Here is a 56,239-nt window from a genome sequence, read left to right as displayed (position 1 = left end):
AGTGGAGGAGAGGGGCGCTGATATTGTCTTGATTTGTCGGCAAATTGATATCCTTTGTCGAATCGTTGATATATTGCGGGTAATGATTGATATAATGAAAAAATCGTTGGTATATTTCGAGTAATGATCGATATATTTGAAAAATCGTTGATATAATTTCGTGTACCGTTAAGTGCAACCATTACAGAAAAAAGCGACTCTGAGCGAGCCGCTTCCGCTTTAATTTTATTATCTAGCTCCGGTAGCTAGAATGTTCGGTGGCTTCGCTTTTTCCTGCGAGGCAAAGAGCGCCTCTACGTCAAAAGCTCCATCCCCCTCACATTCTGAGCAAGCTACCTCCGCTTTTAGGTGATATCCAGCTCCAGCGGCTAGAACAGTCGGTTGTTTCACTCCTTCATTCGAGGCAAAAAGCGCCTCGTAATCAGGAGTTCCAACACCCTCCTGTTCTAAACGAGCCGCTTCCGCTTTTAAATCTATTATTGATTCAAGAACGCACGTAGCATCCAAGCGTGTTTTTCTAGTTCTGTGTAGATGCCTAGTAGTAGGTCAGATGTCATTTCGTCGTCAGAGTTTTGAGCAATTTCCATGCCTTTTTTCAGTTCGACTAGCATCATTTCGTAGTCTTTCATGATTGCTTCGACCATCCCTTCTGCAGTTTCTCCGTATGCTGCTTCTTGAATAGAAGATAGTTCTAAGTATTCTTTCATTGTTGCTACTGGTTTGCCTCCAATTGCTAAAATACGTTCTGCAATTTCGTCGATGTGAGTAGCTGATTCTGTGTAAAGTTCTTCGAATTTCTCATGTAATGTGAAGAATTGAGGTCCTTTTACGTACCAATGGAAGTTGTGTAGTTTTGTGAATAAAACGCTCCAGTCTGCTACTTGTTTGTTTAATACTTCGATTACTTGTTTGTTCATTATGATCAATCTCCTTTTGAGTTGTTATGTTATATCAATTACTAATTTATAATCATTATAATCTAGTAATTTCTATAAATCAACCCTTTTGCTGGAATTAATTTGAACAAATTATGAACTGTTGTAAATAAAAGGCCCTATTACGGTGAAGTAATAGGGCCTTTGTTTGTTAAACAGCCTTCTGTTTTTCTTCTACATCCTGTCCATCCCAGCACTCTGTATTCTGTAAACCAGGGATAGAGCTTGCAACGAAAACAGGATCTTTTCCTTGTTTCTTTTGCTTCAAATAGTCTACTAATGCAGCGTAAGCAAATTTGCTAAGGAATGAGATGGCAATTAAGTTTGTGAATACCATTAGTCCCATGAATAAATCAGCTAAACTCCAAACTGTTTTAAGAGCAGCGATTGATCCGAAGAATACCATTCCGACAACTGCAACACGATAAATCATTAACCATGTTTTGCTTTCTTTAATGAATGCAATATTTGTTTCACCATAATAGTAGTTTCCTAGTAGAGAACTGAAAGCGAATAGGAAAATAATAATCGCTAAGAAAGTGCTTGCCCACGGTCCGATTTGTGAACTTAAAGCGTTTTGTGTTAATTCGATACCTTCTAAATTTGATCCTTTGTAAAGTCCAGAACATAATACGATAAATGCTGTTGATGTACATACTAAGAATGTATCTACGAAAACACCTAATGCTTGAACAAGTCCTTGTTTTACAGGGTGAGATACATCTGATGTTGCTGCTGCGTTAGGAGAGCTACCCATACCTGCTTCTGTCGCGAATAAACCGCGCTGAATTCCGAACTTGATTGCTGCTCCAATACCACCAGCGATGGCTTGGTCTAAACCGAATGCACCGTTAAAGATTTCCATGAAAATGCTTGGTAACATATTGAAGTTGTTAATAACGACAAAAATTGCCACGCCGATATAAACGATTGCCATTGGCGGAACAATCATTTCTGTAATACGTGAAATGCTCTTAATACCACCAAAAATAATGACTGCAACTAATAAGGCTAATAGAGCTCCTACGATTGTTCGCTCTAGTCCAAAAGCATTTTCAAACGCTATTGTTACTGTATTCGCTTGTACTGAATTGAAAATTAATCCGTACGCAACTGTAATAAGAAGTGAGAACCAAATACCCATCCAGCGTTTGTTTAATCCTTTTTCCATGTAATATGCCGGCCCACCACGGAACCTGCTACCATCTTTTACTTTATAAATTTGAGCGAGCGTACATTCTACGAAACTAGTAGCTGCTCCGATAATTGCGATAAACCACATCCAAAATATTGCGCCAGGTCCACCCATTGAAATTGCTAGTGCTACACCGGCTAAGTTCCCGATACCGATACGTGCTGCTGCACTTAAGCAAAATGCTTGGAATGGGGAGATGCTATCTTTCTTTTTTTCTTTTCGATTAAACCCTTTACTAATTAAGCTGACCATCTCACTGAAATGAGTAATTTGGACAAATTTTAATTTAAAAGAGAAGTAAAGACCGAAGCCGATTAGCATTGCAATAAGAATATATGACCATAAAATATTATTCGTTACCTCAAGGAATCTGCTAAAGATATCAACCATATAATACACTTCCTTTTTTTCGTAATAAGAAAATTATATGCAAAAAATATACGAGAATCAATTTTTCTAAAAAATCATGTTACTTAAATCATTTTTGTGTTATGATTATGTTACATTGTAATATTTTTAGAATTATTTACATTTTAAAAAACTAAATTTAAAGCGAGAAAGTGGGGATAATTTGAAAGAAGATTCTTTATTGAAAGTAAGCCTTGAGAGTTTGAAAATGAGAAGTAATATGTTTTTTATCATTACATCTTTAAGTATCTTTTTAGGGGCAACTTATTATTACAATAAAAGATTTCCAAATCACAAATATCCTGAGTGGTTAGAATTTCTAAAGTTGATTGGATGAATAAAAGACAGAAAAACAGAAAATTAAAATAAATAAGTTATGGAGGAGCTAAAAATGAATATTAGAGAAAGTGAACTTCCGGGTATTGGTTATAAGTTTCAAATCGTTACGAAAGGTAACGAAAAGATGGTAATTGTCATTCATGATGATGGGCGTAGAGAAATGTATCATTTTGATTCAGACCATGAAGAAAGCATCTCAAGTATTTCACTACGTGACTCAGAGGCAAGGCAAATCGCAGCAATATTAGGTGGAATGGTATATAAGCCTAGGGCGTTAGAAAATGTTGAGATGGTTTTTGAAGGTTTAGCGATTGAGTGGTTCAAAGTGGAGAATACAGCTCCAGCAATCGGAAAAACAATTGGCGATCTTGAAATAAGAAAAACATATAGCGTAACGATAATCGCGGTTATGAAGAAGAACATGAAGAAGCTATTTAATCCAGGACCAGAAACAGTAATTGAAGAAGGAGATATGCTTGTAGTTTCAGGTGAGAGAGAAGAAATTAAAAAAATCATTAATGAATTACTTTCAAATAGGGGGGACTGACTAGATGGATACGTTAATTTTTGAAGTTGGTACAGCTTTAGTTTTAGTGGCAATTGCAGCGGTAATTGCTGGAAAATTTAAATTCTCAGTAATTCCTTTTCTAATTGTTCTTGGAATGTTAGTAGGACCGCATGCACCGACAATAGGTGTTATCGATCTCAAATTTATTGAAAGTGCAAGTGTAATTTCCTTCCTTGGACGGATTGGGGTTCTATTCCTTCTATTCTATCTAGGATTAGAATTTTCAATGAAAAAACTAATTAAATCTGGACGCTCTATTGCGATTGGCGGAACGATTTATATTTTAATTAACTTTTCACTTGGTTTGTTATACGGATTTATAATGGGATTCCCATTACTAGAAATCTTAATTATTGCGGGTATTATTACGATTTCTTCTAGCGCTATCGTTGCTAAAGTGTTAGTGGACTTAAGAAGAACTGGTAATAATGAAACCGAATTAATTTTAGGAATTATTATGTTTGAAGATATATTCCTTGCTGTATATTTATCAGTTGTTTCTGGTTTAGTACTAGGGGATCACGCTTCCTTCTTAGGCGCCCTTACTTCAATTGGAATTGCTTTAGGATATATGCTTCTATTCTTTATAGTAGCTAGAAAGGCTACGCCGTTATTAAATAAATTGCTCAATATTAGCTCAGATGAAATCTTTATTATTGTAGTATTTGCTTCGTTATTCTTCATTGCTGGTTTTTCAGAAACAATTCACGTTGCAGAAGCGATTGGGGCACTTCTTCTAGGATTAGTTTTCTCTGAGACAGAGCATAGTGATCGAATTGAACATCTTGTTGTTCCATTCAGAGATTTTTTCGGAGCTATTTTCTTCTTCAGCTTCGGGTTAAGTATTGATCCGTTCTCATTAGGCGGAGCGATATGGTTAACGTTAGGTGCTGTCCTTCTTACAATAATCGGCAACTTTGTAGCAGGAATGATTGCAGGAAGACAAGCAGGGTTATCTCATAAAGCATCAACAAATATCGGATTAACAATCGTTTCACGAGGAGAGTTCTCCATCATTATGGCTAATATCGGTATCGCCGGTGGTTTAATGTCAGTACTGAAACCCTTCTCAGCACTATACGTGCTTATACTATCCATTTTAGGCCCACTTCTGACAAAAGAGTCGAAGAATGTATATAAATTCTTAAATAAAATCTTTAAGTGGGATACGAAGACTAACTAAATTTAAAAAAATAAAGTACAAGATATTTCCTGCTTGTACTTTTATTTTTGCAATGAAAACAGTAAAGAGAGGTAAATGATGTTAGGAGAGTTGATTCATTCGGTTTTAGTTTTTTTAGAAGGACTTGGTTATTGGGGAATTATGCTTGGATTAATGCTAGAGGTTATTCCAAGTGAAATCGTATTGTCTTATGCAGGTTATTTAGTATCAACAGGAAGCATTACATTTTGGGGCGCTGTCGCGTTTGGTACAATTGGTGGTGTAATTGCACAACTATTCATTTATTGGATCGGTCGATACGGAGGAAGACCTGTTCTTGAGCGATATGGAAAATATATTTTAATTCAGAAGAAACATATTGATTATGCTGAAGATTGGTTTAATCGTTACGGAACTGGCGTTATCTTTACCGCACGTTTTATTCCGGTTGTGCGTCATGCTATTTCGATACCAGCGGGTATTGCGAAAATGTCACATGCTAAGTTTATTACGCTAACTACATTAGCTGTTATTCCGTGGTCAATTGTGTTTGTATATTTAGGTTTTAAATTAGGCACAGAGTGGGAAAGTATTAATAAAGTAGCTGGGCCATATGTGAAATACTTTGCACTTGCTGCTATTGTTTGTGCAATTGGTTACTTTGTATTAAAAAAAATGATGAGAAAAAAATGATTACGGAAAAGGAATCTATGTCGACATAGATTCCTTTTTTATCACGCTATTTGCCGGGCAGTAAGATCCCCCACCTCAAAATTCAGAAGTTAGGTGGGGGTCGGGCCGCCCGTAAAAGCCCGATTGGTGAGGGCTGATAATCAGTGGGGATGAACAAAATTCCCACTGATTAAAGTTTCACTTTATTGGCATTTTTTCAAGGATGAAAGAATACGTTTAATATTTACCATATTGTGGCATACATATAGAAAAAGGTTGCTTGGAAAGGGGAATAAAGAGAAATGGAACTCCAGTTTCAAAATGTATATCAACAGGTAGAGAATTGGTATGTGTTGGATTCGGAGCTTCATTGGGATGTCAAAAAGCTGAGAGAAGATTTGTTTTCTCTTATTGAAGCATGTAAAACACCCGTTATTTTTTGTGATACGTGTGATGCAAACGATGTGCTTCTATCATTAGGGGAAGAGGAAGAAGAATTTCTATTCCCAGTAGGTGGTTTTTATCATAAAGAAAAACAATTAATCTTCGTTTGTATGTGGGAAGAGTATGAGCAAGTTCTCAAAACGCTACTGCATGAATTTCGCCATGCGATGCAGCATAAGAGAGACATATTGTATGTGGGAAGTGAACGGTACGAAGAGCGGTGGATTGAAAAAGATGCGAGGAAGTTCGCGGAGAGGAAATTGGATGAATATAAGAGTAGAAAGTTAATGTAAAGCATAGTGGAGAAATAGCGCTGTGCTTTCTTTGTGCTTATTAAAAATAAGTATTTGACTTTTATAAAGTTTAGTTCTAAACTAATGGTATAAAACGAGCGAGGTGATGAAATGAAAACAGAAGATAGACTAGGGCTACTATTATGGTTTCGTTTATCACGTTTTTATAATAAGAGTATTCGTGAGACGAATCAGCATTTGAAAAACTGGAATGTATCTGCCGCCCAGTTTGATGTGTTAGCTCAAGTTGGAGGACATGATCGTTTAACGCAGCAAGAACTTGGAAATAAGCTATTTGTTACGAAAGGGAATGTAACGCAGCTTTTAAATAAAATGGAGCAGCTTGAGTGGATTTCGCGTGAACAAGAGGGTACTACGAAATATATTTCTTTAACAGAAAAGGGAAGAGCTTTATATGAGGAAATCGTCCCACCTCAAGAAACGTTCCAAGCGGAGAAGTTTCATAATTTAAATATAGAGGAACAAAAGCAATTATTAACACTACTAAAAAAGTTACAGTAAGAAAAAATTTTAAAATAAATCTCGAATTCGAGATAGTATGAGGTGAAGGATATGTTTAGAAAAGTTGATCATAAAAATATGGGCAGAGCAAATCATGGTTGGTTAAATACACATTTTCATTTTTCTTTTGCCAATTACTATAATCCAAATAACATGAACTTCGGAGCGTTACGTGTTATTAATGATGATCTAGTAGCGGCACAAACTGGTTTTGATATGCATCCGCATCGCGATATGGAAATCATTTCGTACGTTGTAGATGGTGCTTTAACACATGAAGATAGCATGGGGAACCGCGGAACAATTGAGCGAGGACATGTTCAATATATGAGTGCTGGCACAGGTGTATTTCATAGCGAGCATAATTTAGGAAATGAAACACTACGTTTATTACAAATTTGGATTTTACCAGATCGTGCGGATCATAAACCAAACTATGGTGAGTTTAAATTTGATTGGAGCGAGCGTGAAAACGAATGGTTCCATATGGTATCTCCAGTAGAAGGGGAGGCACCAATTCAAATTCACCAAGATGCAAATTTATATTCTTTATCGTTAGATGCCGGAAAAGAAATTCATTTTCCTGTGCGAGAAGGCCGTCAATTGTATCTTGTTCAAATTGAAGGAAGCAGTGTAATAAATGGTGAAACGTTTGTTATGCGTGATGCAGCAGAATCTGTAGAAGAAGATATTCACATTCAAGCGAAAGGGCAATCACACTATTTAGCAATTGAATTGAAAAAACAATAAAAGGTTTATAGAAAAGAGGACATCTGATAGGATGTCCTCTTTTTTGATTGGAATTATCTGAAAAATGTTTCTCAAATTTTCGGTAGAGGTATCGGCTACAAAAATCAGAATTTTATAAAAGTGTCAAAAATCTTTATGGGAATGGGGAATGTTATAGTGAAAAAGCAAGTCATTTCATCAGCATTAGCGTTAACTGTTATCGCCGGGGGATTTGGAGCGTTTGGGGCAACGACAACGAAAGCGGAAGAACAAAAAATCCAATATCATCAAGAATTTAAAACACCTGCATACATAGGTGAAGAATGGAAAGCACCGGAAGGACTAGATAAAAAAGAGACGGTCTTTCAATACTTAGAGAGTAAGAAAGATATGTTTAAATTAGCAGGAAATATTGAAAAGCATTTTAATATCGTTGGAGAAGAAAAAGACGCTGAATCTGACACGACACATGTGAAGCTAGTTGAGAAACATAATAACATTCCTGTGTACGGTTCTGATCAAACTGTTACACTTGATAAAGAGAATAATGTAAAAGCATTCTTCGGACAAGTTATTCCGAATTTAGATGATAAAAATATCCCTGCATCTGCAAGCATTAGTGCGGAACAAGCAGAAACAATTGCAAAGGCAGATATTGAGAAAGAAATTGGTAAAGTAAAGAATTATGACGGTGTTAAAAAAGATTTATTTGTATATGAAAAGGACGGTAATTACTACCTTGCATATTTAGTTAAGGCATCGATTTCAAAACCAGCTCCAGGGTATTGGCATTATTTTGTTGATGCAACAAATGGAAATGTTATTGAGAAATATAATGCTGTAGATCACGTTACAGGGTTTGGCTACGGAGTATTAGGTGCTAGACAATCATTTGAAATTGCCCAAGATGAAAAAACGGGAGTATTCAACTTATTTGACGGTAAACGAGGACAAGGTATTCACACATTTGATGCAGAAAATATGGATGAAAACTTGTTTAATTTATTCTCACAATGGCTTGGATATACAGGCGAAGAAGTTGAAAGTAAATCTAAGTTCTTCGAAGATAAAGCTGCAGTTGATGCGCATGTAAATGCAGGAAAAGTATATGATTACTACAAAAAAACATTTAATCGTAACTCTTTCGATGATAAAGGTGCGAAGCTTATTTCAACTGTGCACGTAGGGGAGAGCTGGAATAACGCAGCTTGGAACGGTGTGCAAATGATGTATGGTGATGGCGATGGAAAAACATTCATTCCATTATCTGCTGGACTTGATGTTATCGGTCACGAATTAACGCATGCTGTAACTGAACATACAGCAAACCTTGTTTATAAAAATGAGTCAGGGGCGTTAAATGAATCGTTATCTGATATTATGGGTGTTATGGTTGAGAAGAAGAGCTGGGATTTAGGTGCTGACATTTATACACCTGGTAAACCAGGCGATGCACTGCGTTCACTAAAAGATCCAGCGTCTATTCCAAACCCATTAAAACCAGGTGAAGGTTACCCAGATCATTATAGTAAACGTTATACTGGAACAGCTGATAATGGCGGTGTTCATATTAACAGTAGTATTAATAATAAAGCTGCTTATTTAGTATCTGAAGGCGGAGATCATTACGGCGTGAAAGTAACTGGAGTGGGCCGTGAAGCGACAGAAAAAATTTACTACCGCGCTCTTACGAAATATTTAACTGCAAATTCTGACTTTAAAATGATGCGTCAAGCTGCTCTTCAGTCAGCTGAGGACTTATATGGTCAAAACTCTAAAGCTGTACAAGCTGTAACGAAAGCTTATGATGCAGTAGGCGTAAAATAATAGGTGAAAAAAACCTGACTAGAATGTCAGGTTTTTTTCTTTATCCCGCTATTTGCCGGGCGGTAAGAACCCCACCTCAAAATTCAGCGGAAGCAAAGAAGTTAGGTGGGGGCCTGCTGCCCGTAAAAGCCTGATTGGTGAGGGCTGATAATCAGTGGGGAATGAACAAAACCCCCAATGATTAAAGTTTCACTTTATTCCGCTAGTCGCGAATACCTAATGCGATTTTCGCCATACGTGACATACGTTCTTTCGACCACGGTGGATTCCAAACGACATTTACTTCTATTTCATTAACTTCAGGTACGTTTGTTGATAATACTTTTTTAACGTCTGATACGATTTGCCCAGCCATTGGACAACCGATAGAAGTCATAGTCATCGTAATGACAGCATTATTATTTTCATCTGCTGTAACATCATACACTAATCCAAGATTAACGATATCAACACCTAGTTCAGGGTCAATAACAGCTTCTAAATTAGCCAATAATTTATTTTCAAATGCTTCTTGTGACATAAGCAGCCCCTCCTACATTTTAATGATATCGATTCTCATTATAACGGAAATGAGCATAATGTGCAGGAAATGAGCTCAAAAAAAATATCCCTCTTTCAAACAGGGATATTTTTTGAAAATCTATTCTGTTTTAAAATGAGATACGAGTTGATCTAACTCTTCAACTGTTTGTTTCATTTTTCCAGCAGTTACTGTCATTTCATTCATAACGATAACTTTCTGTTCAGCAGATTGTGCCGTTGCGGCGGTTTCGCTGGATACTTCAGTCGAGATAGAAGCGATGTTATTAAGTGAAGCATTCATTTCTTCAGCACTTGCAGCCATCTCTTCAGCGGTTGCTGATATGTCTTGCATTTGAGTAGATACTTTATTTACTTGTTCTACAATTGTTGTGAAAGAAGTACCAGCTTCACGAATAACATTAATGCCTTCAAATGCTTCAGAACGGCCTTGAGACATCATAGAGCTAGCAGTTTCTGTATCATTTTGAATTTGATGTAGTAATTGATTAATGTCTGTTGCAGCTGTTTTAGATTGTTCAGCAAGTTTTCGAACTTCGTCAGCTACGACAGCAAATCCTTTTCCTTGCTCGCCAGCACGAGCAGCCTCAATAGAAGCATTTAAAGCAAGTAAGTTTGTTTGCTCAGCGATATTAGAAATAGATTGTACAGCGGTATCGATATATTTCGTATGAGTGATTAGACGTTCAACCACTTCTGACGTAGCATTTACAGCTTCGTGTATCGTTGTCATTTGTGAAACGGATTTTTGGATAACGGTACTTCCATCGCTAGCATGTTCAGATGTGGCAACAGCAAGTTCCGCTACAGATGAAGCAGATTCAGCAATACGTTGAACACTTACTGCCATATCGTCCATTGCAGTTGAACTTTCTTCCATACTAGAAGTTTGTGATTGAATACTTGCGTTTAAGTTAGACATTGAGCTTTGGACTCTTACTGTCGCCTCACGTGATGTATTCGTTTTTTCTAGCATGTTTTCAGAAGCGGTTTGTACTTCCACTGATGTTTTTTGAACACGATTAATGATATGTTGTAGGTTTTCTAACATTTTATTAAATGATGCTGCGATAGCACCGATTTCATCGTTGCTATTTACTTGTAGACGTGCCGTTAAGTCACCTTCTTGAGAAGCTAACTCTTTTAGTTTTGTATCGATTTGTTGAATTGGTTTCACAAGTTTACCAGAGAACCACCATGCAAGAATAATTGCAACGACAATACAAATAACAAGTGATAGAAAGACTGCATATTCAATTCCTACTGAAGATTGATCAATTTTTTCAATAGATTGTTCACGTAATTTAGCTTGCTCATTACTGTAATTTGTGAAATCACCAATTACTTTATAGACAGTGCCATTTTCTGTAGAAGCTACTTGTAAAGCTTCTTCCCATTTTTGTTCTTTTGCAAGAGTGAATACTTTTCCTTCAACGAACTTTCTCCAAGTGGACCCCAATTCCATTGTGCTTTTCACGGACGAAGAAACATTTGGATTAGAAAGAAGTTTATCTTTTGAATCCTCCAGACGTTTACTCATCTCATTAAACTTGTCTAATTCGACTTGATCGTGTTGTAGTAAATAACCTCTTAAAGCAGAGAGTTGTACTTGATAAGCATCTCCACGTTCTTTCAATTCTGTTGCCAGTGGAGAAATTTCTTTTTGTAATGTTTCAGCTTTACGAGATTGGTCAATAGCAAAAAATAAAATAAATGCTAAGGCGATACCAAATAAAGCGCAAATCGTTCCCATCATGAACATAAGTTTTTTTCTGATACTTACAAAATTCATATGATAAAAAGCCTCCTTTGTGAAATCTTAGTATTAGAATTAATTAATTTAAAAAAATGAAAGAAAGCTTTACTCCAGTTGGAATAAAGCTTTCTTATTTCCTTTAGGAATTATAGCAGACGGAATGAGAGATAGAAAGATATATTTTAAAGTGAAAAAAGAGAGACTGTAAAACTTTCTTTCCTATACCTTTGAGCTTGTGTCATTTTCACTTTAAGCGTTTGTTTTGAAATGAGAAACGAGAATTTCAAGTTCTTGTACGATTGTTTTCATTTCAGATGATTTGTTAGCCACGATACTCATTTTGTTTACTTGATCACCAGCTGAATGTGCTGTTTGTGATGTTTCTGCAGCAACTTCGTTTGAAATAGAAGCGATATTATTTAAAGCTGCGTTCATTTCTTCAGAGCTTGCAGCCATCTCTTCAGCAGTTGCAGACATTTCTTGCATTTGCGTAGAGACTTTGTTAATGTGGTTAACAATTTCTGAGAATGAAGATCCGGCGGTACGAATAACCGTAATTCCTTCAGAAGCTTCTGCTTGACCTTGTGTCATCATGTCATTTGCTATTTTTGTATCGGCTTGAATTTGATGCAGTAAATGGTTAATGTCGGTTGCGGCTAGTTGAGATTGTTCAGCAAGTTTTCGAACTTCATCGGCAACAACAGCGAATCCTTTGCCATGTTCACCAGCACGCGCTGCTTCAATAGAAGCATTTAAAGCGAGTAAATTTGTTTGCTCGGCGATATTCGAAATAGATTGAAGTGCAGTATCGATATGATTTGTATGTGTAATGAGTCGCTCAACTACTTGTGATGTAGCGTTAACAGCTTCGTTAATTGTATGCATTTGTGTAATAGATTTCTCAATGACTTTATTCCCATCATCTGCTTTTTCTGAGGTTGTGACAGCTAAACTAGTAACAGAAGAGGCGGCCTCAGCGATACGCTGAACACTCGTTGCCATGTCATCCATTGAGGTTGAACTTTCTTCAATGCTAGAAACTTGTGAACGAATATTGTGTTCAAGAGCATTCATAGTTTCTTGTGTCCTTGCGGTATTTTCCATAGAAGCGGTTGTTTCGATAAATACATTTTCGGAAGCTTCTTTTACACTTGTTGATGTTTGTTGAACTTGTTTTATTATATGCTGTAAGTTAGTGAGCATTTGATTAAAGGAATTTGCAATGTCACCAATTTCATCTTTACTCGTTACGTGTAATCTAGCCGTTAAATCTCCATCTTGAGAAGCTAATTCTTTCAACTTCTCATCAATTTGTCGAATTGGCTTAACGAGTTTACCAGAGAACCACCATGCTAATAAAATAGACGTTAATGTACATGTAATGAGTGAGAAGAAAATAATATATTGAATAAGTGATGAAGAAGACTCAACGTCAGCAATTAATGCGTCACGTTTCTCATTCTCTTCATTTGTATATTTATTAAAACGACCTAAAAGATCATTTACATAATCTGTTTGTGCTAAAGCAATTTTAGATGCTTCGTCCCATTTTCCTTCATGCGCAAGAGGTAGTACCTCATTATCTATGACGCTACGCCATTTTCCCCCCATTAAAATGGCTTCTTTCATTCCTTCTGGGAGCTTTTTGTCACTTGTTACTTTCTCTCTAGTATCAGCTAATTTTTTCCCTTCTCGGTTGAACTTATCTAATCCTTTTTGATCATGTGATAGCAAATATTCTTGTAAACCAGCAACTTGTGCCTGGAACCAATCGCCACGTTCTTTTAAAATCGTCGCTCTTTTCGATACATCATTTTTTAACGTTTCGATTTCACTTGCTTGATTCATGGCGAATGAAAGAATAACAATAAGAGCAATGCTAAATAAAGAAGAAATGCTTAAGAGTGTGAACAGTAGTTTTTTTCGAATACTAACATATTTCATCGTTACCCCTACCCTCATTTAAACTGTTTATTATGATTTATAGATATTTGGAGCGAAATTAATAAAAACATTATTATGAAGTTATTAATCTGTTCAATGAAAATTATAGCAGATAATGGAAGGAGTCAGATTGGTATTAGAAAAAGTTCTTAAAATGTATACATTTGCATATCATAAAATCCATAAATAAATATTAGAAATGCTATTGAAATTTGAAATAACATCATGTATACTTCTAATTAGTTGATAACGATTATCAGTATCAACTAAAACATTACTCTTCGTTATGTTGGTCATACCCCTTTTTGACGACGTAAGTCAGAGACGAAATGTTGAAATATCTTGTGTCCTATTCTACAGAATTATGGTAATCTCCAACCTCAACTTATATGCGCGAGCATGCAAAAAGGATCCTATCCGTGAAGGGATCCTTTTTTGCATGCTCGCGCAATTATTGTATATAGACCAGGGATACGTCCTTCGATTCCTTCTGGTGCAGTAGAAGGAAAGACCCATCTTTGATGAGATCCATGTTCTTCAACTAGTTTTTCAATTTTAAAATGTTCTTCCGCGAGCGTTGTAATAATTTCTCCTAACGTCCAGCGACGGATGGTTGTTTTAGGTAGCGATTCTTTCTGTGCTTCTGTAAGAAGGATGCTATAAGCAACATCATCTTCAATTAATTCTTCATCAAAATAATTTCCATTGGCCTGAAATGATGGGTGGTCGACTCCTAATAATTTCGTGTAAACAGGATGATAGTCACGAAGGATAAGCATTCCATCTCCTTTAAGCATGGTAGCAATTTTTTGAAAGAGCGGTTTTAAATCTAGAAAGTAATGGAGTACACCAAGTTCCAGCAATACGATATCAAATGATTCGGAGAGCTGCACATTTAATACATCAGAAACGACATACTGGATAGAGACACCTGCTGCGTCCGCAAGTTCATTTGCATATTTTGCATTACTTGCTGAAATATCAACAACTGTTACGTTAGAGCCTAAAAGGGCGAGTGCGACAGCCTTATTCCCTTTTGACCCGAGTAAATTAATAATACGTTTTCCTTTCGGAGATTGTATGTAAGGTAAATAGTGATCTACTTCGCGCGCGGGGTCTTTCATGAGCTTTTTTGCATAATCAGCTGGCGCTCCATGGCGATTCGTCCAAGCTTCATAAGCAGCTGCATTCCAGCTTTTTTCATTACGTGTGCTTAATTGTTTTTGATTCAATCATATCACTCCTTTTGTGAACGTATAGTTATTCGGCAGGGGGATGGGATTTCCTTTTCTTTCTGGATAAAAGTTTGATTTTTCTGTGATTAAGTCGTACAATACTTGTTATACGTAAAAGCGTTGAAAAGGAAAAGTAGGATGAACACATTCTTTCCAGAGAGCTTCGGTAGCTGAGAAGAAGCAAGAATATTCATTTGAACAATGGCCTTTGAGCTTCGTCCTGAACTTATCAAATGATAATAGTAGGCGGCGACGAGAGTTGGTACTCGTTATCAAAACCACAGTATAAGAGCATATAGCTCCGTACTTGTTAAGGCTAATTATGTGAGTAATTAGCGAAATAAGGTGGTACCGCGACTGTTTATACAGCCCCGCCCTTATCTTTTTTTAGATAAGGGCGGGGCTTTTTTATATTTAAAAGGAGGAATGTAAGATGAGTATTTTTATTGGAGGCGCTTGGCCGTATGCAAATGGTTCGTTACACCTTGGACATATTGCAAGTTTATTACCAGGAGATATTTTAGCACGTTATTACCGGGCAAAAGGTGAGGATGTGCTGTATGTTTCAGGGAGTGATTGTAATGGAACACCGATTACAATTAGAGCAAAACAAGAAGGTGTGACAGCAAAAGAAATTGCTAATAAGTACCATGAAGAATTCCAGCGATGTTTTCGTGATCTCGGTTTTACGTATGATTGCTATACACGTACAGATAGCGAGCATCATCATGAAACGGTTCAAAATGTTTTTTTACGTTTATTAGAAGAAGGACATATTTATAAAAAAACAGTGGAACAAGCGTACTGTAAAACGTGTACGCAGTTTTTACCGGATCGTTATGTAGAAGGAATATGTCCACATTGCCATGAAGCAGCAAGAGGCGATCAATGCGATGCGTGTTCAGCTATTTTAGATCCACTCGATTTGTTAGAAAAGAAATGTAAGTTATGTGGTAGTACACCATCCGTACAGGAAACAGAGCATTTCTATTTCGCATTGCATACATTTCAGGAGCAAATTAAAAGGGATGTAGAAATTGCCAAACAAACAGGGACATGGCGCGACAATGCGATTCAACTAACAGAGAGATATGTAAAGGAAGGATTACTAGATAGGGCCGTATCACGTGATTTACCAATTGGGGTACCAATTCCAGTAGAAGGGTATGAAGATAAGAAAATTTACGTATGGATTGAAGCAGTGACAGGATATTATTCAGCGAGTAAACATTGGGCTGAAGAAACAGGAAAAGATGATCATGAGTTTTGGAATAGCGATGCGCAAACATATTATGTACACGGCAAGGATAATATTCCATTTCACTCCATCATTTGGCCAGCGGTATTACTTGGAATAGGGGAGGAAGCAATCCCGCGTCATATCGTTTCGAATGAGTATTTAACAGTAGAGAAAAGAAAGTTATCGACAAGTAAAAACTGGGCAGTATGGGTACCAGACATATTGGAACGCTATGATCCAGATTCTATTCGTTATTTTTTAACGATAAATGCACCAGAAAATCGTGATACTGATTTTTCGTGGCGTGAATTCATTTACAGTCATAATAGTGAATTGTTAGGCGCATATGGAAACTTCGTGAACCGGACATTAAAGTTTATTGAAAAGTATTATGATGGCATTGTACCGAAGGGAACTATCAATGTAGAGCTGAAAGATAAAGTAGAAGGACTATATAAAAATGTAGGAGAGGCGATTGAGCAAACTAAATTTAAAGTGGCGTTAGAGACAATATTTGATGCAGTACGTTTTGCAAATAAATATTTTGATGAGAGGCAGCCTTGGAAAGAAAGAGAAGATGATTCAGTTTCATGTGAAGAAACGATTTATAATTGTATTTATCTTATTGCTAATTTTGCAAATCTCCTTGAACCATTTTTACCATTTTCAAGTGAAAGAGTTCGAAACACATTGTCGATTGTTAAGCGAAATTGGGAACCGCAAAATACGTTGCCGAATAGAATTGATAGCGTACAGCCATTATTTGAGCGAATCGATGTAAAACAAATTGAGCATGAGATAGAGAAGCTGTATGGAGCGGTAAAATGAGATAGAGAAAAAGACCTTTCAAGTAAATGAAAGGTCTTTTGTTATGTAGTATGATTCTCTTTCTTATCTTTCAAAAAGAAAAGTACAGCAAGGATTACAAGAATAATAGCTGCAATATCATACGTTATTTTAAATGTAGTATTAAAGTTTAAGTACTCTACGAAAGGAGTTTTCACTGCTCCTGCATATATACAAACTGGAATGAGAAGTAAATCGTAAAATTTCTTTTCTTTCATATATCTTATTAGGAAGAAGATACACATAATAGCAAAAAATACGATGCTTAAAATAGTCATTTATACCTCCCGATAAATTTACTTATTTTAATTGCAGATATATTTTTATCCCGCATTAACGGGCAGTAAGACTCCACCTCAAAATTCAGCGAAAGCGAAGAAGTTAGGTGGGATCAACTGCCCGTAAAAGCCCGATTGGTGAGGGCTGATAATCAGTGGGGGATGAACAAAACCCCCACTGATTAAAGTTTCACTTTATATAAATTCTGTATTTTTTTTCAAGCGCTATGCACGCGATTATGTTTCCTTTCTTTCCTAGCCGTAAGCAGCTGGGGAGTGAAAATTCCAAGCAATATAAAAATAATTCCAATCCACTGCATGAAGGTTACGACTTCATGTACAAGTGTAATAGAAGCGATAATAGCAGTTGGTAATTCAGCTGCACCTAATATCGTGCTAAGTCCTGTTCCAACTTTTGGTACACCTATTGAAAAACAAATGACAGGTACAACAACGCCGAATAATCCGAGGAAGAAAGCATATTTCCATAGACCAGCTTGCAGGGCACCATCTGTTAAAAAGGTCGGCGGGAAGAATAGGCATACGATAAGAGTCGCACTTGTTGTCATAAGAAAGCTTTTCGTATAAGGGGGAACATCTGTAGCAACGCGTCCACTTGCAAAAACATAGAATGAAAAAGAGACAGCAGCTAATAGTCCAAAGATAATCCCTTTCGTAGAAAAACTTTGTCCGAGGCCTTCAAATATACCACCTGCAAACAATGTACCAGCAAATAAAATAAGGATAGATATGATCTTATCGCGGCTTGGAAATGTTCGATTTGCAATTGCTTCGATAATGACACCAATCCAAGTGAACTGAAAGAGTAGGACGACAGCGATAGATGCGGGTAGCTCTTCTACAGAAATAGCGTAGAAAATTCCAGTCATACTCATTGTTGTTCCGACGGTTAGTAATGAAAAGAATTGTTTTTTTGTTACTTTATGACGTGAAAAGAAAAGAACGAGTAGAAATAGTCCAATCCATCCGAAGACATATTGTCCCCCTAATAGTTGATGTGCTGAAAATCCACTTAGGAATCCGAGTTTGAAAATAGTTGAGAGTATGCCGTAGCTGCAAGCACCGAATAAAACGAGCAATGAATATTTAAACTTATCCATAAAAAATCCTCCTTTTAAGTAATAAAAAACGCCCGCTATCCAAATAAGGATAACGGGCGAACGAAACAGAGTAAGACACTCTACAAAATTCCGCCACTCACACATGAAGTATGAGTTTGGGGTATGTAATTATAGTGAATGCTACATTGCTTTTGGGAATACAATGGAGCATTTTACACCTTGAGCTGTGTTTTGTATTCCGTAAGGAAATTGATGTTTATCTAATATTTGTTTCACGATATATAATCCAAGACCGCTACCTTGTACTAAACCGTGTTTATCAGGGTTTGCACGATAGAAAGGCTCAAATAAATGAGCAAGTTTATCTTCATCAATTTGTGAACCTGTATTTAATACTTCTAATGCGTAACCGTTTGGTTTTTCATAAAGCTTTATATATACGTGCTGATGGTCAATTGTATAATGAATTGCATTTGAAATAATGTTAAAAATAGCAGTTTGAATAAATTTAGGATCAGCTAAAATTTGTACGTCGTGTTTAATATTAGATTGTACATTTAATTGTTTTACAGATACAAAGTAATCTACTTTCTTCATAACATCCTCAATAATATTAGATAAAGAAATGACTTCTAAATTCGGTTTAAATTGAGGGTTTTGTATTTTGGATAATTCCGACATTTTTTCCGTTAATATGTTAATGTCTTGCATCATTTCATAGGAACGTTTTAAATATTTATCTCTATCTTTATAAGCTCCAATTCCGTGAATCATGCCATCTAGTTGTCCCATAACCGCTGCGATTGGTGTTTTTAATTCATGGGATACCATAGACATAAATTCTTTACGAGATTGCTCTAATTGTTGTTCCTTTTTGAGCTCATTTCTTAAATCTTGATTGCTTGCATGTAAATTCTTCACAATATTTGGTACTTGTGAAGCGGCTACTTGCAAATTAAAATCTGTTTGATCTGTATTTTTGTTAAGTAGCTTTTTATCTGAGAAATCAAGATTCATAATATCTTTTAAAGCATCGCTCATATATTGAAAAGGTTTGGCAATTAGTTTTGTATAAATTAAAGATCCGAGTAGTGATAATGCAAGCATTGTCGCGCCAATATGTGGAGCTAATTGCTGCAACGCATCTGCTAACTTTGGATTATCATTTGTATCATTTGTTTTACTTGCTGCATTTTGTGTATGTAAGGCATCATTATTAGCGGCTTTCTTTTCTGCTTCTGTAAGCGGATTAGAAGTGCTATTTTTCCCCGAAAGGTTTTGTGTATGTTCTTTTGCTTTTGCAGTTTGGCTAGGCTGCAAAAGGTGATTGATAGCTGTAGAAAGAGATTTATAATCTATAATAGAAGATTGGAAATTGGAAATGCTTCCCTCTGACACAGCTTTATTTTGATTCGTTTTACTTTGATTGTTTTGCTTATCTAAATCCGCCTGTTCTGTAGTCGGCGTTCCATTTTCTTTCGCAAAACGTTCTTTATCGTAGTTTGAAGCTAGAAAGTAAATAATTTGATAAAGACAAAGTGATAAAAGAATACAAAATAATAAGGTTTTGATGAAAATATTTTTGGTGATGTTGTCTTTGCTACGATTCGATTTTGTAGCCAATGCCTTTCACCGTTTTAATATAAGTAATTCCTAATTTTTTTCTTAAGTTTTTAATATGTGTATCTATAACTCTTACATCACCATAATGTTCATAGCCCCATACCTTATTCAACAAATCACTTCTTGATAATACTTTTCCTCGATTTTGCAGTAAAGTATAAATAATTTCAAATTCTTTTGTTGTCAATTCAATTTGATTACCATGAACATAAGCTGCATATGCTGTAGAGTTTAACATCAATTCATGGAATTGTAGTATAGTTGCAGCTTCTGCTTCCTTCGTTGCTGCCCTTCTTAATACAGCCTCTACACGCTTAATAAATACAGTGTAATGGAACGGTTTCGTAATATAGTCATCAATACCTAACTCAAATCCTTTAATTTCACTTTCTTCATTATGTAAGCCTGTTAACATAATGATTGGTACATCAGATTGTCCTCGCATAATTTTACAAATACTATAGCCATCTATATCTGGTAACATTACATCGAGGAGGACAAGATCGTATGAATTTTTTTGGAAAAGAAGAATACCTTCTGTTCCAGCACCAACTACATCAACAGTAAAGTTTTGTGCCATTAGAAATTCACGAATTAGTTCTTGTATATCTGGGTTGTCTTCAATCACCAGTATATGCGTCATAGTAACACCTCCTAAATAACGCTTTTTACTGCAATATTCGAATTCATCATTTTTCGAGTGACTCAGATTGTTTATACATATAATAAGCCCCCGCTATAAAATAATCATGAAGGTAGCAAGGGGAATAGTTTAGTGTTACTGAATAGTTCAGAATTACAGTAGTTCTATTATAGTATGTATTATAAAATTTATAAAACATTATAACTGTATAATTTTAATATCTACGTTTATCAATGTTTAGATATCAGCTAATCAAATCTATTCCTATTATATATGTAAATACAGTTGTTTTGCTACTGTAAATGAATAAATAAAATAAGCCAAGACATAAAATTCTTGGCTACACATAAATCTTGTTTTTGGGCTATTTTACAGTGACAGTAGCTTGCTGCTGAACGCGCTCAAATAACCAGTGTATATCATTGTTATACATACGAATACAACCAAGTGTTGTTGCTTTGCCGATTGCTTGATTATTGTTAGTTCCGTGAATCGCATAAGTTGTTCCGTAAGTTCCTGCCATATTTAATCCGAGCCAACGGTCACCAAGTGGATTACGTGGATCGCCGCCTTTAATTTTGCCTGTATAATAAGGACGGTTTTTAATTTTATTTACGATTTGAAAAGTGCCTTTAGGTGTAGGTGTTGCAGCTTTTCCAGTAGCGACAGTAAAACTTTTTATAAATTTTCCATCCTGATAATAATCCATTTTATTTAACTGAGTGTCTACGATTAATTGATCTTTCGTTGTAGCTGCCTCTGCACTAGCGAATGGAAGAGTTAAAAATCCTAATGATAAAAGTGCGCTTAATAATAATTTTTTCATTGTTATTCTCCTTTTACTATCGTAAGAGTCTTACATACAATGAAGTTGTAATCCTCGTAATGCTTTATTTACATTTTCATCTAATGTTTCAAAGAATGTAGTGATTTTGCTGTTGTGTTTGTTGTTATCAATAAGTAATCTTTCATTTAATAAAAGCTCACCACGTAGTCCAAAACTTTGAACTTGAATATTTAGCTCATCTTCATTTTCAGAGATGATTGGTAAGAAATAATGAAAAGCTTTTGTTGGAATGATGTAGCTTTTGCCAATCATGCTTTCTTGATTTGAATTAATCCATTTTTTCGTGACAATTTTAATATTCTTTTTTGAAACGATAAAAGATAGTGTTGTAGATTTTGTTAAACTTACGTCAAATTCACTTGTTTCACAGATTTGTAAATTAAAAACGGTTTCATTTTGATGAGATTCAACATTTGTATTAATAAAATCGTGCATTTTATATGCTTCCATTTCGTATTCACCCTTTTTTCAATTTCGAAAAACGACTTATATTTATTCAAATTAATGCTTAGTCATATATTGGTTAAATTTTTCAACAAATTCCGATATAATCTTACAATACGTATATGAAGCTAATATGAAGTTAGCATGAGTTTGTGATGGTTTTTTATTGAGAACAAAATAAGAGAGGTTTTTTAGTGCTAAAAAATGGATAAAATCTGCATGTTATTAATGCGCCTTTTCGCTATTTCGACTTGAAAAATGATTTTTACTAATTAATAAAGAACGGAAATCATTAGTGTGACCCTTACAAAAATGTAATAAAAATGTAAGCTATTGTGATAGTTATTTCGACAATTTTTTTATACAATAATAGTAAGAAGTTGTACGTGATTGAAAGGAGAGATGACATGGAATGGATTCATGAATTATTTCAGCAATACGGGTACTATGTTGTACTTGTTGGCTTGCTGTTAGAATATATTGCACTTCCGTTTCCGGGAGAGCCGACATTAGCATATGCGGGATTTTTAGCGCAGAAGGGTGATTTAAGTTTACCGATTTTAATCATTCTATCCTTTATTGGGACAAGTGTAGGAATGACGATTCAATACTTTTTAGGAAATAAATTAGGTATGCCTTTCATTCAAAAGTATGGAAAATACGTATTTTTAACACAAAGAAAAATTGATTTAACGAGAATGTGGTTTGATAAGTATGGGTACTTCCTGATTTTTATTGGTTTCTTTATTCCTGGTGTACGTCATTTCACAGGATACTTTGCAGGAATTATTAATTTACCATTCCGTCGTTTTGCCATTACAATTTATTCAGGCGCTCTATTTTGGGTATCATTCTTCTTAATCGGTGGTTACTGGTTAGGTGGAAACTTACATGATATCTTTGGAGTGTTAGAAGGTCATATCGGTAAAATCATTTTTGGAGTGATTGTGATTGTAGCGGTTACGTTAAGTATTCGTTTCCGTAAGCAGTTAAAACGAGTATTACTACAAAACGCAAGCTAATATGAAATCCATTCTATGTCAGAATTTAGGAAGGCAGTGCAAAAGCACTGCCTTTTTTATTTTATCCCGCTATTTGCCGGGCAGTAAGACCCCCGCCTCAAAATTCAGCGGAGGCAAAGAAGTTAGGTGGGGGCCCTGCTGCCCGTAAAAGCCCGATTGGTGAGGGCTGATTAAAGTTTTACTTTATATTCCAATCTATTTTTAACTTTCCTTTTAGCTGATTTCCGCTAACTATAATGTAATAAGTTCCTGTCTTAATTGCCGCGAAATGATATGTATTAGGGCCAGCTGGAGCTAAGTAATTTTCTTCCTCTTGAAATTCACTAGCCATTTTTACGTCTCCCATATAGCCATTCGAATTTTCAGCTCGTGATTCAATGGTAAATTCTAATATGTCACCTCGTTTTAGTTCAATTGGGACTTTATGTTCACCACTAAAATGTTGAAAAGATGCTTCGAAAGAGTTATCTGTTTTTGTTTCGACCCATTGTTCTTTTGATGTTCCAAACCTTTCTAAATCTATTAAGTTGATTGTGATAAATATAATAAACATAATGCTTGGTACGAAATATTGTACCCACTTAAATTTTGTTGCTATGACTGTACATAAAAAGAAAGAAAGAGAACATACTGCTCCAATTGATCCGAGTAACAAGAACTGTATTAGACTAGCTTCTTTAAACATTAGGAAGGGAAGAAAAAATAAATAGCCGCAAAAAATATAAAGTAATATTGTCTTCAGTCTTGTATGTGTTTTTAATTTCAATTTATCGATACAAATAGAACAAACAATTGCATATGCAGCAAGAATAGGAACGAAGGGAACAAATAGTAGTTCTCGTAATCCAGCTAAGAAACTATATAATGTTTGTTGACTAGTTGTTAAGAGAAGCGTGCTAATAAGTGATAATAACAAGAAAGTCGCTGTAAGCTTAGTAAGAATATAGGAAAAAGTAGATATTTTATTCATATGTCACTTCCTTTGTTTAATATTTCACATTCATTATATAGGTTATTTCCATCATAATACATCTTTATTTTTGTCAATTATTAACGTCAAAATGACAATTATAATTGACAAAAATAAGGATATTATTTACAATTTTAATTAAATAAATGAAAAAGAGGGAAGACATGAAGCTTCAAAATCGAGTGAGGGAATTGCGAGCAAAGCATCGTTTATCACAAGGGGATTTAGGGAAAGCGATTGGATCATCACGGCAAACGATTAGTTTAATTGAGCGTGGGGATTATGCACCATCTATTGTATTGTCGTTAAAAATCGCACAAATTTTCAATGTATCGGTGGAGGAAATATTCACGTTAGTGGAGGGGGAAGAGGATGATGAAGAGTAAACGAAAAAAACAATTTGATTCTGTGGGGAAAATAGCATTAAGTATGATGGGTGGCTTTTTAACGTCTTATATAGCTTTAAATTTACTCTCGGATGAACCGAGAAAATTATCATCCAATACATTTATAGGTATATGTACTATTTTTGGAATCTTAATGATGTACTACACTTGGAAGAATACGCGTATGTTAGCGGAGGCACGCGATGAAGAAGAGAGCGTACAAGGCAGAAAATTAGGCATTATAAGTATATATTTACGTGTAGGTGATATAGTGACGCAGGCATGGTTTGTATATGCAGTTATTACATGTAGACGTGCACTGTTGCAGGATACTAATGTTTCATTTGCGGTGTGGAATTTAGTAGCTTCTATTGTTTGTTTAACTACTGTAGTGATTATCGGGCTCATAACAAAAAATCGTTATAATAAGCTATATCCTGAACAAGGTGTAACGTATATGGAATCTATGAAAATGTGGACGAAAAACGCAGATGAAGGATTAAAGCACATTGTGCATGAGGCTGGATATAAAGCGTATGAATTTACGAATACAATATTGGCATATGTATGGTGGGCTGCCGTTATATATACAGCTGCTAGTGATATCGATTTTGTGTTAATTGGTTTAATCTCATTTATTTGGATATTGCATCTCGGGAAGTTCATGTACGAAATGCAGAGAAAAATGATTTATTAAGGGGAGAAAAAGGTGGATATTTTAAGAAGGCCAGCTGGCTCAATGACAGTGGCGCTAATTCTGTCCATTTTATACGGAGTAATCCGAACTGGGAAATTAGAAGTAATTTTGAATCTATGGGCAATAGTTGGAATTGCATTGTTAGTGTTAGCCATTCATGAGTTAGGACATGTAGTATTTGGTGTAATAGTTGGTTTGACATTTAAATTTATGACAGTAGGACCCATTACTATTCAAAAAGAAAAAGGAAAATTACGCATTCGAGAAAATAAATTATGGGCGTACTTTGGAGGCGTTGCAACACTAGTACCACCTTCTATAGAGACACCTAACCTTTCGAAAAAATGGGCTTGGCTCACTTTAGGTGGACCGATTACGAGTTTACTATTTGGTATTACTTCCGGTTACATATACATGGTAAGTTATTATCAATATCTTTTATATTTTTCCTTTTTCCATTTTGCAATCTTTGCAGTTACAATTGTGCCGATAAAAGGAACACTTATGAGTGATGGGATGCAATTTCTTATTTTAATTAAAGATGATGAAAGAGCTAGAAATCATTTATATGAGATTCAAATATCGAGTGAGTTATTTAGTTATAAAAGACCGAAAGATTGGGATGAAAGATTAGTAGAACTTAGTGAGGAAAAAATAAAAGAGAATAAAGGCATAAGAGAGATAATGAGTAGACTTATGCTCGTCTTTTTTGCTCGTGCGGATCAAGAGGGAATGGAAAGAGCGATACCGTATATAAAACAAATTGTTCAACTACCTGTAACGAAAGAAAATAAGTTTTTCGTTAGTAGTTTTCATAGTTGGTACCTTTTATATAAAGCCCTTTATCAGATGGACAGTCTTTCTTTGCAAGAAGCAAAGGAACATGCAAAGGCCATTACAAAAATGGACCTAAACGGATATTACCGTACACAAGGAATTATTAAATATTTAGAGGGCAATATGGAAGCGTCCCGTATTTATATGAAGAAAGCTGATAAAGAATTAAAGAGTGCCGAGAAGAGTGAGATGGGATATTTACAATTAGAAAGAGAATGGTTGGAGCAGCTGAAAGAGAGGGTATCTTACGATGGGTGAGGTATCCTCTTTTTTATATGTCATCTTATGCCGTTCCATAAACAGCCTAGGGCGAGTAAAATAAGATAAGAAGAGCACAGCTTGGAGGAAGTAAATATGGAAATTTTATCAATTATTTTGATAGTCTTGCTCATTTATGTTGTTTTTAAAGTGGCATATGTAGCATTAAAGATACTCGCGATCCTATTAATTATCTTTTTAATCGTAGAGTTCGGCAGTAAGTTGCTTGGGGGATAGGGTATGTTGTGCATTTTGGATGTCTAAGGTTGTCGTTAAATCGATATCTTGTGCCGAATCGTCGATATAATGAAAAAATCGTTGATATAAGTGGAGAAACGATCGATATATTTGAAAAATCGTTGATATATTTTAGTGAATACGAAGTGGGGTATGTGGAAAAGAAGTTGCCGTTGGGTAGCTTCTTTTTATTGTAGTGCCGGTGTATGCAAACCAACATAAAAAAGCTGGAAGAATTCCTTCCAGCTTAAGAGTTACTTTCAATTTGGCGACCGCTATCTTCTTCATTGTCTTGTAATAGGTTGAATACGTCTGCTAAGCAGAATGCAATGAACCAAGTCCATAGACCGTGGAAGAAAGCTGAGCTTAATTGAAGTGGTAATGTATAGTTTGTCATTGAGTAGGAAATACATCCACCAACGATTCCAATCATTGTTAATAACATTGTTTTCTGAGCATTTTCTTCTGGATTGAAGAGGAAGTAAATGTATCCGCCTAAAATTGAAGCGCTTACAAGTGTTTCGATTCCATTAAAAATGATATTCTCTCCAAGCTGTGTGTTTGTCCAGAAACAAATCGTACCGCCGATAATAGCAAACAGGACAGCTATTGTATATCGTATATATTGATTCATATTTTCATCTCCCTATGTAATAAGATGATTTGGAAGTCAAAAAGGTAGGTATAGTATATTGAAGTGAGTTTTAATTGTACGTATCTTTTTATAAAAAGATCATTGAAGAGTAACTAAGATGATCGGTTGTTTAAACCGTTACGTGTATGGTGTCTGAAATATACCCGACTGCTCGTTTCTTTTTGCTTGTAAAATAAGAGAAACTTCCAAGTCTATATACTCTTTTTTTGTGAGTCTGATTTCATTATAACACATTTAGGGACATAATAATAGAATTATCTGATTTTGTAATAAGTGTAAAAAATAAAAAGCGCAAGGAAATACCATTAACAATGCAGTTTAGTGGAAGAAGGATTTTAATTTATTATGATGAAATATGTAATCAAGGTGAGATCTAAGAAGGAGGCTTAAATACAATAAAAAATGTTTTGTAACATGAATGTAAGGGAGGGGAGCTAACTTGGAGATCACAACAGAAAGATTAATAATTAGACCTTTTAAGAGTACTGATTTACAGGATGTATTTGCTATTTATAATAATGATGATACATGTAAGTTCCTATTACATAATAAGTGGACTCATGAAGACATGCAGAAAAGATTTAATAAGAAGCTAGCAAACAATGTACTTACTGAAGAATCAATATTAAGTTTGGCAGTTATATACAAGACTAAAGTAGTTGGTGATTTATCCGTATGGTACACAAATATGAAGGACACTGTTGAGATTGGTTATAGTTTTTCAAATGAAGTAGCTGGAAGAGGTTTGGCAACAGAAGCAGTAAGTAGTTTGGTATTTAAATTATTTAATGAATGTAATGTACATCGTATACAAGCTAATCTTGATGCACGTAATACAGCTTCAAAAAAATTGTGTGAACGAATAGGCATGAGAAAGGAAGCCCATTTCATACAAGATTTTTGGAATAAAAATGAATGGACAGATAGTTTTGTATATGGAATGCTATCCTCCGATTTGTAGTAATAAACTTCGTGATTTTATTATGCTAAAGGGTGCGTTAGTTGAATAACAAAGGGCGTAACATAGTATATATGACTAATATGTTATGCCCTTTAATGTATTAACCTTTTTTATATACGTTTGAAACGGCCGACAATTTCAACTGTTTCAGTAATGTTCATAAATGCTTTGTTATCCACTTGACGGATAATACGTTTCATTTCGCCTAACTCATAGCGAGTCACGACAGTGTAAATCATTTTTTTCTTATGGTTTGTATAGCCGCCGACAGCGTCTACCATTGTCACCCCGCGTATGCCGTGATGTAGTAGTGCGCTTTTTATTTCCTCGCCTTTTTCTGTAATAGTCATTATCGTTAATTTAATATGTTTCGTATGCACAGCATCGATAACTTTGCTGACTACAAATCGACTAATTAACGTATAAAGTGTAATATCCCATCCGAAAATAAAACCTGCTGCGACAAGTAAGATTAAGTTGAATACAAATATGATTGCTCCAATTGAAACATCTCGATATTTCGCTACAATCAATCCAACAACATCAAAACCACCTGTTGAAGAAGCAAATCGGAATATAATTCCTGAAGCTGCTCCGCAGATAACACCACCGAATACAGAAGAAAGTAAAATATCGTCTGAAACTTGGTGTACCGGGATAATGTTCATCGCTAAAGATGACACAGCTACAAAGTACGCTGTTAAAAAGGTTGTCTTCTTGCCTAAGTAAAAGTGACTTAAAATAAGAAGAGGAATGTTTAGTAAAAAGATAAGTGCACCGATATTGTAGTGCATTAAATAACCGATAATCATCCCTACACCAGCGAATCCACCGCTAATCATATTATGCGGGATAAAAAACATATTCATAGAAATTGCATACAAAATAGAAGCTATAAAAATAACAACCAACTGAATCATAAATTCTAAATGAAATGTTTTAGCTGCTGGGAAGGATAAAAAGGCGGTGTCGGGAACGTAATCGGCGTCTCCTAGTTGACCCATAGTATGTTTCATCTCCATATTCATTTTTGATTACAAGAAGAGAATAAAGGTTTTTTCAAAAACTGGCAATAGTTTTATTATAATGCAAAAATTTTATAAATTTCTAATAAATCAAGCCTATTCATTGATGTGCGTGAATATACTAAAGAAAGCGAATACAACGTTTCTTAATTATTGTTTTCTTGAGAAAATATGCAAAATACTTTTTTTGAAAATAAAAGGAAATAGAGAATGTTTGCCTAATGTGCTAAAATGACCTTATTAAGGATGTGAAGCGATGGAATTTTTATTGCAGGATGCAATTTTATATATATCGTTTGTAACGACGGCACTTTGTTTATTAGAAGTTTTCTTCCTTGCTAATGTTTCTCGCTTTGTGCGTCAACAAGCATCAAGCGGTAGACAAAGAGCTTTTACGTTAGTTGATACATGTGAAGATAGTGCGGGAAATGTACCGCTATTTTCTATTTTTTATAAATATGGGATGATTCGTTCTGTACGCAGACAAGAATCAAGTGAAGAGAATGACGAGGTCGGTCCGTATACACCAATGTTTCGCTAAATAATTACGAAACATTGGAGGAATGAACATGTTAAAATCATACCGAGCTGTGCTCGTTAGTTTATCATTATTACTTGTTTTTGTTTTATCTGGTTGCAGTAATGCGGCCCCAATTGATGCACATAGTACTGGGATTTGGGATCATTATTTTGTATATCCAATCTCGTTTATGATTCAATTTGTCGCTCATCATATACCTGGAGCTAGCTTTGGGATTGCCATCATTATTATGACGCTCGTTATTCGTTCAGCAATGATTCCATTAGCTGTTTCGCAATATCGCAGCCAAGCGAAAATGAAGAAAATGCAACCTGAATTGCAGAAGTTAAAGAAAAAGTACGGTGATGTAGGCAAAGATCTTGAAAAACAAAAGCAGTATCAAAAAGAAATGTCAGAACTAATGAAATCAGGCGGTTGGAATCCACTTGCTGGTTGCTGGCCAATTTTTATACAAATGCCGATTTTCTCTGCTTTGTATTATGCGATTAGTAGAACGGAAGAGATTCGCACATCTTCGTTTTTATGGGTGAACTTAGGACATGCAGATCCATATCATATATTACCGATTATTGCAGCGTTAACGACATTTATTCAGATGAAAGTTTTCCAATCTAATATTACACCTGGAGAACAAGTACAGATGCTAAAGATGCAGCAAATTATGATGCCGGCAATGATTCTATTTATGGGGTTTGCGGCGCCATCAGGACTTGTATTGTACTGGATAACAGGTAACTTATTTACAATGACACAAACAATTGTATTAAGAAAAATAATGGAACGTGAAGAGTTACAATTACAAAAAGCATAGAGAAACACCGCTCATTACGAGCGGTGTTTTTTATTTGCATCGTTAAGGAAATTTTAAGAAACCAACATTACTATTGGCATTGTATACGAAAGTGTACATGCTTTAGAAATATGAAGGAGGAAATTTCCTATGAAGAAGAAAACAGTTGGGTATTTAGCGATTGCAGGTGCTTTATCATTCGGAATCATTGGAGGAGTCGGTATTCCGGCATTCGCGGCAACGAATACTCCAGCAGCTGAACAGTCTACAAAAACGGCGAAAAAGGATTTGGATGACGCTACAAAACAAAAAGTAAAAACAATTATGGACGATACAAAGAAACAGTTAGAGGAACTAGGTGTAAAGCTTCCGGAGAAAGAGAAGCGTAAAGACATGTTTGCAGGATTAGATGATCAGGCGAAAGCAAAAGCGAAGTCGATTTTAGAGCAAAAGAAGTTTGGAAAATTAACGCATGAGCAAGCAAAAGAGGAATTAACAAAGCTAGGCGTGAAAATGCCGGAGAAAGGTAAACATGGAGACATGTTTGCTAACTTAGATGAACAGGCGAAAGAGAAAGCGAAGTCGATTTTAGAGCAAGAAAAGTCCGGTAAATTAACACGTGAACAAGCACAAGAGGAATTAACAAAGTTAGGCGTGAAAATGCCAGAGAAGGGTAAGCATAAAGACATCCTTGCTGACTTAGATGAAGCAACGAAAGAAAAAGTGAAGTCAATTTTTGAACAAGAAAAGTCGGGGAAATTAACGCATGAACAAGCAAAAGAAGCATTAATAAAACTAGATGTAAAACTTCCAGAGAAAGAGAAGCATGAAGACATCTTTGCGGGATTAGATGAGGCAACGAAAGAAAAAGCGAAAGCGATTTTAGAGAATGAAAAGAAACAATTAGAGGCGTTGAATGTGAATCTTCCACATCACAAATTTTTTATGAAAAAAGATGAGAAATAATTGAGTGAAGTCGTATCTTTCGTGTGGGCAACCGGAAGGTACGTGCGAGGACCGATTTCTGTCAGCAGAAATCGGTCCCTTTTAATGATTCAATAAAATTTTTTTCATTGTTAGTATGTATCCAAAGACGCAGTAGAAGATTGCAAAACCGATAAACACTTCCGTATATTGATATTTACCCAATACGTAGAAGGAAAGAGTGGGTATAATAGCTACCGCTAAAACGCTATAACCAGGATACTTGTGCCGATGCATGATAGCGAATAGAACAGAAAGAAACGTAGCGATGATACAAAAGAAAGCAATCATTATTGGTACACCTCCTAAATGGATTGTACCATTTTTAGAGAAATAGAGAAGTTTTGTATCTTTTGTTATAATATAAGAAGAGAAATATTTCCTATGTTATATAAAAAAATATATTGATTTTTTCTAACAATTCAATATAATGAACAATAACTACAAAATTCGACATCAAGAAGTGATGATGAGGACACGATTAATTTTTTACGATTCCCAGAGAGGGAAGCCTTTGGCTGTGAGCTTCCTAATACGGAAAAATAGATTACCACCTCTGAACTGCAGCAGTGAACGAACATCTAGTAATTGCTTGCCGGCAAAAACCGTTATTTAGACTTGAGAAATTGGTGAAGTGTGTTACTTTACGAATTGAAACAAGGGTGGAACCACGAATACAACACTCGTCCCTTTTTAGGGAGGAGTGTTTTTTTATTTCATTTTTGCATCACACTAGGATTGGAAGGAGGATACGCAGCATGCATCATGATGAGAAGAACAAAATTGGTTTAACGGTAGCACTTTCTATCGTAGTAGGAACGATTATTGGATCTGGTGTGTTTATGAAACCAGGGAGCGTATTAGATTACTCGGGGAGTTCTAATATGGCCATTCTTGCTTGGGTAATTGGTGGTCTGTTGACGCTAGCAAGTGGTTTAACAGTAGCTGAAATTGGAGCGCAAATCCCGAAAAATGGTGGGTTGTATACGTATTTAGAGGAGATTTACGGAAGTTTTTGGGGATATTTATCAGGTTGGATGCAAACAATTGTTTATGGACCTGCTATTATCGGAACATTAGGTTTATACTTTAGTTCTTTAATGATTAATTTTTTCTATTTAGATAAAGTATGGAATTTACCAATCGCAATTGGAACGGTTGTTTTCCTTGGCGTTGTAAATAGTATGGGAACAAAATACGGAGGTATCGTTCAAACAATCACGACAATTGGGAAGATGATTCCGATTGTGTTAATTGTTGTGCTAGGTTTCTGGAAAGGGAATAGCGATATTTTTAACGTAGTTGTGCCAATATCGGAAAATCAAAGTATCGGTATGGCAATTTTAGCAACGTTATTTGCTTATGACGGTTGGATTTTACTTGCTTCGATTGGTGGAGAAATGAAGAATCCAACAAAGTTATTACCGAAAGCAATGACAGTGGGGATTTTAATCGTAACAGCTGCTTACGTATTGATTAACTTGGCGTTATTAAATGTATTACCAGCAGCGAAAATTGTAGACCTTGGAGAAAATGCAACAGCGACAGCTGCTGGTATGTTACTTGGAGAATATGGTGGGAAAATTATTAGTATCGGTATTATCGTTTCTATTTTCGGTTGTTTAAATGGAAAGATTTTAACGTTCCCACGTATTCCAATGTCTATGGCAGAACGTGGACAACTTCCATTTGCTAAATTTATTGCAAAGGAAAGTCCGAGATTTAAAACACCAGCAAATGCGATTACTGTTGAAATCATTTTAGGAATTATTTTAATGATTATTAGTGATCCAAATAAGCTATCTGAGATTTCCGTATTCATTATTTATATTTTCTATGTAATGACGTTTATTGGTGTCTTCATTTTAAGGAAACGTAATAAGAATAAAGAGCGTGCATATAGTGTACCGTTATTCCCAATCGTACCAATCGTTGCGATTTTAGGTTCGTTCTTTGTAATCGGTAGTGCGATTATTAACGATCCAGTAAGTTGTTTCTTATCAATTGGAATTGTCTTTACGGGACTTCCGGTGTATTGGTACTTGAATAAAAAGAAAGAAACAGAATGATGGAAGGGTAGGCGTATAATACGCCTACCTTTTTTACTGTAAAAAAATTGTACTTGCGTCCACTTTCTATTTTGGTTACTATAGTCGTAGTAACCAAAATAGAAAGCGTGGGGAAAGACTTGAATTTTCGTGTTTATATTTTAGCTATCGCGGCTTTCGTAGTCGGAACGGTTGAGCTAATTATAGGAGGAACGCTTGACTTAGTTGCCAACGACTTAGGAGTATCTATTAGCGCAGCTGGTCAGCTTATAACAATATTTTCAGTAGTATTTGCTTTGTCAGGTCCAGTTTTATTAGCTTTGACAGGGAAGTTTGAAAGAAAAAAATTGTATGTTGGAGCATTATCGATTTTCTTAATCGGAAATATTATTTCGGCATTTAGTGTGAATTACGGAATGCTAATGTTCTCAAGGGTTATTTGTGCGGCGAGTGGTTCATTAATTATTGCACTATCGGTAACACTTGCTTCTAGTGTAGTAGAACCGCATTTTCGTGCGCGTGCAATTGGAATCATTTTTATGGGAATTAGTGGATCACTTGTACTTGGAGTACCGCTTGGTCTTGTACTCGGAAATGCATACGGATGGCGTGCGCCATTTGTATTAATTTCGATATTAACAGTTATGGCAATTGCTTGTATTTCATTGTTCTTAACGAAAGTACCACCGACATCGGTATTATCAATAAAAGAACAACTTGCTACTTTAAAAGATAAAAAAATTGTAAGTGCACAGTTAACATCATTTTTGTTTTTAACGGGGCATTTAACATTGTATGCATATTTAACACCGTTTTTAAAAGATGTCATGCATGTTGAAGCAAATTGGATTAGTGTGTTTTACTTCATTTTCGGAATCGCAGCAGTAATTGGTGGCGGCTTTGGTGGCTGGCTTGCTGATAAATGGGGATCGAAGAAAAGTATTATCTCGATTATTATCGTATTTGCATGTGCAATCTTCATGTTGCCATTAATGACATTCTCATTCCCGCTCTTCATCATTATGATGGGACTTTGGAGTATGCTGAGCTGGGCGATTTCACCAGCACAGCAAAATTATTTAATTGAAATTGCACCGGAATCAGCTGGTATCCAGCAAGGTTTAAATAACTCTGCGCTTCATTTAGGAATTGCACTCGGTTCAACAGTAGGCGGAGTTGTTATTGAAAAATCATCTGTTATATATAACGCTTGGGTAGGCGGTGGCTTTATTATATTAGCACTGCTTTGCGCGATTTTCTCGATTACGAGAGGACGCTCTACTCAGCTTGCAAAAAAAGAATCTATCGTTTGATAGGTTCTTTTTTATTTGTAAAAAATTGCAGGTTTTAGTAGAGAGATGGAGAAAAGGGTGTATAGCGAGGTGAGGTATATGTATACGAATTTTTCAATTATTGGTCTTCTAATTTCAATGCTCCCTTTGTTTCTTATTATTCTTGCACTTAGATGGGTTCGTTTCATCTATAAAAATTCAGAGAAACAGGTAGAGCAAAATGAGAAAATTATTGAGCTGTTGATGGATATAAAGGAACAGAATAAAAAGGAGTCTAGTTGAAAAACTAGACTCCTTTTTATTATTTAATTAGTACCTCAACTTCATCAACAAACTCTTAATTTCCTCATCTTCCATAAAGAGATCGTGGTGTTTTTGAGTAATCTTTGCAAGTGCAACGTCGTGATAGAAAAATTCTGTAAAGAACTTTACGAAAGGTTGTGACATTGTTTTCATCGCTTGCCATGACTCTTGTTCTACGCCAGCAAATAAAATTTCACGATCGTCAACGATGAGTAGCAAGTAGCGCTCTAATGCATTAGGCTCTTCAGCTGGGATTAGAAAATGCATGTTTTCTAAGTCTGTTTCTACTTCTCCAACAATAAGGGATTCAATTTGAACACCTTGTTTTGCTTTTTGTTCTAGTAAAGGAAGATATTCTAAAAGAGTATCATTCCAAGCTGAAATACGGATTGATTCTTTTGCACTTTCAATGAGTTCTTTACTTTGAACTCGAATAGAAGATTGCATCTTTAAGCTCCAAACACGGTCATCTGTAAATGATTTTTTTGATATATTTGTTTCCAGTTCTTTAATATTTGATTGAAATTCTGTCGTTAATTTTTCAATTGCTAGCTTTAGTGGTAATGCTGTATACAATTTTTTCTTTTCTGAAACAGAATCCATTACCATTCCTTTATCGATTAGGCGTGCTAGTACTTCATATATTTTTGCTTTTGGAACACCTGAATGCTTCACAATTGTTGTAGCATCTAATGGTTCATTGCTTGATACGACAACTTCATAAGCTTGGCTTTCATATTGTGAGAAACCGAATTTTTGTAACATAGTTCCCTCCGAACGAATGAGATTATATTTTAAGGATAATGAACTATTTGTTTTTGCACAAGTGGTATTCCTTTTTCTAATTGTATTAAGGTGAGAATTAATTTCAATTTTTTAATTTTATCTATTATACTTAATATAATGATTAATAAGTTTTTAATTTAATGCGAAGGGGATGCTGGGGGGAAGATGTTAAGAAGTTTACGTTTAAAAATTGCGGTAGTGTTTTCAGTTCTTATTTCTATGATGTTCGTAATATTGGGTACAGCTGTGTATCAATTACAGAAAGAAAAGGAAGTGCGTTCCTTAGACGAGTATTCTCAAAATGCGATGGATCTTGTGACAGAGCAACTTACGACATTTGTTCAAAGAACGGATGAAGATATGGGGTATTACGCGAACAGTGAGATGATTCGTAATATACTTCAAGGTGGGGTTACTCCAGAAGAGGAAGCGTTTTTAACGAAAGAGTTTGCGGAGTATAAAAAGAATCATCCTGGTATTTTAGATTTATATATTGGTACGAAAGATAAAAAAACATTAAGTGCCAATCTTGCTGAAGGTGGGCAAGTGCCAGAAGGATATGATCCAACGACAAGACCATGGTATAAAGATTCAGAGGCTGATGTAAAAAAGGTCCATTGGGGACAACCTTCTTATGAAATTGCAACAGGAAAGTTAAGTGTAGGTGTTTCTAAAGCAATTACAGCTCAAGATGGGTCTGTATTAGGCGTTGTTGCGATGGATGTATCGCTTGGGACGATTCAGAAGTTGCTTCACAATATTCAATACAATAATGACGGAGAAATGTTTATTATAAATGATAAAAATATGGCTCTTGTTTATCCAGAAAAGATAGGGAAAGATGTTTCTAAAGAGCCACTTATAAAGAGCTTAAATAAAGAGGTAACAAAATATGCGGTCACTACAATAAAAGGTGAAGATGTAGTTGTTTATAGTCAATCATTTGATACGATGAAATGGACGATAGGAATCTTTTATCCGAAAGAAACGATCGATGGGCTATTAAATAGTACGAGAAATACAGTTATTATAATGGCATGTATTAGTTTATTAGTTGGAATCGTAGCTTCCTACTTGTTCTCAAGAAGATTAGCAAGACCACTGCAACTATTAAAGAATCACGTGCAAAAAGTAGCAGAAGGCGATTTAACGCTGCGAATGAAAGTGACAAGTAAAGATGAAGTTGGAGAGTTGACTAAGCACTTTAATGATATGGTTGAACAAATGAATGAAATGGTAAGTAAAATTAAAAACAGCGTATCAACGGTGCAACAATCAACGAATAGTTTACATTATTTAACGAACGAAACAGTAGCGGCTAGTAGAGAAGTTTCAGGAGCGATGGATGATGTGAGCGGAGGAGCTTCTACTCTTGCGAATAGTGTGGATGAAGTTTCAGCTCAGCTCGAGAATATGGCAGAGTCAGTGGAACAAATGAATAGCTCCGTTGGTGAAATAAAAGGAGTGGCTGGCAAAGCGGAAGAGGCATCTAAGCAAGGATTAAATACAATGAGGAATTTAATCCGTACGAGGGGACAATCATCTTCGATTGTTGTTCATACAGAAGAAGCATCGGATAAGTTAGAACAAAGAGTTGGATCGATTCAAAATGTTGTTGAGCTTATAAAAGGTATTTCGGATCAAACAAATTTACTTGCTTTAAATGCATCGATTGAAGCTGCCCGTGCAGGTGAGCAAGGTAAGGGATTTGCGGTTGTTGCTGAAGAGGTTCGGAAATTAGCGGAACAATCAAAAGAGGCAACCGGAGAAATCACAATGATGATTGGTGATGTACAATTAGAAGTAAAAAGGGTTGTAGAAGTTGTAAGTAAATTGAAAGACATTGCAGATGTGCAAAATAAAGTGACGACAGAGGCGGAAATGGAGTTCCGTACAATTATGTCAGTTGTAAATACGATTAGTACTTCAGTTGAAAAAATTGTAGAAGAGGTACATAACATAGGTTATGAGCAAGGGGAAATTACAGCGGTAATGCATACAATTGCTGGTACGAGTCAAGAAAGTGCAGCTGTTTCTGAAGAGGTACATGCTGCAACGGAATCACAGGTGAATCATTTAGAAAAGGTAGCTCACACGATGGAAAGTTTGACAGAACATATGAGAGATTTAGAAAGATTAGTCGAGCAGTTTAAAGTGGAAGAGTAACATATTAGTAAAATGATGAGGATTTCGGTAAAATAGACAATGGATATATAAGAAACGATTATAGGAGGAAGACTACTATGGCAATTGTTGATGTATCGATTATTCCAGTAGGAACAGGTAATCCAAGTGTTAGTGAATATGTAGCAGAAGTACAAAAGGTGCTAGAGAAAAATGCAGATCGCGTGAAGTATCAATTAACACCGATGAATACAATTATTGAAGGAGATCTTCCTGTCATTCTAGAAGTAATTCAACAAATGCATGAAGTTCCATATACGAAAGGTGCACAGCGTGTTGCAACAACGATTCGTATTGATGATCGTCGTGATAAAGTAAGCACAATGGAGAAAAAATTAAACTCTGTTCGATCAAAATTATAAGAAAAAGCAGCGATCTTCGCTGCTTTTTTCATATAGGAGGTAAATAAGATGAGTGAAAAGTTTAACGAGCAGTTTGACGGTTTACTAGAGAAATACACTGAGCTGTTACTTGGCGAGAGTAATGAAGAGCGAAAAGAACAGGTAAAGAAGTGGGCACTTTATTCTTACATAGCGAAGACGATGCCAGCTTTAGTGAAGCATTGGAATGAAACTTATCCAGATGCGAAAGAAGAGATGGTGCAGTTAATTACGGATATTAAAAGGCTGAATGAAGAGAAGCGAAATGAGAAGTAAATAAAGTGAAACTTTAATCAGTGGGGGTCTTACTGCCCGGCAAATAGCGGGATAAACTTAGGTGATGCTACTTTAAGTTTTTCTTATTAATATCCTTATATAATTTACATGGAATATTAAGGGGTTTTATAGGCCTGTCGAATATTTTCGGTATGCCTATTTTTGCCCTAGTAAACCCGTTTTTTCTAAATGTCGAAAAATATTCCCTTCATATTTACATGCGAGAATATAGGTTTTTAAATGTTTTTATAGTATTTTATAAATTATCTAAATAATTATTTGTATCCAATAATTTTAAACAATGATATAATTTTGAAGAGGGGTAAAAAACAGATAAATTACAGTCATAGGGGTGAATTACATGGAACAATTAATGCGAAATTCGTTTCTTTTCTTATCTAAAAATAAAGCGCTAACAAAACTGGCTAAAAAGTACGGTTTACGCTTTGGTGCAGGTCGCTTCGTCGCAGGGGAGACGATTGAATTAGCGACAGCTGCCATTCAGGCATTAAATAAGCAAGGTCTTTGTGTAACAATCGATTATTTAGGTGAATTCGTTGATAATGAAGCGGAAGCAAATGAAATGGCTAACCAATCGATTGAAGCGATCCGTGCAATTGGAAGAGAAGGTCTTGATTCGCAGCTTTCTTTAAAGATGACTTCTATGGGATTAGATATCTCTGATGAAATCGTAATGAACAATATGCGCCGTATTTTAGAAGCTGCAAAAGAAAATGGTGTGTTCGTTACAATTGATATGGAAGATTATACACGCTGCGGAAAGACAATTGATATCTTTAAACAGTTAAAATCTGAGTACGATAATATTGGTACTGTTATTCAAGCTTACCTATATCGTACAGAAAAAGATATTGAGGACTTAAATGCTTATAAACCTAATTTACGTCTTGTAAAAGGAGCTTATAAAGAACCTGAAGAAGTGGCGTTCCCGGACAAGAAAGATGTAGATGACAATTATAAAAAGATTATTAAAATGCACTTATTAAATGGAAATTATACTGCAATTGCTTCACATGACGAAGCGATTATTGAATATACAAAAAAACTTGCTGAAGAACATAATATTCCAAGGGATCAATTTGAATTCCAAATGTTATATGGTATTCGTAATGAGCGTCAACTTGAGCTAGTAAAAGAGGGTTACAAAATGCGTGTTTACGTACCTTATGGAAACGACTGGTATGGATATTTCATGCGCCGTCTAGCAGAGCGTCCAGCAAACGTTGCGTTCGTATTAAAAGGTATGGTTAAAAAATAACCAAGGAGAAAATACTCCTTGGTTATTTTAATTGCTGAAATGCATAATGTGCCATTTTCTTCGTATCAGGATATAGTTGCGCGCGAGTAGAAGATAATACGACGTTAATGACGCGTTTACCGTCTTTTTCATCCACTGTTACGACTGTATATTTGCCAAGTGCCGATAGACCGCTTTTACTTCCAATCGCATATGGATCGTTATATAGTTCTTCTCGTCCGTAGTTTGCGATGTTTGGAGAGCGTTCTGAAGTATGTAGAGTTGTACGTGTTGAATTCATATATTCTAAAACAACTGGATACTTTAATGCTTCTTTCGTAATAATAGCAATGTCATATGGCGATACTTTATTTCCAAGTGCATCAGCACCACTTGCGTTCTTGAAAGTCGCATGCTTTGTACCGAGTTCCTTCGCTCTAGCATTCATCATTTTCACAAATTCATTTTTTGATCCTGCGATATGTTCTGCAATTGATTCAGCTATTGGATCTGCACTAATGATAAGCATAAGTTTTAATGCCTCATCACGCTTTAATTTTTCTCCAGCACGAAGTTTAATTTTCTTGCTTTGACTTTCTGTTTTAATTGCGTTTTCTGTAACTGTAATTTCTTCATCTTCTTTTACATTCTCTAGTAAAAGAAGGGTTGTCATCATTTTGGCTATACTAGCCGGATAAGAGCGTTCGTCTTCACGTTTCCCATACAAAATTTCACCTGTGTCTGCATCGATTGTAACTCCGTATTGCCCAGTAATATTAGGTTGATCAGCTCTTACAGATTGTTGCCTTTGTGCATAAGAGAAGAAAATCATCCCTGTAAATAGTGTGGCAATCATTACAATCATAACTATTGTTCGTTTCATCATCGTTCCCTCTTTTGTTTTCCATATGTACAAATAAATTGGGCAGAAAAAGCAGCCATTAATCATTATGCCACGTTCTCTGCCCAAAAATATAGCGTTATTTTTCGCCCATATTATGCTTCTTATATTGTTGATTATTACTTTGGCGTCCTTTTTCAACACCGTGATTATGCGGACCTGCATTTCCAGTTACACTAGCTGCACTAATTCCAGCCTTTGAAGGGTTCTTCTTAAGTTTTGCCATATATATTCCTCCAGTTTCGTCAGATTATAAAAAGGAAAAGTGCATTTAAACAAAGAAAATACACATGTATAGCATAGCCAAATGAAAGAAAAATACTTATTTCAGAAAATTTTATCAATAAATATATTGCGAAAATTTAAACAGTATCATATATTTATTAGTAGAGGCTCACTCATTGATTGCGACTTATGTCGAAAAATTGAATGAGCATTCATTCAAGAATAGGGGGAGAATTGGATGTTCCAAATTAAAAAGGCTGCTGTTCTAGGTTCAGGCGTAATGGGTTCAGGGATTGCGGCACACTTAGCTAATATTGGTATTCCGACATTATTGCTTGATATTGTACCACCTGCGCTAACAAAAGAAGAGGAAGCGAAGGGACTTACATTAGAACATAAAAGTGTGAGAAATCGTTTTAGTAATACGGCTGTGCAAAAATTATTAAAGCAAAAACCAGCTCCTCTGACAGTGAAAGGAAATTTAGCACTGATTGAAGCAGGTAACTTAGAAGATGATCTTGAGCGTCTAGCTGATGTAGATTGGATTATTGAAGTAGTAGTTGAAAACTTAGATATTAAAAAGAAATTATTTGAAAAAGTAGACGCTGTTCGTAAACCGGGTTCTATTGTAAGCTCGAATACGTCAGGCATCTCAGTTGAAAAAATGGCAGAAGGTCGTTCAGACGACTTCCAGAAACACTTCTTAGGCACACACTTTTTTAACCCACCACGATATTTAAAACTTCTAGAGGTAATACCGACGAAAGAAACAGATCCACAAGTATTAAGCTTCATGAAACTATTTGGCGAAGACGTTCTTGGAAAAGGCGTTGTTATCGCAAAAGACACACCAAACTTTATTGGAAACCGCATCGGTACGTACGGTTTATTAGTAACTCTTCAAGAGATGATAAAACGCGGCTATAGCATTGGGGAAGTTGATTCTGTAACAGGCCCACTTATTGGTCGTCCGAAGAGCGCGACGTTCCGTACATTAGATGTTGTCGGTTTAGATACATTCGTACACGTTGCAAATAACGTATATGAAAACGTACAAGAAGAAGAGCGTGATGTATTTAAAGTACCAGCTTTCATGCATGACATGCTTGAGAAAAAATGGCTTGGAAGTAAAACGGGTCAAGGCTTCTTCTTAAAACAAGGAAAAGAAATTTTAGAATTAAATCCTGAAACGATGGAATACGAAGCGCGTAAAAAATTAAAAGCTGCATCCGTAGAGTTAAGTAAACAAGAAAAAGGATTAGCGAATAAATTGAAAGCGCTTGTATACGCGAAAGACCGTGCAGGAGAGTTGTTATGGAACATCATTACACCAACTCTTTTATACTCTGCAAAACTTCATAAAGAGATTGCTGACGATATCGTTGCAATTGACCAAGCGATGAAGTGGGGCTTCGGCTGGGAGCAAGGGCCATTTGAAGTGTGGGATGCAATCGGCGTTGAAAAGTCCGTTCAAAAGATGGAAGAAAACGGCGTAGTTGTTCCGACTTGGGTGAAAGAAATGGTAGAGAAAGGTTTCACTACTTTCTACAAACATGATAACGGAGATAGCTACTATTACGATAATGGCGAATATAAGCTAATCGAACGTAATAAAAAGGCAATTTCTCTTAAACAATTAAAAGCGAAAAATGGCGTATTAAAGAAAAATAGCGGAGCGAGCTTAATCGATTTAGGCGACGGCATCCTTTGCTTAGAATTCCATTCGAAGAGCAATGCAATCGGTATGGATATTACGCAAATGATTAACTACGCTGTTGATGAAGTAGAAAAGAATTATAAAGGTCTTGTTATCGGTAACCAATCGAAGAACTTCTGCGTTGGTGCGAACCTAGCAATGATCTTAATGGAAGCACAAGATGACAACTACTTTGAAATTGAGTTGGTTGTGAAAAACTTCCAAGATGCAATGACGAAAATTAAGTACTCTTCTAAGCCAGTTGTAGCAGCACCATATGGTATGACGCTTGGCGGAGGTACAGAAGTTTGTTTACCAGCAGCTAGCATTCAAGCTTCTAGCGAAACGTATATGGGCTTAGTAGAAGTTGGTGTTGGCTTAATCCCTGGCGGAGGCGGTAATAAAGAGCTATACATTAAACACTTAAATAAAATGCCAAACGGTGTAGAGTTTGACCTGCAAAAAGTTGCGAATAAAGTGTTCGAATCTGTAGCGATGGCGAAAGTTTCTACGTCAGCACAAGAAGCTGTATCGAACAACTTCTTAGGCGATAAAGACGGTATTAGTGTGAATGGTGATCACTTACTATATGATGCGAAACAGAAAGCACTTGCTTTATATGAAGCTGGCTATAAAGCACCAATCCGTAAAAAGATACCAGTTGTTGGTGAAACAGGATATGCAACTCTTGTACTTGGTGCAGAAGCAATGCATTTATCAGGTTACATTTCTGAACATGATCTTCACATTGCGAAGAAACTTGCATATGTCATTGCGGGCGGAAAAGTACCGTACGGAACAGAAGTTGATGAGCAATATTTATTAGATGTAGAACGTGAAGCATTTATTAGCTTAGTGAGTGAGATGAAATCACAAGCAAGAATGCAGCACATGCTTGTAAAAGGAAAGCCATTACGTAACTAATAACGAGGGGAGATATCGTTCATGAGAGAAGCTGTCATTGTTGCGGGAGCAAGAACACCAATTGGAAAAGCAAAGAGGGGTTCATTAAAAACAGTTCGTCCTGACGATCTAGGGGCATTAGTAGTAAAGGAAACGTTAAAGCGTGCGAATTATGAAGGACCAATCGATGATTTAATTTTCGGTTGTGCGATGCCAGAAGCAGAGCAAGGTTTAAATATGGCTCGTAATATCGGCGGATTAGCAGGACTTTCTTACGATGTTCCAGCTATTACGATTAACCGTTACTGTTCTTCAGGTTTACAAAGTATCGCTTACGGAGCAGAGCGTATTATGCTTGGTCACTCTGAAGCTGTATTATCAGGCGGGGCAGAATCAATGAGTTTAGTTCCAATGATGGGACACGTTGTTCGTCCGAATAGTCGCCTTGTAGAAGCAGCTCCAGAATATTATATGGGTATGGGACATACAGCAGAGCAAGTTGCTGTGAAATATGGAATTTCTCGTGAAGAGCAAGATGCATTTGCAGTAAGAAGTCATCAACGCGCTGCGAAAGCATTAGCGGCAGGTAACTTCGCTGATGAAACAGTATCTGTAGATGTAACGTTACGTACTGTTGGATCAAACAATAAACTGCAAGAAGAAACAATCATTTTCGCACAAGACGAAGGTGTAAGAGCAGAAACGTCGCTAGACATTTTAGGTAAATTACGTCCAGCATTTAACGTTCGCGGTTCTGTAACAGCTGGTAACTCTTCACAAATGAGTGACGGTGCAGCATCTGTACTATTAATGGATCGTGAAAAAGCAGTGAGCGATGGCATGAAGCCGCTTGCGAAATTCCGTTCATTTGCAGTAGCTGGCGTACCACCAGAAGTAATGGGAATCGGCCCAATCGCTGCAATTCCAAAAGCATTAAAACTAGCTGGCTTAGAGCTATCTGATATTGGCTTATTCGAACTAAATGAAGCATTCGCTTCTCAATCAATTCAAGTTATTCGTGAACTTGGTTTAGATGAAGAAAAAGTAAACGTAAACGGTGGTGCAATCGCACTTGGACATCCACTTGGTTGTACAGGAGCAAAACTAACACTATCTCTTATTCACGAAATGAAACGCCGCAACGAACAATTCGGTATCGTAACAATGTGTATCGGCGGCGGAATGGGAGCAGCGGGAGTATTTGAATTACTTTAAAAAGTGCAGGTGGTTCGTTTAGAACAGGAGGGCGTTGGAAGCCCTGACGAAGAGGCGTTTTTTGCCTCACAGGAAGGGGTGAAACGACCGACTGTTCTAGCCACTGGAACTGGATTATGAAAAAAAGTGTAAGCGGCTCCCTCAGAATGTGAGGGGGATGGAGCTTCAGACGTAGAGGCGCTCTTTGCCTTGCAGGAAGAAGCGAAGCCACCGAACATTCTAGCCGCTGGAACTAGATTATAAAAAGTGGAAGTGGTTCGCTCAGAACGAGACGACGCTAAAGCAAAGAATGGAAGCAACCAAGGTTTATAAAAAATAAAATTGAGAGCCAGCTTCTTTCAAAACGGAAGAAGCGGCTCATGAAAATATGAAGGAGGAAATTTTCATGGAAAAAACAGTAGGAAATGCGGTTAAAGGCGGTAGCTTTTTAGTAGATGAGATTACGATTGATCAAGTGTTTACGCCAGAAGATTTTTCATCTGAGCATAAAATGATTGCAAAAACGACAGAGGACTTTATCGTAAATGAAGTTCTTCCAGAGCTTGAATATTTAGAACAACATGAGTTTGATCGTTCTGTTCGTCTTTTAAAAGAAGCTGGGGAGCTTGGTTTATTAGGCGCTGACGTACCAGAAGAGTACGGCGGGATTGGTCTTGATAAAGTAAGCTCAGCGTTAATCGCAGAGAAATTCTCTCGCGCTGGCGGTTTTGCAATTACTCACGGTGCTCACGTAGGTATCGGATCGTTACCAATCGTATTATTCGGTAACGAAGAGCAAAAGAAAAAGTATTTACCATTACTTGCAACTGGTGAAAAATTAGCTGCATACGCATTAACAGAGCCAGGTTCAGGATCTGACGCATTAGGCGCAAAAACAACTGCACGTTTAAATGCAGAAGGTACACATTACGTATTAAACGGTGAAAAACAATGGATTACAAACTCTGCATTCGCTGACGTATTTATCGTGTATGCAAAAATTGATGGAGAGCACTTCTCAGCATTTATCGTAGAGAAAGAATATGCTGGCGTATCTACAAGCCCAGAAGAAAAGAAAATGGGTATTAAATGTTCTTCAACTCGTACGTTAATTTTAGAAGATGCATTAGTACCGAAAGAAAACTTACTTGGTGAAATCGGTAAAGGTCATATTATCGCTTTCAACATTTTAAATATCGGCCGTTATAAATTAGGTGTTGGTACAGTTGGATCTGCGAAACGTGCAGTAGAAATTTCAGCACAATATGCAAACCAACGTCAACAGTTCAAGCAACCAATCGCTCGCTTCCCATTAATTCAAGAGAAACTTGCGAATATGGCAGCAAAAACATATGCAGCTGAAAGCTCTGTATATCGTACAGTAGGTTTATTCGAAAGCCGCATGAGCACATTATCTGAAGAAGAAGTAAAAGACGGTAAAGCAGTAGCGGCTTCTATCGCTGAATATGCAATCGAGTGCTCTTTAAATAAAGTATTCGGTTCTGAAGTACTAGATTATACAGTAGATGAAGGTGTTCAAATTCACGGTGGTTACGGATTTATGGCAGAGTACGAGATTGAAAGAATGTACCGCGATTCTCGTATTAACCGTATTTTCGAAGGAACGAACGAAATTAACCGCCTAATCGTACCAGGTACGTTCTTACGTAAAGCGATGAAAGGTGAATTACCACTTCTTCAAAAAGCACAAAAATTACAAGAAGAGTTAATGATGATGATGCCAGAAGAAGTAGGCGATGAGCCATTAGCACTTCAAAAGTATTTAGTAACTAATGCGAAGAAAATTGGTTTAATGGTAGCTGGATTAGCGGCTCAAAAATACGGTAAAGCATTAGATAAAGAGCAAGAAATTCTTGTGAATATCGCTGACATCGTAAGTAACCTATACGCAATGGAATCAGCTGTTCTTCGTACAGAAAAAGCAATTAAAACAACTGGTCTTGAAAAGAATAAACAAAAAGTGTTATACACTGAAGTATTCTGCCAAGAAGCATTTAACGAAATCGAAGCAGATGCGAAAGAAACACTTATCGCAGTTGAAAACGGCGACATGCTGCGCATGATGTTATCATCATTACGTAAATTAACTCGCCACACACCACTTAACGTAATTCCAAAGAAACGTGAAATCGCTGCGAAAATTTTAGAAGATGAGCGTTATACAGTTTAATAGATGAAAGAGAACCAGTAGCCGATTGGCTACTGGTTTTTTATTGCTGAATTCTTGAATAAAGCTGTATTACATATGTATGTGTAAACAGCTCTTTTTATGGAGGTAAAGAAGATGAAGGTAATAAGCGTAGAAACAGTTCATCAAATCGCATTTTTACCGCGTCTATTTCCAATTAACTGTTACTTCGTTGAAGAAGAGACAGGATTAACTTTAATTGATGCGGCTTTACCGATTTGTGCAAAGAAGATTTTACAATCAGCTCGGAAAATAGGAAAACCGATTACGAATATCGTTATTACACATGCGCATGATGACCATGTAGGAGCACTTGATGCGATAAAGCAAGAGATGCCCGATGTTCCAGTCTATATTTCTAAGAGAGATGCAAGTTTACTTGAAGGAGATTTGTCATTGCAATTAGGAGAACCAGGCAAGCAGGTAAAAGTGGGTGTGTCAAAAAAGATAAAGACGATTCCAGATATTCTTCTTCAAGAGGGAGATAAAGTTGGTTCTCTTGTAGCGATTGGAGCTCCAGGTCATACACCGGGATCAATGGCGTTTTTAGACACAAGAAATGATGCACTCATTGTTGGAGATGCGTTTCAAACGAGAGGAGGATTAGCGGTAGCAGGACAGTTGAAGTGGCTTTTCCCGTTTCCTATGTTTGGTACGTGGGATGCAGAAGTTTCATTAGCAAGCGCGCAGAAATTGCTGGAGTATAAGCCGTCTTTATTGGCGACAGGACATGGGAAAATGATTGAAAATCCGTTAATACAAATGCAACGGGCGATTGAAGAAGCGGAAAGGAATTTAAGTAAAAAGAGCCTCTAATCGTTTAGAGGCTCTTTTTACTTAAATGATTATTTAGCAGGTTTTAGAAATGTATATATTGCTAATACGAAATTGAAAAACGTAAATACGAAAGGGTCTTGGCTTGGATCAGAATCATAAGTTTCTTGGCTTTTTGTAAGAAAGTCGTGGATTTTCATAATCATTGCTCCTTTGTGTTTAGTGTGTAAAGTTTATAAAAGGGTATTTTTAATTAAACTAATACTTACTAATAGAGTCGCACTAATAAATAGTAAGAAAAATGTAGTGTTACGATTTTTATAATCTTTAAGTGCGAAAAATAGAAAACAAATGAGAAATAACATATGTAAAGGTATAGAGGTGAATAGTGGTTTTAAAGTTAATACATCAATTAGTAATTTTATATATAGGATAGTGTAAATGATGAAAAAGATAACTTTAAATGTTCTTTGCATAGGCACCTCTTCTTAATATATTTGTAAATTATCAAGGTAACATAAGGGGGGGAATTGTATTTTTCTGTAATTATAACATTTATTTGTATTTATAAATAGATGTGATGGATTTGAAATGTAAGAAAGCTTTTTAATGAATACGATTTGAAAAAAACAGAATACTAAAGAAGAATGAAAGAAGAAAGGTAGGAGTATTCCATGCAAAATTTAACAGAGCTTGAAGTAGAAAATTTACGTCATTTGATCGGTGGACACGCAACAATTATTAACAAGTTGGAGCAGTATGCACAAACGTGTACAGATCCACAATTGAAACAAATGTTACAAAAGGATGCGCAAGATGCACGAAATACGAAACAGCAATTAATGACTTTCCTAGGATAGGAGGAAGCGGAACATGAATGAAAAAGATATGGTAAATGATTATTTAGCAGGATTAAATGCAAGTTTAACAAGCTATGCAAATTATATTGCTCAGTCTGATAATGAGCAGTTACATCAAACGTTAATTCAAATTCGTAATCAAGATGAGATGCGCCAACGTAATATGTATGAGTACGCAAAGCAAAAAAGTTATTACAAACCGGCAGCACCTGCGAATCCAATGATTGTGCAGCAATTAAAAAGTCAATTAAGTGCGGAATAACGGGATGACAAAAAACGGGCGAATGAAGTCGCTCGTTTTTTGTTTTGAGCATGTCAATAAATATAAAATAAATATTTTTCCAGTTGTAACAAATATGACGAAAATGGAATATGACAATTCACAAAAAGGACAAACACTTTGATCAATATTTCACAAAGTATCCATGGTTTCTATCGTGAGAACCTCTATAATTAGGAGTGTAAAGAGCAAAAGAAATAGATTATATGATCAATTAGGAGAGATTGCTATGAAAAGACATACAAGAAAAATTGCAATTATCGGTACTGGATTAGTTGGATCAAGTTGTGCGTATTCTATTGTGAATCAAGGTATTTGCGAAGAGCTATTATTAATTGATATAAATCATGAACGTGCAGTTGGGGAAGCAATGGATTTATCACATTGCATTAACTTTACAAATACAAGAACAAAAGTATATGCAGGAAGCTATGAAGACTGCAAAGATATGGACATTGTTATTATTACAGCAGGGCCAGCACCAAAACCTGGACAAAGTCGCTTAGATACTTTAGGAGCGAGTGCGAAGATTATGGAAAGTGTTGTTGGCGGCGTAATGGAAAGTGGATTTGATGGTATTTTCTTACTTGCATCGAACCCAGTTGATATTATTACATATGAAGTGTGGAAATTATCTGGATTACCTAGAAATCGCGTAATCGGTACTGGTACATCACTAGATTCTTCTCGCTTAAGAACAATTTTATCTGAAATGCTACATGTAGATCCTCGTAGTATTCATGGGTATTCATTAGGAGAACATGGTGATTCTCAAATGGTTGCTTGGTCTCATGTAACTGTTGGTGGAAAGCCAATTCTGCAAATTTTAGAAGAACAAAAAGAACGATTTGGTGAAATAGATTTAGATGAAATTGTTGAGAAGACTGCAAAAGCTGGCTGGGAAATTTATAAACGTAAAGGAACTACTTATTACGGGATTGGAAATTCTCTAGCATATATTGCGAGTTCAATCTTTAATGATGATCACCGTGTCATTGCTGTATCAGCCATTTTAGATGGTGAGTACGGTGAATATGATATTTGTACAGGAGTACCAGCTATTATTACTAGAGATGGTATAAGAGAAGTTGTAGAACTCAATTTAACAGAGGATGAAGAATCTCGATTCGCAAAATCAAACGATATTTTACGTGATTATATGAAAACAATTGGTTACTAACTTATAGAAGAAGGTGAAACAAATGAAGGAATATATAATGTCTCGTGTATTTAAAGCATCTGCTGGAATCGCACAAGGTATTTTCGTATCCCTCGGAATTGGTTTACTGATCGAAAATATAGGAAGAATTGTTGATATACCATTACTTATTACAATCGGAGTTGTTGCAAAATCACTAATGGCACCGGCAATTGGTGCCGGAATTGCTTTTATGCTCGGTGCAAACGGTCTTGTAATCTTCTCGGCGATGGTAGCCGGAGCGATTGGTGCCGGATCCATTTCAATTACTGAAGCTGGTCTAATTATTAAAACAGGTGAGCCAATCGGTGCATTATTAACAGCAACTTTAGCTGTATATATTGGTAAACGTTTAAGCGGAAAAACTGCGTTAGATATGATGCTCGTTCCATTTGCAGCAATATTAGGTTCTGGTTTAGTTGGTATTTGGTTATCTCATAATATTACTCCTGTTTTAAATGCAGTTGGAGCGTTTATTAAAGATAGCTCAGCTGGTAGTCCGTTTATTGCTTCTATCGTCATTGCAGTCGTTTGGGGGCTATTACTTATCTCTCCAGCTTCATCAGCTGCGTTAGCAATTGCACTTAGCTTAGACGGTGTTGCAGGTGGTGCTGCTCTTGCTGGATGCGTCGCTCAGTTTATCGGATTCTCTGTCATCTCAGCGAAAGAAAACAATTTAGGTGGCATATTAGCTCAAGCACTTTGTACTCCGAAAGTACAGTTGCCAAATATCACTAAAAACCCGATGATTCTCGTTCCAACTGTCGTCGCCAGTGCTATAGTCGGTCCAGTATCAGCATTAATTTTCCAACTGGAAGCAGGAAAGGAAATTGCAGGTCTTGGATTAAGTTCTCTTATCGCACCAATTAATTTAATTTCCAGCGAAGGATGGGAAGTTCTCCCGGCGATGGTAATTACTTATATCGTCATTCCAGTAGCTGTTTCTTATATACTTTACATTGCTCTTAAAAAAGCAGGTCGTATTCATTCTGGTGATATGACTGTACCGCAATCTTAAATTGAAAATCTCCTTAATAATAGATAAAAGCAGACTGAGAAGCCACAGTCTGCTTTTTTGTCATGTTACATTCTATGATTTTGTTTTACTGGAACTCTTATTGGTTCTTTGGCCAATAAGAGTTGAACGCCGAAGTAAAGTATGCTTGCAAGCGTCATTCCAGAAACGGCATCTACAAAGGCATGCTGCTTCGTAAATAACGTTGATAAAATAATAAGTGTACCGAAGAAAGTAAGGATGTAATATTCAAAAGCATGCTGTTCTCTACGCTTAAAGGCAGCTAACATAATTACAAATGTAGTAAGAACGTGAATGCTAGGGAAACAGTTTACCGGTTGATCGATACTATAAATATAGCGAACTAGTTCAGAAAATACATCTGTTCCAACGACAGTCGGACGCGGTACAGTTGTTTGCCAAAAATAATAAATAGAAAAACAAGCAAGCTTTCCAAAAATAACACTACTTAAAGTGACATAATATTGCTTTCGGTCAGCAAAGCAGTAATAAATAAGTGCGCCGTATAAGTATGGAAACCAAAGTAAATAAGGAATAATAAATGCTTTTACAAATGGAATCCAATCATCTACTACAGTTGTAACGTCTACTGCGTGAACAGTCGATTTATTTAATACGTCGTAAAGGGGACTTACGAGCACGAGTAGAAGTATATAACTTAACGGAAGAAAAGATGAAAGTTTAAATTTCTTCATGTTGATCTCCTATGTTTAGTAATGTAAGTAAATTCAATTGATTATAATATAGAAACGTGAATTGGGCTATCGATTTTACTTACACTTTCTTGAATTAACCTTACGTTTTTGTCACTTGACTAAAAAGAAGGAGAGGGTGCTAAATGAAGCGTTTATCGTATTTCTTATTTTTTATATTGATATGCCTAGTCGTTGCTGGGTGTGCAAAGGATAAAGAAGGAGAGAAATTAGAATATAACGGAAGAGCACTCGTAATTGGAGTTGTGGGAGAAAAACCGAAAGATACGTTTAGGAATATAAAGTTTGAGGAAATGAAGTTAGAGGAACTGGAACATAAATCAAAGGAAGTGGATGGTTTTCTAATAATGAAAGATCACTTTCAAGAAGCCTCAACAGAGCAGTATAAAAATGTATTTTCATCGCTAAAGAAACCAGTGTTTTTTATCGGTTTACAAGATAAATCATATTCAATTTTTATTACAAAAGGGGTAGAGTATAACAGTGCACGGAAAGATGTAAATGCTATGTATACGCAAGGGTTTGCGAATATCGGAAGTGGTGAAGGACAACAATGGGCAGTTGGTTTATCGAATGGTGGAAATACAGAAGAAAGTATTCATAATATGTATATCGTCGTATTTCAAACCATTGCAGATTATTTGAATAGATGATGAAGGAGCCTGTAAAAGAGGCTTCTTATTTTTTTAATCAAACGTTTGTTTAAGCTGTATGTTCGGTAGGAAGAAACCGATGTAACTCAATGGTTAACAAAGAGAAATGGAGAATTAATCAAACGTTTGTTTAAGCTGTATGTTCGGTAGGAAGAAACTCCTGTAGTTCAAAGGTTAAGAAAGAAAAATGGAGAATTAATCAAACGCTTGTTTAAGATATATGTTTGGTGCAGAATCTAAAAAATTTATATATTTATTTTTTTCTTAACAAATGGCGGAAAAATAAGAAAAATTCGCAGGATTATTAAAAATTATCACGAAATAAGTAAAAGTTTAGCGAATAATGGTTTGAAATAATAAAACGTTTTCTATATGATAAAGGTAAAGGTTAGTAAAAAAGTAGGTGAATTTATGACAGTAACATTTTATTCATATCCAAAGTGTGGCACATGTCAAAAGGCAAAGAAATGGTTTGAGGCAAACGATGTAGCATATGAGATGATTCATATTGTTGAAAATCCACCATCAAAAGAAGATTTACGTAATTTACATGAAAAAAGTGAATTACCATTAAAAAAATTCTTTAATACAAGTGGAATGCGTTACCGTGAACTTGGTCTAAAAGATAAGTTGAAAGATGCAAGCGAAGACGAAATGTATGAGCTTTTAGCATCTGATGGCATGTTGATTAAACGTCCAATTGTAACAGATGGAACGAATGTAACACTTGGTTTTAACGAAGAGCAGTTTGAAAGTGTGTGGAAAAAGTACCAATAAGGTATTTTTACATAATTAATACATTCACTGGAGGTACAGTCATGAGCATTCCAAATAATTTACGTTACTCTGAAGAACACGAATGGGTAAAAACTGAAGGTAATGAAGTTGTTATCGGTATCACTCACTTTGCACAAGGTGAGCTAGGCGATATCGTATTCGTTGAACTTCCTGAAGTAGGTGCAACAATCGAAGCTAACGAGCCATTCGGAAGCGTAGAATCTGTTAAAACAGTTTCTGAGTTATACGCACCTGTAAGCGGTAAAGTTGTAGCAGTAAACGAAGAATTAAGTGACCAACCAGAACTTGTTAACGAATCTCCATACGAGGGTGCATGGATGGTTAAAGTTGAACTTTCTGATGCAAGCCAAGTTGAGAAGTTATTAACTGCAGAAAAATATGCAGAAATGACAAACCAAGACTAATTATAGTCGACTAAAGGACAGCCTTTGTGCTGTCCTTTTTTATTTTGTGTAAAATAATGAATGTAGAATCATATACTAATTATCGTGTAGGAGAACGTTTTTTGAAAAAACTTTTTCGCTTAATCTTTATGCAGGTGTAGGCGTTTTTGCTTTTCATGTCTAAGAACCTTCCGCACGAGAAGACAAAAAAGCGTTTTCTGTGCGAAAGAACTTTAGTCAACAGGACTAAACAGTCGGTTCCGCTTTTCTTTATGATCCAGCTCCAGCGGCTAGATTGTTCGGTGGCTTCGCTTCTTCCTACAAGGCAAAAAGCGCCTCTAGTTCAGGGGTTCGGGTGCCCTCCTGTTCTGAACGAGCCGCTTCCGCTTTTCATTGTCTAGCTCCAGCGGCTAGAACAGTCGGTCATTTCACTCCTTCACTTGAGGCAAAAAGCGCCTCTAGTTCAGGAGTTCCAATGCCCTTCTGTTCTGAACGAGCCGCTTCCGCTTTTCTTTTGCAAAAATAAACAGGAAACAACATGAAAATAACGAATATACTATATACTAAGTTCAAGGTTATATAGTATATGGTGATCGGGTGATGACATATGATTTATGTAGAAAAAGTCATTATTGTAGAAGGTACATCAGATAGAAGAAAGATTGAATCTATTATTCGTGAACCGGTGGAAATTGTTTGTACAAATGGTACAATTGGTTTGTCGAAAATGGATGAGCTCGTTGATCAGTTTTTTGATAAGGAAGTGTATGTGCTAGTGGATGCTGATGATGCTGGAGAAAAGTTAAGGAAACAATTTCGAAAAGAATTTCCGCAAGCCGAGCATATCTATATTGATCGCTCGTACCGAGAAGTGGCAACTGCGCCATCTACACACTTAGCAAATGTATTATGGGGAGCCGACATTGACGTTTATACAGAATATTTACGGTAAGGAATGATAGAAGTGATTGATTGGACAGGAGCCGAAGCTACAGCCCTAATAGAGAACGAAGAAAAAACAGTATTATATGTATATACTCCAATGTGTGGAACATGCCAATTAGCAAAAAAGATGTTAACAGTCGTTGAGATGACAATTGAAGAGTTGAAAATTGGGATGTTAGATTTAAATTATGCTCCGCATTTAGCGAAAGAGTATGGGATTGAAAGTGTACCTTGTTTACTTGTTTTTGAAAATGGGACACTGATGAAGAAGATATACGCATTTCATTCGGTTGAATATTTATATACGGAATTAAAGTAGGCGGCAAAATTTTTGCCGCCTCGACATATTTCTTGGGAAATATGTCGAGATGCAGGATGGATACAGTATTTGTCGAGCGAAAATAACAGGATTGCTCTTTAGTGAGAGGGAATGGTATGTAATAGAAAGTGATATGAAGGATGTGATTTAGGGTGAGATTATATTCTTTGCTTCAATCATTTGTAAATTACGCTAATGGTCAATATCATTTAGAACCGCTTTTAAGACGAGAGGAAAAAACTGTTAATTTCCGTTTGGGAGATGAAAGTTGTTCGTTACAAATTTCAAGAGATTATATAGAGCTGGTACATGAGGAAAGAGGAACGGAACAAATCATTTGCTTAGACGAAAAGGATATAGAACAATTGGTTAATGGAAATGTACGATTGCAAATGTTAATGAACGATGGACGTGTACAGTATTCGGGAACGTATCGAACGATGCTATTAGTCGAATCGATGTTTCATATATGTAAACCGATGTCAGTAGGTGCTTAAAATTCTGAAGGTTCATTTTTTGCGAAAATTTCTGTTGACATGATGTTTGGATATTGATACAATTCAATTCATAAAATATAGATAATTTCATAAATTACAAATCAGACGAAAATTGAATCTGATTTCTCTTATCAAGAGAGGTGGAGGGACTGTGCCCTGTGAAGCCCGGCAACCGTCAACTTATGTTGAAATGGTGCCAATTCCTGCAAAGCAAATGCTTTGAGAGATGAGAGAGAGGGATAATGTTGTTATATACGCACATAAACCTTTCTGCTTCTCTAAAGCAGAAAGGTTTTTTTATTGTTTGAATGTGGAGGACATTCAAATAATAAAAGTAGTAATAACGGTGGACTACACGCATTAAACATAAAAAATTGCGGAGTCGATCAAAATAAAAAAGGGGTGAACATCATGATTCTATTAGAGAATGTAAAGAAAATATATAAGGCGAAAAGCGGTGATGTCACTGCTGTAGATAACGCCAATTTGAAAATAGAAAAAGGCGAAATATTTGGTGTTATCGGATATAGCGGCGCTGGAAAAAGTTCTTTAATTAGATTGTTTAATCAGTTAGAGAAACCGACTTCTGGCCAAATTACAATTGCCAATCGTGTTATATCAGCAATTACAGGAAGTGAACTTCGTAAGGCAAGGCAAGAAATCGGAATGATTTTTCAGCACTTTAACTTACTTTGGTCACGAACTGTACGTGAAAATATAGAGTTTCCACTTGAAATTGCAGGTGTTGATAAAGCGAAGAGAAGAAAACGTGTTGATGAATTAATTCATCTTGTTGGATTAGAAGGAAGAGGAGACGCATACCCATCTCAGCTGAGCGGAGGACAAAAGCAACGCGTCGGGATTGCAAGAGCATTAGCTAACAATCCACAAGTGCTTTTATGTGATGAAGCAACGTCAGCTCTTGATCCAGAAACGACAGATCAAATTTTGGATTTACTATTAGATATTAATAAGCGCCTTGGTTTAACAATTGTACTCATTACACATGAGATGCACGTAATTCGAAAGATTTGTAACCGAGTGGCGGTAATGGAGAGAGGAAAGATTGTAGAAACGGGTCCAGTACTTGATGTATTCCGTAATCCGAAGCAAGATATTACGAAACGATTTGTACAGCAGTTAACAGATTCTGAAGATACAAATGAAACGATTGAAAGTTTAATTGAAAAATA

Annotated in this window: 61 protein-coding genes, 1 riboswitch and 2 other annotated features (1 of these 64 only partly in view); of the genes, 40 read left to right on the top strand and 21 right to left on the bottom strand. The window is 36.1% G+C overall.

The window, feature by feature from the left end:
* Positions 1-228: 228 nt before the first annotated feature.
* From MHI26_RS25995 to MHI26_RS25985, 3 genes are all read right to left on the bottom strand, one after another.
* Positions 229-507, bottom strand: a complete 279-nt coding sequence (locus MHI26_RS25995) for a hypothetical protein (RefSeq protein WP_061666133.1) — start codon at positions 505-507, stop codon at positions 229-231.
* The gene (locus MHI26_RS25990) at positions 477-917 is read right to left on the bottom strand and encodes a Dps family protein (protein WP_001041897.1); all 441 of its coding nucleotides are present in this window, start codon (positions 915-917) and stop codon (positions 477-479) included. The genes MHI26_RS25995 and MHI26_RS25990 overlap by 31 nt, the downstream gene beginning before the upstream one ends.
* Before the next feature lie 169 nt (positions 918-1,086).
* Positions 1,087-2,520: an alanine/glycine:cation symporter family protein gene (locus MHI26_RS25985; protein ID WP_061666132.1), complete on the bottom strand. Its 1,434-nt coding sequence runs from the start codon at positions 2,518-2,520 to the stop codon at positions 1,087-1,089.
* A 409-nt stretch (positions 2,521-2,929) separates the two neighbouring features.
* On the opposite strand from MHI26_RS25985, the gene MHI26_RS25980 reads away from it, so the two are divergent.
* The 7 genes from MHI26_RS25980 (at position 2,930) to nprB (ending at position 9,094) form a co-directional block, all read left to right on the top strand.
* Positions 2,930-3,424, top strand: a complete 495-nt coding sequence (locus MHI26_RS25980) for a cation:proton antiporter regulatory subunit (protein ID WP_001026075.1) — start codon at positions 2,930-2,932, stop codon at positions 3,422-3,424.
* Positions 3,425-3,428: 4 nt separating this feature from the next.
* Entirely contained in the window at positions 3,429-4,628 is a 1,200-nt protein-coding gene (locus tag MHI26_RS25975) for a cation:proton antiporter (RefSeq protein WP_000380223.1), read from the top strand.
* A gap of 78 nt (positions 4,629-4,706) precedes the next feature.
* Positions 4,707-5,300, top strand: a complete 594-nt coding sequence (locus MHI26_RS25970) for a DedA family protein (protein ID WP_000900215.1) — start codon at positions 4,707-4,709, stop codon at positions 5,298-5,300.
* Positions 5,301-5,581: 281 nt separating this feature from the next.
* Positions 5,582-6,016 (top strand): DUF3920 family protein, encoded by a 435-nt coding sequence (locus MHI26_RS25965; RefSeq protein WP_000422790.1) that lies wholly within the window; start codon positions 5,582-5,584, stop codon positions 6,014-6,016.
* Positions 6,017-6,127: 111 nt separating this feature from the next.
* Positions 6,128-6,538, top strand: coding sequence for a MarR family winged helix-turn-helix transcriptional regulator (locus tag MHI26_RS25960; RefSeq protein ID WP_000845486.1), 411 nt, complete (start codon positions 6,128-6,130; stop codon positions 6,536-6,538).
* A 51-nt stretch (positions 6,539-6,589) separates the two neighbouring features.
* Entirely contained in the window at positions 6,590-7,288 is a 699-nt protein-coding gene (locus MHI26_RS25955; RefSeq protein WP_061666131.1) for a pirin family protein, read from the top strand.
* A 156-nt stretch (positions 7,289-7,444) separates the two neighbouring features.
* Positions 7,445-9,094: a neutral protease NprB gene (nprB, locus tag MHI26_RS25950; RefSeq protein WP_000745126.1), complete on the top strand. Its 1,650-nt coding sequence runs from the start codon at positions 7,445-7,447 to the stop codon at positions 9,092-9,094.
* Between the two features lie 202 nt (positions 9,095-9,296).
* Here the strand turns inward: nprB and MHI26_RS25945 are convergent, their stop codons facing one another.
* From MHI26_RS25945 to MHI26_RS25930, 4 genes are all read right to left on the bottom strand, one after another.
* Positions 9,297-9,614 carry a metal-sulfur cluster assembly factor gene (locus MHI26_RS25945; protein WP_000076422.1) on the bottom strand — a complete coding sequence of 106 codons (318 nt, stop codon included), beginning with the start codon at positions 9,612-9,614 and terminating at the stop codon, positions 9,297-9,299.
* A gap of 120 nt (positions 9,615-9,734) precedes the next feature.
* On the bottom strand, positions 9,735-11,426 hold the full coding sequence (locus MHI26_RS25940) for a methyl-accepting chemotaxis protein (RefSeq protein WP_061666129.1): 1,692 nt from the start codon (positions 11,424-11,426) through the stop codon (positions 9,735-9,737).
* Between the two features lie 213 nt (positions 11,427-11,639).
* On the bottom strand, positions 11,640-13,334 hold the full coding sequence (locus MHI26_RS25935) for a methyl-accepting chemotaxis protein (protein WP_000878434.1): 1,695 nt from the start codon (positions 13,332-13,334) through the stop codon (positions 11,640-11,642).
* 413 nt (positions 13,335-13,747) lie between these two features.
* Positions 13,748-14,566 (bottom strand): class I SAM-dependent methyltransferase, encoded by an 819-nt coding sequence (locus MHI26_RS25930; protein ID WP_061666128.1) that lies wholly within the window; start codon positions 14,564-14,566, stop codon positions 13,748-13,750.
* A 114-nt stretch (positions 14,567-14,680) separates the two neighbouring features.
* Positions 14,681-14,951, top strand: a binding site (T-box leader).
* Between the two features lie 51 nt (positions 14,952-15,002).
* Here MHI26_RS25930 and metG point away from each other — a divergent pair.
* A complete protein-coding gene (gene metG / locus MHI26_RS25925) occupies positions 15,003-16,637 on the top strand; it encodes a methionine--tRNA ligase (protein WP_000021544.1) in 1,635 nt (544 codons plus the stop codon).
* A gap of 41 nt (positions 16,638-16,678) precedes the next feature.
* Here metG and MHI26_RS25920 read toward each other — a convergent pair whose 3' ends face one another.
* The 6 genes from MHI26_RS25920 to MHI26_RS25895 form a co-directional block, all read right to left on the bottom strand.
* A complete protein-coding gene (locus tag MHI26_RS25920; protein WP_061666127.1) occupies positions 16,679-16,933 on the bottom strand; it encodes a hypothetical protein in 255 nt (84 codons plus the stop codon).
* 218 nt (positions 16,934-17,151) lie between these two features.
* Positions 17,152-18,054 carry an EamA family transporter gene (locus tag MHI26_RS25915; protein WP_000357151.1) on the bottom strand — a complete coding sequence of 301 codons (903 nt, stop codon included), beginning with the start codon at positions 18,052-18,054 and terminating at the stop codon, positions 17,152-17,154.
* A gap of 141 nt (positions 18,055-18,195) precedes the next feature.
* The gene (locus MHI26_RS25910; RefSeq protein WP_000201955.1) at positions 18,196-19,638 is read right to left on the bottom strand and encodes a sensor histidine kinase; all 1,443 of its coding nucleotides are present in this window, start codon (positions 19,636-19,638) and stop codon (positions 18,196-18,198) included.
* Positions 19,616-20,281, bottom strand: a complete 666-nt coding sequence (locus MHI26_RS25905) for a response regulator transcription factor (protein ID WP_000148834.1) — start codon at positions 20,279-20,281, stop codon at positions 19,616-19,618. Before MHI26_RS25905 ends, MHI26_RS25910 begins: the two co-directional genes overlap by 23 nt.
* A 364-nt stretch (positions 20,282-20,645) precedes the next feature.
* On the bottom strand, positions 20,646-21,107 hold the full coding sequence (locus tag MHI26_RS25900; protein WP_000735057.1) for a L,D-transpeptidase: 462 nt from the start codon (positions 21,105-21,107) through the stop codon (positions 20,646-20,648).
* A gap of 30 nt (positions 21,108-21,137) precedes the next feature.
* Complete coding sequence (locus MHI26_RS25895) at positions 21,138-21,578, bottom strand: DUF3978 family protein (RefSeq protein ID WP_000388768.1); 441 nt, start codon at positions 21,576-21,578, stop codon at positions 21,138-21,140.
* Positions 21,579-21,979: 401 nt separating this feature from the next.
* Between MHI26_RS25895 and MHI26_RS25890 the strand changes: the two genes are divergently transcribed.
* Positions 21,980-22,594, top strand: coding sequence for a DedA family protein (locus MHI26_RS25890; RefSeq protein WP_061666126.1), 615 nt, complete (start codon positions 21,980-21,982; stop codon positions 22,592-22,594).
* A gap of 178 nt (positions 22,595-22,772) precedes the next feature.
* Here MHI26_RS25890 and MHI26_RS25885 read toward each other — a convergent pair whose 3' ends face one another.
* On the bottom strand, positions 22,773-23,564 hold the full coding sequence (locus MHI26_RS25885; protein ID WP_061666029.1) for a hypothetical protein: 792 nt from the start codon (positions 23,562-23,564) through the stop codon (positions 22,773-22,775).
* 164 nt (positions 23,565-23,728) lie between these two features.
* Here MHI26_RS25885 and MHI26_RS25880 point away from each other — a divergent pair, with 164 nt between their 5' ends.
* The 5 genes from MHI26_RS25880 (at position 23,729) to MHI26_RS25860 (ending at position 26,176) form a co-directional block, all read left to right on the top strand.
* Complete coding sequence (locus MHI26_RS25880; protein WP_000776170.1) at positions 23,729-23,950, top strand: helix-turn-helix transcriptional regulator; 222 nt, start codon at positions 23,729-23,731, stop codon at positions 23,948-23,950.
* A complete protein-coding gene (locus MHI26_RS25875) occupies positions 23,940-24,647 on the top strand; it encodes a DUF3169 family protein (RefSeq protein ID WP_000837717.1) in 708 nt (235 codons plus the stop codon). Before MHI26_RS25880 ends, MHI26_RS25875 begins: the two co-directional genes overlap by 11 nt.
* Positions 24,648-24,689: 42 nt before the next feature.
* The gene (locus MHI26_RS25870; RefSeq protein WP_061666031.1) at positions 24,690-25,742 is read left to right on the top strand and encodes a site-2 protease family protein; all 1,053 of its coding nucleotides are present in this window, start codon (positions 24,690-24,692) and stop codon (positions 25,740-25,742) included.
* A 96-nt stretch (positions 25,743-25,838) separates the two neighbouring features.
* Positions 25,839-25,979 carry a DUF3985 family protein gene (locus MHI26_RS25865; protein ID WP_000404758.1) on the top strand — a complete coding sequence of 47 codons (141 nt, stop codon included), beginning with the start codon at positions 25,839-25,841 and terminating at the stop codon, positions 25,977-25,979.
* Between the two features lie 8 nt (positions 25,980-25,987).
* Positions 25,988-26,176, top strand: a complete 189-nt coding sequence (locus tag MHI26_RS25860; RefSeq protein WP_340994554.1) for a hypothetical protein — start codon at positions 25,988-25,990, stop codon at positions 26,174-26,176.
* Between the two features lie 50 nt (positions 26,177-26,226).
* Here MHI26_RS25860 and MHI26_RS25855 read toward each other — a convergent pair whose 3' ends face one another.
* Positions 26,227-26,613 carry a DUF3938 domain-containing protein gene (locus MHI26_RS25855; protein WP_001077773.1) on the bottom strand — a complete coding sequence of 129 codons (387 nt, stop codon included), beginning with the start codon at positions 26,611-26,613 and terminating at the stop codon, positions 26,227-26,229.
* A gap of 460 nt (positions 26,614-27,073) precedes the next feature.
* Between MHI26_RS25855 and MHI26_RS25850 the strand changes: the two genes are divergently transcribed.
* Positions 27,074-27,595: a GNAT family N-acetyltransferase gene (locus MHI26_RS25850; RefSeq protein ID WP_000406910.1), complete on the top strand. Its 522-nt coding sequence runs from the start codon at positions 27,074-27,076 to the stop codon at positions 27,593-27,595.
* Positions 27,596-27,705: 110 nt separating this feature from the next.
* Here the strand turns inward: MHI26_RS25850 and MHI26_RS25845 are convergent, their stop codons facing one another.
* Positions 27,706-28,599, bottom strand: a complete 894-nt coding sequence (locus MHI26_RS25845; protein WP_000530044.1) for a YitT family protein — start codon at positions 28,597-28,599, stop codon at positions 27,706-27,708.
* 277 nt (positions 28,600-28,876) lie between these two features.
* Here MHI26_RS25845 and MHI26_RS25840 point away from each other — a divergent pair, with 277 nt between their 5' ends.
* From MHI26_RS25840 to MHI26_RS25815, 6 genes are all read left to right on the top strand, one after another.
* Complete coding sequence (locus MHI26_RS25840; RefSeq protein ID WP_000394934.1) at positions 28,877-29,161, top strand: hypothetical protein; 285 nt, start codon at positions 28,877-28,879, stop codon at positions 29,159-29,161.
* Positions 29,162-29,189: 28 nt separating this feature from the next.
* On the top strand, positions 29,190-29,972 hold the full coding sequence (gene yidC, locus MHI26_RS25835; RefSeq protein WP_000920529.1) for a membrane protein insertase YidC: 783 nt from the start codon (positions 29,190-29,192) through the stop codon (positions 29,970-29,972).
* Between the two features lie 129 nt (positions 29,973-30,101).
* Positions 30,102-30,917 (top strand): hypothetical protein, encoded by an 816-nt coding sequence (locus MHI26_RS25830; RefSeq protein WP_061666028.1) that lies wholly within the window; start codon positions 30,102-30,104, stop codon positions 30,915-30,917.
* A 475-nt stretch (positions 30,918-31,392) separates the two neighbouring features.
* Positions 31,393-31,629 (top strand) — a binding site (T-box leader).
* Between the two features lie 64 nt (positions 31,630-31,693).
* Positions 31,694-33,004: an APC family permease gene (locus MHI26_RS25825; protein ID WP_000546310.1), complete on the top strand. Its 1,311-nt coding sequence runs from the start codon at positions 31,694-31,696 to the stop codon at positions 33,002-33,004.
* A gap of 107 nt (positions 33,005-33,111) precedes the next feature.
* Positions 33,112-34,296 (top strand): MFS transporter, encoded by a 1,185-nt coding sequence (locus MHI26_RS25820; protein WP_003308114.1) that lies wholly within the window; start codon positions 33,112-33,114, stop codon positions 34,294-34,296.
* 78 nt (positions 34,297-34,374) lie between these two features.
* Positions 34,375-34,557, top strand: coding sequence for a hypothetical protein (locus tag MHI26_RS25815; RefSeq protein WP_000288472.1), 183 nt, complete (start codon positions 34,375-34,377; stop codon positions 34,555-34,557).
* A gap of 27 nt (positions 34,558-34,584) precedes the next feature.
* Here the strand turns inward: MHI26_RS25815 and MHI26_RS25810 are convergent, their stop codons facing one another.
* Positions 34,585-35,343 (bottom strand): TrmB family transcriptional regulator, encoded by a 759-nt coding sequence (locus MHI26_RS25810; protein ID WP_000939479.1) that lies wholly within the window; start codon positions 35,341-35,343, stop codon positions 34,585-34,587.
* 186 nt (positions 35,344-35,529) lie between these two features.
* Between MHI26_RS25810 and MHI26_RS25805 the strand changes: the two genes are divergently transcribed.
* From MHI26_RS25805 to MHI26_RS25790, 4 genes are all read left to right on the top strand, one after another.
* Complete coding sequence (locus MHI26_RS25805; RefSeq protein WP_061666026.1) at positions 35,530-37,530, top strand: methyl-accepting chemotaxis protein; 2,001 nt, start codon at positions 35,530-35,532, stop codon at positions 37,528-37,530.
* Between the two features lie 77 nt (positions 37,531-37,607).
* Entirely contained in the window at positions 37,608-37,910 is a 303-nt protein-coding gene (locus tag MHI26_RS25800) for an MTH1187 family thiamine-binding protein (RefSeq protein WP_001018860.1), read from the top strand.
* Between the two features lie 48 nt (positions 37,911-37,958).
* Positions 37,959-38,204 (top strand): YusU family protein, encoded by a 246-nt coding sequence (locus tag MHI26_RS25795; RefSeq protein WP_001290588.1) that lies wholly within the window; start codon positions 37,959-37,961, stop codon positions 38,202-38,204.
* 361 nt (positions 38,205-38,565) lie between these two features.
* Positions 38,566-39,483, top strand: a complete 918-nt coding sequence (locus MHI26_RS25790) for a proline dehydrogenase family protein (RefSeq protein ID WP_061666025.1) — start codon at positions 38,566-38,568, stop codon at positions 39,481-39,483.
* Positions 39,484-39,505: 22 nt separating this feature from the next.
* Here MHI26_RS25790 and MHI26_RS25785 read toward each other — a convergent pair whose 3' ends face one another.
* Entirely contained in the window at positions 39,506-40,345 is an 840-nt protein-coding gene (locus MHI26_RS25785; protein WP_000831484.1) for a D-alanyl-D-alanine carboxypeptidase family protein, read from the bottom strand.
* Between the two features lie 97 nt (positions 40,346-40,442).
* Positions 40,443-40,589: a YuzL family protein gene (locus tag MHI26_RS25780; RefSeq protein WP_002034611.1), complete on the bottom strand. Its 147-nt coding sequence runs from the start codon at positions 40,587-40,589 to the stop codon at positions 40,443-40,445.
* A 237-nt stretch (positions 40,590-40,826) separates the two neighbouring features.
* Between MHI26_RS25780 and MHI26_RS25775 the strand changes: the two genes are divergently transcribed.
* The 4 genes from MHI26_RS25775 (at position 40,827) to MHI26_RS25760 (ending at position 47,406) form a co-directional block, all read left to right on the top strand.
* Positions 40,827-43,208, top strand: a complete 2,382-nt coding sequence (locus MHI26_RS25775) for a 3-hydroxyacyl-CoA dehydrogenase/enoyl-CoA hydratase family protein (RefSeq protein ID WP_061666024.1) — start codon at positions 40,827-40,829, stop codon at positions 43,206-43,208.
* A gap of 21 nt (positions 43,209-43,229) precedes the next feature.
* Positions 43,230-44,402, top strand: coding sequence for an acetyl-CoA C-acetyltransferase (locus MHI26_RS25770; protein WP_001206339.1), 1,173 nt, complete (start codon positions 43,230-43,232; stop codon positions 44,400-44,402).
* A 385-nt stretch (positions 44,403-44,787) separates the two neighbouring features.
* Positions 44,788-46,572, top strand: coding sequence for an acyl-CoA dehydrogenase family protein (locus tag MHI26_RS25765; protein ID WP_000416287.1), 1,785 nt, complete (start codon positions 44,788-44,790; stop codon positions 46,570-46,572).
* A gap of 114 nt (positions 46,573-46,686) precedes the next feature.
* The gene (locus MHI26_RS25760; protein WP_000864823.1) at positions 46,687-47,406 is read left to right on the top strand and encodes an MBL fold metallo-hydrolase; all 720 of its coding nucleotides are present in this window, start codon (positions 46,687-46,689) and stop codon (positions 47,404-47,406) included.
* A 29-nt stretch (positions 47,407-47,435) separates the two neighbouring features.
* On the opposite strand, the gene MHI26_RS25755 is transcribed toward MHI26_RS25760, so the two are convergent.
* The gene (locus tag MHI26_RS25755) at positions 47,436-47,564 is read right to left on the bottom strand and encodes a hypothetical protein (protein ID WP_000690679.1); all 129 of its coding nucleotides are present in this window, start codon (positions 47,562-47,564) and stop codon (positions 47,436-47,438) included.
* 474 nt (positions 47,565-48,038) lie between these two features.
* Between MHI26_RS25755 and MHI26_RS25750 the strand changes: the two genes are divergently transcribed.
* The 4 genes from MHI26_RS25750 to MHI26_RS25735 all read left to right on the top strand — a co-directional run bounded on the left by MHI26_RS25750 (position 48,039) and on the right by MHI26_RS25735 (position 50,720).
* Positions 48,039-48,224: a hypothetical protein gene (locus MHI26_RS25750; RefSeq protein WP_001180555.1), complete on the top strand. Its 186-nt coding sequence runs from the start codon at positions 48,039-48,041 to the stop codon at positions 48,222-48,224.
* Between the two features lie 13 nt (positions 48,225-48,237).
* Positions 48,238-48,486 (top strand): spore coat protein, encoded by a 249-nt coding sequence (locus tag MHI26_RS25745; RefSeq protein WP_001002987.1) that lies wholly within the window; start codon positions 48,238-48,240, stop codon positions 48,484-48,486.
* A 247-nt stretch (positions 48,487-48,733) separates the two neighbouring features.
* Positions 48,734-49,684, top strand: a complete 951-nt coding sequence (locus MHI26_RS25740; protein ID WP_000820650.1) for an L-lactate dehydrogenase — start codon at positions 48,734-48,736, stop codon at positions 49,682-49,684.
* A 22-nt stretch (positions 49,685-49,706) separates the two neighbouring features.
* Positions 49,707-50,720, top strand: a complete 1,014-nt coding sequence (locus MHI26_RS25735; protein ID WP_000666168.1) for a PTS transporter subunit IIC — start codon at positions 49,707-49,709, stop codon at positions 50,718-50,720.
* Between the two features lie 65 nt (positions 50,721-50,785).
* Here MHI26_RS25735 and MHI26_RS25730 read toward each other — a convergent pair whose 3' ends face one another.
* Complete coding sequence (locus tag MHI26_RS25730; protein ID WP_000713772.1) at positions 50,786-51,433, bottom strand: phosphatase PAP2 family protein; 648 nt, start codon at positions 51,431-51,433, stop codon at positions 50,786-50,788.
* Positions 51,434-51,576: 143 nt separating this feature from the next.
* Between MHI26_RS25730 and MHI26_RS25725 the strand changes: the two genes are divergently transcribed.
* From MHI26_RS25725 to MHI26_RS25695, 7 genes are all read left to right on the top strand, one after another.
* On the top strand, positions 51,577-52,104 hold the full coding sequence (locus MHI26_RS25725) for a hypothetical protein (RefSeq protein ID WP_000826886.1): 528 nt from the start codon (positions 51,577-51,579) through the stop codon (positions 52,102-52,104).
* A gap of 411 nt (positions 52,105-52,515) precedes the next feature.
* The gene (locus MHI26_RS25720) at positions 52,516-52,881 is read left to right on the top strand and encodes an arsenate reductase family protein (protein ID WP_000218968.1); all 366 of its coding nucleotides are present in this window, start codon (positions 52,516-52,518) and stop codon (positions 52,879-52,881) included.
* 41 nt (positions 52,882-52,922) lie between these two features.
* A complete protein-coding gene (gcvH, locus tag MHI26_RS25715) occupies positions 52,923-53,306 on the top strand; it encodes a glycine cleavage system protein GcvH (RefSeq protein ID WP_000026897.1) in 384 nt (127 codons plus the stop codon).
* A gap of 586 nt (positions 53,307-53,892) precedes the next feature.
* The gene (locus tag MHI26_RS25710) at positions 53,893-54,237 is read left to right on the top strand and encodes a toprim domain-containing protein (protein WP_000640870.1); all 345 of its coding nucleotides are present in this window, start codon (positions 53,893-53,895) and stop codon (positions 54,235-54,237) included.
* 3 nt (positions 54,238-54,240) lie between these two features.
* The gene (locus MHI26_RS25705; protein WP_002039867.1) at positions 54,241-54,549 is read left to right on the top strand and encodes a thioredoxin family protein; all 309 of its coding nucleotides are present in this window, start codon (positions 54,241-54,243) and stop codon (positions 54,547-54,549) included.
* A gap of 152 nt (positions 54,550-54,701) precedes the next feature.
* On the top strand, positions 54,702-55,046 hold the full coding sequence (locus MHI26_RS25700; protein WP_001242143.1) for a hypothetical protein: 345 nt from the start codon (positions 54,702-54,704) through the stop codon (positions 55,044-55,046).
* A 125-nt stretch (positions 55,047-55,171) separates the two neighbouring features.
* A riboswitch (SAM riboswitch) is annotated at positions 55,172-55,279 on the top strand.
* A 178-nt stretch (positions 55,280-55,457) separates the two neighbouring features.
* Positions 55,458-56,239: the 5' portion of a methionine ABC transporter ATP-binding protein gene (locus MHI26_RS25695; RefSeq protein ID WP_000601779.1), read on the top strand. Its footprint extends 244 nt past the window's final position; 782 of the gene's 1,026 nt are visible here — the first part of the coding sequence; the start codon lies at positions 55,458-55,460; the stop codon falls past the right edge of the window.

The sequence above is a fragment of the Bacillus sp. FSL K6-1218 genome (assembly GCF_038006445.1).
In the GTDB taxonomy this organism is placed as follows: domain Bacteria; phylum Bacillota; class Bacilli; order Bacillales; family Bacillaceae_G; genus Bacillus_A; species Bacillus_A thuringiensis_S.
Note: the sequence above shows the minus strand (reverse complement) of the source record. Positions and strands in the feature narration are given on the sequence as shown.

What these genes read in the sequence shown, in the direction of transcription:
- MHI26_RS25775 (WP_061666024.1), top strand. Translation starts at nt 40,827, where the DNA reads ATGTTCCAAATTAAAAAGGCTGCTGTTCTAGGTTCAGGCGTAATGGGT.
- MHI26_RS25800 (WP_001018860.1), top strand. Translation starts at nt 37,608, where the DNA reads ATGGCAATTGTTGATGTATCGATTATTCCAGTAGGAACAGGTAATCCA.
- MHI26_RS25870 (WP_061666031.1), top strand. Translation starts at nt 24,690, where the DNA reads ATGACAGTGGCGCTAATTCTGTCCATTTTATACGGAGTAATCCGAACT.
- MHI26_RS25720 (WP_000218968.1), top strand. Translation starts at nt 52,516, where the DNA reads ATGACAGTAACATTTTATTCATATCCAAAGTGTGGCACATGTCAAAAG.
- metG (WP_000021544.1), top strand. Translation starts at nt 15,003, where the DNA reads ATGAGTATTTTTATTGGAGGCGCTTGGCCGTATGCAAATGGTTCGTTA.
- MHI26_RS25805 (WP_061666026.1), top strand. Translation starts at nt 35,530, where the DNA reads ATGTTAAGAAGTTTACGTTTAAAAATTGCGGTAGTGTTTTCAGTTCTT.
- MHI26_RS25985 (WP_061666132.1), bottom strand. Translation starts at nt 2,520, where the DNA reads ATGGTTGATATCTTTAGCAGATTCCTTGAGGTAACGAATAATATTTTA.
- MHI26_RS25750 (WP_001180555.1), top strand. Translation starts at nt 48,039, where the DNA reads ATGCAAAATTTAACAGAGCTTGAAGTAGAAAATTTACGTCATTTGATC.
- MHI26_RS25890 (WP_061666126.1), top strand. Translation starts at nt 21,980, where the DNA reads ATGGAATGGATTCATGAATTATTTCAGCAATACGGGTACTATGTTGTA.
- MHI26_RS25725 (WP_000826886.1), top strand. Translation starts at nt 51,577, where the DNA reads ATGAAGCGTTTATCGTATTTCTTATTTTTTATATTGATATGCCTAGTC.
- MHI26_RS25780 (WP_002034611.1), bottom strand. Translation starts at nt 40,589, where the DNA reads ATGGCAAAACTTAAGAAGAACCCTTCAAAGGCTGGAATTAGTGCAGCT.
- MHI26_RS25845 (WP_000530044.1), bottom strand. Translation starts at nt 28,599, where the DNA reads ATGGGTCAACTAGGAGACGCCGATTACGTTCCCGACACCGCCTTTTTA.
- MHI26_RS25765 (WP_000416287.1), top strand. Translation starts at nt 44,788, where the DNA reads ATGGAAAAAACAGTAGGAAATGCGGTTAAAGGCGGTAGCTTTTTAGTA.
- MHI26_RS25705 (WP_002039867.1), top strand. Translation starts at nt 54,241, where the DNA reads ATGATAGAAGTGATTGATTGGACAGGAGCCGAAGCTACAGCCCTAATA.
- MHI26_RS25945 (WP_000076422.1), bottom strand. Translation starts at nt 9,614, where the DNA reads ATGTCACAAGAAGCATTTGAAAATAAATTATTGGCTAATTTAGAAGCT.
- MHI26_RS25730 (WP_000713772.1), bottom strand. Translation starts at nt 51,433, where the DNA reads ATGAAGAAATTTAAACTTTCATCTTTTCTTCCGTTAAGTTATATACTT.
- MHI26_RS25760 (WP_000864823.1), top strand. Translation starts at nt 46,687, where the DNA reads ATGAAGGTAATAAGCGTAGAAACAGTTCATCAAATCGCATTTTTACCG.
- MHI26_RS25905 (WP_000148834.1), bottom strand. Translation starts at nt 20,281, where the DNA reads ATGACGCATATACTGGTGATTGAAGACAACCCAGATATACAAGAACTA.
- MHI26_RS25975 (WP_000380223.1), top strand. Translation starts at nt 3,429, where the DNA reads ATGGATACGTTAATTTTTGAAGTTGGTACAGCTTTAGTTTTAGTGGCA.
- MHI26_RS25710 (WP_000640870.1), top strand. Translation starts at nt 53,893, where the DNA reads ATGATTTATGTAGAAAAAGTCATTATTGTAGAAGGTACATCAGATAGA.
- MHI26_RS25965 (WP_000422790.1), top strand. Translation starts at nt 5,582, where the DNA reads ATGGAACTCCAGTTTCAAAATGTATATCAACAGGTAGAGAATTGGTAT.
- MHI26_RS25790 (WP_061666025.1), top strand. Translation starts at nt 38,566, where the DNA reads ATGGAACAATTAATGCGAAATTCGTTTCTTTTCTTATCTAAAAATAAA.
- MHI26_RS25745 (WP_001002987.1), top strand. Translation starts at nt 48,238, where the DNA reads ATGAATGAAAAAGATATGGTAAATGATTATTTAGCAGGATTAAATGCA.
- MHI26_RS25880 (WP_000776170.1), top strand. Translation starts at nt 23,729, where the DNA reads ATGAAGCTTCAAAATCGAGTGAGGGAATTGCGAGCAAAGCATCGTTTA.
- MHI26_RS25940 (WP_061666129.1), bottom strand. Translation starts at nt 11,426, where the DNA reads ATGAATTTTGTAAGTATCAGAAAAAAACTTATGTTCATGATGGGAACG.
- MHI26_RS25960 (WP_000845486.1), top strand. Translation starts at nt 6,128, where the DNA reads ATGAAAACAGAAGATAGACTAGGGCTACTATTATGGTTTCGTTTATCA.
- MHI26_RS25735 (WP_000666168.1), top strand. Translation starts at nt 49,707, where the DNA reads ATGAAGGAATATATAATGTCTCGTGTATTTAAAGCATCTGCTGGAATC.
- yidC (WP_000920529.1), top strand. Translation starts at nt 29,190, where the DNA reads ATGTTAAAATCATACCGAGCTGTGCTCGTTAGTTTATCATTATTACTT.
- MHI26_RS25915 (WP_000357151.1), bottom strand. Translation starts at nt 18,054, where the DNA reads ATGGATAAGTTTAAATATTCATTGCTCGTTTTATTCGGTGCTTGCAGC.
- MHI26_RS25990 (WP_001041897.1), bottom strand. Translation starts at nt 917, where the DNA reads ATGAACAAACAAGTAATCGAAGTATTAAACAAACAAGTAGCAGACTGG.
- MHI26_RS25970 (WP_000900215.1), top strand. Translation starts at nt 4,707, where the DNA reads ATGTTAGGAGAGTTGATTCATTCGGTTTTAGTTTTTTTAGAAGGACTT.
- MHI26_RS25895 (WP_000388768.1), bottom strand. Translation starts at nt 21,578, where the DNA reads ATGGAAGCATATAAAATGCACGATTTTATTAATACAAATGTTGAATCT.
- MHI26_RS25935 (WP_000878434.1), bottom strand. Translation starts at nt 13,334, where the DNA reads ATGAAATATGTTAGTATTCGAAAAAAACTACTGTTCACACTCTTAAGC.
- MHI26_RS25740 (WP_000820650.1), top strand. Translation starts at nt 48,734, where the DNA reads ATGAAAAGACATACAAGAAAAATTGCAATTATCGGTACTGGATTAGTT.
- MHI26_RS25865 (WP_000404758.1), top strand. Translation starts at nt 25,839, where the DNA reads ATGGAAATTTTATCAATTATTTTGATAGTCTTGCTCATTTATGTTGTT.
- MHI26_RS25900 (WP_000735057.1), bottom strand. Translation starts at nt 21,107, where the DNA reads ATGAAAAAATTATTATTAAGCGCACTTTTATCATTAGGATTTTTAACT.
- MHI26_RS25825 (WP_000546310.1), top strand. Translation starts at nt 31,694, where the DNA reads ATGCATCATGATGAGAAGAACAAAATTGGTTTAACGGTAGCACTTTCT.
- MHI26_RS25875 (WP_000837717.1), top strand. Translation starts at nt 23,940, where the DNA reads ATGAAGAGTAAACGAAAAAAACAATTTGATTCTGTGGGGAAAATAGCA.
- MHI26_RS25980 (WP_001026075.1), top strand. Translation starts at nt 2,930, where the DNA reads ATGAATATTAGAGAAAGTGAACTTCCGGGTATTGGTTATAAGTTTCAA.
- MHI26_RS25955 (WP_061666131.1), top strand. Translation starts at nt 6,590, where the DNA reads ATGTTTAGAAAAGTTGATCATAAAAATATGGGCAGAGCAAATCATGGT.
- MHI26_RS25830 (WP_061666028.1), top strand. Translation starts at nt 30,102, where the DNA reads ATGAAGAAGAAAACAGTTGGGTATTTAGCGATTGCAGGTGCTTTATCA.
- MHI26_RS25785 (WP_000831484.1), bottom strand. Translation starts at nt 40,345, where the DNA reads ATGAAACGAACAATAGTTATGATTGTAATGATTGCCACACTATTTACA.
- MHI26_RS25920 (WP_061666127.1), bottom strand. Translation starts at nt 16,933, where the DNA reads ATGACTATTTTAAGCATCGTATTTTTTGCTATTATGTGTATCTTCTTC.
- MHI26_RS25755 (WP_000690679.1), bottom strand. Translation starts at nt 47,564, where the DNA reads ATGAAAATCCACGACTTTCTTACAAAAAGCCAAGAAACTTATGATTCT.
- MHI26_RS25810 (WP_000939479.1), bottom strand. Translation starts at nt 35,343, where the DNA reads ATGTTACAAAAATTCGGTTTCTCACAATATGAAAGCCAAGCTTATGAA.
- MHI26_RS25770 (WP_001206339.1), top strand. Translation starts at nt 43,230, where the DNA reads ATGAGAGAAGCTGTCATTGTTGCGGGAGCAAGAACACCAATTGGAAAA.
- gcvH (WP_000026897.1), top strand. Translation starts at nt 52,923, where the DNA reads ATGAGCATTCCAAATAATTTACGTTACTCTGAAGAACACGAATGGGTA.
- MHI26_RS25815 (WP_000288472.1), top strand. Translation starts at nt 34,375, where the DNA reads ATGTATACGAATTTTTCAATTATTGGTCTTCTAATTTCAATGCTCCCT.
- MHI26_RS25795 (WP_001290588.1), top strand. Translation starts at nt 37,959, where the DNA reads ATGAGTGAAAAGTTTAACGAGCAGTTTGACGGTTTACTAGAGAAATAC.
- MHI26_RS25885 (WP_061666029.1), bottom strand. Translation starts at nt 23,564, where the DNA reads ATGAATAAAATATCTACTTTTTCCTATATTCTTACTAAGCTTACAGCG.
- MHI26_RS25840 (WP_000394934.1), top strand. Translation starts at nt 28,877, where the DNA reads ATGGAATTTTTATTGCAGGATGCAATTTTATATATATCGTTTGTAACG.
- MHI26_RS25855 (WP_001077773.1), bottom strand. Translation starts at nt 26,613, where the DNA reads ATGAATCAATATATACGATATACAATAGCTGTCCTGTTTGCTATTATC.